The sequence below is a fragment of the Frigoribacterium sp. UYMn621 genome, from assembly GCF_040549525.1.
Classification (GTDB): domain Bacteria; phylum Actinomycetota; class Actinomycetes; order Actinomycetales; family Microbacteriaceae; genus Lacisediminihabitans.
In genome coordinates this window covers 57,150-114,820 of the sequence record NZ_JBEPTM010000009.1, presented here as the reverse complement: position 1 = coordinate 114,820, position 57,671 = coordinate 57,150, and the positions used below count along the sequence as shown (strand labels likewise).

At 65.9% G+C, this 57,671-nt stretch carries 51 protein-coding genes (2 of these 51 cut by a window edge); 13 read left to right on the top strand and 38 right to left on the bottom strand.

The genetic code is table 11. From position 1 onward, the window contains the following. A protein-coding gene (trpD, locus tag ABIB54_RS14190; RefSeq protein ID WP_354576166.1) for an anthranilate phosphoribosyltransferase crosses the window boundary here: on the bottom strand, positions 1-609 show its 5' portion. The gene continues 444 nt to the left of window position 1, outside the view; only the first 609 of its 1,053 coding nucleotides appear in the window; its start codon is at positions 607-609; the stop codon falls past the left edge of the window. A 61-nt stretch (positions 610-670) separates the two neighbouring features. Here trpD and ctaE point away from each other — a divergent pair, with 61 nt between their 5' ends. The 4 genes from ctaE (at position 671) to qcrB (ending at position 4,983) form a co-directional block, all read left to right on the top strand. After that, positions 671-1,339 carry an aa3-type cytochrome oxidase subunit III gene (gene ctaE, locus ABIB54_RS14185; protein WP_354576165.1) on the top strand — a complete coding sequence of 223 codons (669 nt, stop codon included), beginning with the start codon at positions 671-673 and terminating at the stop codon, positions 1,337-1,339. A 38-nt stretch (positions 1,340-1,377) separates the two neighbouring features. Then, entirely contained in the window at positions 1,378-2,196 is an 819-nt protein-coding gene (qcrC, locus tag ABIB54_RS14180) for a cytochrome bc1 complex diheme cytochrome c subunit (protein WP_354576164.1), read from the top strand. A gap of 76 nt (positions 2,197-2,272) precedes the next feature. Continuing rightward, a complete protein-coding gene (gene qcrA, locus ABIB54_RS14175) occupies positions 2,273-3,343 on the top strand; it encodes a cytochrome bc1 complex Rieske iron-sulfur subunit (protein ID WP_354576163.1) in 1,071 nt (356 codons plus the stop codon). After that, positions 3,340-4,983, top strand: coding sequence for a cytochrome bc1 complex cytochrome b subunit (gene qcrB, locus ABIB54_RS14170; protein WP_354576162.1), 1,644 nt, complete (start codon positions 3,340-3,342; stop codon positions 4,981-4,983). Before qcrA ends, qcrB begins: the two co-directional genes overlap by 4 nt. 283 nt (positions 4,984-5,266) lie before the next feature. Here the strand turns inward: qcrB and ABIB54_RS14165 are convergent, their stop codons facing one another. The 6 genes from ABIB54_RS14165 to ABIB54_RS14140 all read right to left on the bottom strand — a co-directional run bounded on the left by ABIB54_RS14165 (position 5,267) and on the right by ABIB54_RS14140 (position 10,934). Continuing rightward, positions 5,267-5,731, bottom strand: a complete 465-nt coding sequence (locus ABIB54_RS14165) for a GNAT family N-acetyltransferase (RefSeq protein ID WP_354576161.1) — start codon at positions 5,729-5,731, stop codon at positions 5,267-5,269. Then, positions 5,700-6,167 (bottom strand): cytochrome c oxidase subunit 4, encoded by a 468-nt coding sequence (locus tag ABIB54_RS14160; protein WP_354576160.1) that lies wholly within the window; start codon positions 6,165-6,167, stop codon positions 5,700-5,702. The genes ABIB54_RS14165 and ABIB54_RS14160 overlap by 32 nt, the downstream gene beginning before the upstream one ends. Positions 6,168-6,171: 4 nt before the next feature. Next, entirely contained in the window at positions 6,172-7,929 is a 1,758-nt protein-coding gene (ctaD, locus tag ABIB54_RS14155; protein ID WP_354576159.1) for an aa3-type cytochrome oxidase subunit I, read from the bottom strand. A 10-nt stretch (positions 7,930-7,939) separates the two neighbouring features. Further along, positions 7,940-8,824: an aa3-type cytochrome oxidase subunit II gene (ctaC, locus tag ABIB54_RS14150; RefSeq protein ID WP_502917134.1), complete on the bottom strand. Its 885-nt coding sequence runs from the start codon at positions 8,822-8,824 to the stop codon at positions 7,940-7,942. Positions 8,825-9,055: 231 nt separating this feature from the next. Continuing rightward, a complete protein-coding gene (gene erpA, locus ABIB54_RS14145) occupies positions 9,056-9,439 on the bottom strand; it encodes an iron-sulfur cluster insertion protein ErpA (RefSeq protein WP_354576157.1) in 384 nt (127 codons plus the stop codon). A gap of 85 nt (positions 9,440-9,524) precedes the next feature. After that, complete coding sequence (locus ABIB54_RS14140; protein ID WP_354576156.1) at positions 9,525-10,934, bottom strand: dipeptidase; 1,410 nt, start codon at positions 10,932-10,934, stop codon at positions 9,525-9,527. A 41-nt stretch (positions 10,935-10,975) separates the two neighbouring features. Between ABIB54_RS14140 and ABIB54_RS14135 the strand changes: the two genes are divergently transcribed. Continuing rightward, entirely contained in the window at positions 10,976-11,563 is a 588-nt protein-coding gene (locus tag ABIB54_RS14135) for a DUF3043 domain-containing protein (protein WP_354576155.1), read from the top strand. Between the two features lie 169 nt (positions 11,564-11,732). Here ABIB54_RS14135 and ABIB54_RS14130 read toward each other — a convergent pair whose 3' ends face one another. Genes ABIB54_RS14130 through hisD form a run of 3 tightly spaced genes read right to left on the bottom strand, consistent with a single transcriptional unit; the run spans position 11,733 to position 14,622 of the window. Then, positions 11,733-12,761 (bottom strand): quinone-dependent dihydroorotate dehydrogenase, encoded by a 1,029-nt coding sequence (locus ABIB54_RS14130; protein ID WP_354576154.1) that lies wholly within the window; start codon positions 12,759-12,761, stop codon positions 11,733-11,735. A gap of 33 nt (positions 12,762-12,794) precedes the next feature. Further along, positions 12,795-13,268, bottom strand: coding sequence for a transcriptional regulator NrdR (gene nrdR, locus ABIB54_RS14125; RefSeq protein ID WP_354576171.1), 474 nt, complete (start codon positions 13,266-13,268; stop codon positions 12,795-12,797). Between the two features lie 43 nt (positions 13,269-13,311). Then, on the bottom strand, positions 13,312-14,622 hold the full coding sequence (hisD, locus tag ABIB54_RS14120; RefSeq protein WP_354576153.1) for a histidinol dehydrogenase: 1,311 nt from the start codon (positions 14,620-14,622) through the stop codon (positions 13,312-13,314). A gap of 95 nt (positions 14,623-14,717) precedes the next feature. On the opposite strand from hisD, the gene ABIB54_RS14115 reads away from it, so the two are divergent. Both ABIB54_RS14115 and ABIB54_RS14110 read left to right on the top strand, forming a co-directional pair. Beyond that, positions 14,718-15,236 carry a flavin reductase family protein gene (locus ABIB54_RS14115; RefSeq protein WP_354576152.1) on the top strand — a complete coding sequence of 173 codons (519 nt, stop codon included), beginning with the start codon at positions 14,718-14,720 and terminating at the stop codon, positions 15,234-15,236. A 97-nt stretch (positions 15,237-15,333) separates the two neighbouring features. After that, positions 15,334-15,984 (top strand): hypothetical protein, encoded by a 651-nt coding sequence (locus ABIB54_RS14110; RefSeq protein WP_354576151.1) that lies wholly within the window; start codon positions 15,334-15,336, stop codon positions 15,982-15,984. Positions 15,985-15,987: 3 nt separating this feature from the next. Here ABIB54_RS14110 and dnaE read toward each other — a convergent pair whose 3' ends face one another. The 21 genes from dnaE to ABIB54_RS14005 form a co-directional block, all read right to left on the bottom strand. After that, positions 15,988-19,527, bottom strand: a complete 3,540-nt coding sequence (gene dnaE, locus ABIB54_RS14105; RefSeq protein WP_354576150.1) for a DNA polymerase III subunit alpha — start codon at positions 19,525-19,527, stop codon at positions 15,988-15,990. Between the two features lie 47 nt (positions 19,528-19,574). Next, a complete protein-coding gene (locus ABIB54_RS14100) occupies positions 19,575-20,495 on the bottom strand; it encodes an RluA family pseudouridine synthase (RefSeq protein WP_354576149.1) in 921 nt (306 codons plus the stop codon). An 8-nt stretch (positions 20,496-20,503) separates the two neighbouring features. Then, positions 20,504-21,151, bottom strand: coding sequence for a signal peptidase II (gene lspA / locus ABIB54_RS14095; RefSeq protein WP_354576148.1), 648 nt, complete (start codon positions 21,149-21,151; stop codon positions 20,504-20,506). Then, positions 21,138-21,977, bottom strand: a complete 840-nt coding sequence (locus ABIB54_RS14090; RefSeq protein WP_354576147.1) for a DivIVA domain-containing protein — start codon at positions 21,975-21,977, stop codon at positions 21,138-21,140. The genes lspA and ABIB54_RS14090 overlap by 14 nt, the downstream gene beginning before the upstream one ends. A 194-nt stretch (positions 21,978-22,171) precedes the next feature. Further along, positions 22,172-22,477 carry a YggT family protein gene (locus tag ABIB54_RS14085; RefSeq protein WP_354576146.1) on the bottom strand — a complete coding sequence of 102 codons (306 nt, stop codon included), beginning with the start codon at positions 22,475-22,477 and terminating at the stop codon, positions 22,172-22,174. Positions 22,478-22,551: 74 nt separating this feature from the next. Next, on the bottom strand, positions 22,552-23,040 hold the full coding sequence (locus ABIB54_RS14080; protein ID WP_354576145.1) for a cell division protein SepF: 489 nt from the start codon (positions 23,038-23,040) through the stop codon (positions 22,552-22,554). 35 nt (positions 23,041-23,075) lie between these two features. Beyond that, positions 23,076-23,783, bottom strand: coding sequence for a YggS family pyridoxal phosphate-dependent enzyme (locus ABIB54_RS14075; RefSeq protein ID WP_354576144.1), 708 nt, complete (start codon positions 23,781-23,783; stop codon positions 23,076-23,078). Beyond that, on the bottom strand, positions 23,749-24,912 hold the full coding sequence (gene ftsZ, locus ABIB54_RS14070; protein WP_354576143.1) for a cell division protein FtsZ: 1,164 nt from the start codon (positions 24,910-24,912) through the stop codon (positions 23,749-23,751). Before ftsZ ends, ABIB54_RS14075 begins: the two co-directional genes overlap by 35 nt. Positions 24,913-25,057: 145 nt before the next feature. After that, entirely contained in the window at positions 25,058-26,074 is a 1,017-nt protein-coding gene (locus ABIB54_RS14065) for a cell division protein FtsQ/DivIB (RefSeq protein ID WP_354576142.1), read from the bottom strand. Beyond that, entirely contained in the window at positions 26,071-27,489 is a 1,419-nt protein-coding gene (gene murC, locus ABIB54_RS14060) for a UDP-N-acetylmuramate--L-alanine ligase (protein WP_354576141.1), read from the bottom strand. Before murC ends, ABIB54_RS14065 begins: the two co-directional genes overlap by 4 nt. After that, positions 27,486-28,577, bottom strand: coding sequence for a UDP-N-acetylglucosamine--N-acetylmuramyl-(pentapeptide) pyrophosphoryl-undecaprenol N-acetylglucosamine transferase (locus ABIB54_RS14055; protein ID WP_354576140.1), 1,092 nt, complete (start codon positions 28,575-28,577; stop codon positions 27,486-27,488). The genes murC and ABIB54_RS14055 overlap by 4 nt, the downstream gene beginning before the upstream one ends. Beyond that, complete coding sequence (ftsW, locus tag ABIB54_RS14050; protein ID WP_354576139.1) at positions 28,574-29,845, bottom strand: putative lipid II flippase FtsW; 1,272 nt, start codon at positions 29,843-29,845, stop codon at positions 28,574-28,576. Before ftsW ends, ABIB54_RS14055 begins: the two co-directional genes overlap by 4 nt. After that, on the bottom strand, positions 29,808-31,331 hold the full coding sequence (gene murD / locus ABIB54_RS14045) for a UDP-N-acetylmuramoyl-L-alanine--D-glutamate ligase (RefSeq protein ID WP_354576138.1): 1,524 nt from the start codon (positions 31,329-31,331) through the stop codon (positions 29,808-29,810). Before murD ends, ftsW begins: the two co-directional genes overlap by 38 nt. Beyond that, complete coding sequence (gene mraY, locus ABIB54_RS14040) at positions 31,331-32,437, bottom strand: phospho-N-acetylmuramoyl-pentapeptide-transferase (protein WP_354576137.1); 1,107 nt, start codon at positions 32,435-32,437, stop codon at positions 31,331-31,333. Before mraY ends, murD begins: the two co-directional genes overlap by 1 nt. Then, positions 32,438-33,841 (bottom strand): UDP-N-acetylmuramoyl-tripeptide--D-alanyl-D-alanine ligase, encoded by a 1,404-nt coding sequence (locus tag ABIB54_RS14035; RefSeq protein WP_354576136.1) that lies wholly within the window; start codon positions 33,839-33,841, stop codon positions 32,438-32,440. After that, positions 33,842-35,380, bottom strand: a complete 1,539-nt coding sequence (locus ABIB54_RS14030) for a Mur ligase family protein (RefSeq protein WP_354576135.1) — start codon at positions 35,378-35,380, stop codon at positions 33,842-33,844. A 13-nt stretch (positions 35,381-35,393) separates the two neighbouring features. Next, positions 35,394-37,166, bottom strand: coding sequence for a peptidoglycan D,D-transpeptidase FtsI family protein (locus ABIB54_RS14025; RefSeq protein WP_354576134.1), 1,773 nt, complete (start codon positions 37,164-37,166; stop codon positions 35,394-35,396). Between the two features lie 34 nt (positions 37,167-37,200). Further along, positions 37,201-37,815, bottom strand: coding sequence for a cell division protein FtsL (gene ftsL / locus ABIB54_RS14020; RefSeq protein ID WP_354576133.1), 615 nt, complete (start codon positions 37,813-37,815; stop codon positions 37,201-37,203). Continuing rightward, positions 37,812-38,765, bottom strand: a complete 954-nt coding sequence (gene rsmH, locus ABIB54_RS14015; RefSeq protein WP_354576170.1) for a 16S rRNA (cytosine(1402)-N(4))-methyltransferase RsmH — start codon at positions 38,763-38,765, stop codon at positions 37,812-37,814. The genes ftsL and rsmH overlap by 4 nt, the downstream gene beginning before the upstream one ends. A gap of 107 nt (positions 38,766-38,872) precedes the next feature. Beyond that, positions 38,873-39,304, bottom strand: coding sequence for a division/cell wall cluster transcriptional repressor MraZ (gene mraZ / locus ABIB54_RS14010; RefSeq protein ID WP_354576132.1), 432 nt, complete (start codon positions 39,302-39,304; stop codon positions 38,873-38,875). Between the two features lie 231 nt (positions 39,305-39,535). Continuing rightward, positions 39,536-39,901, bottom strand: coding sequence for an SCO2097 family morphological protein (locus ABIB54_RS14005; RefSeq protein WP_185203634.1), 366 nt, complete (start codon positions 39,899-39,901; stop codon positions 39,536-39,538). A gap of 77 nt (positions 39,902-39,978) precedes the next feature. Between ABIB54_RS14005 and ABIB54_RS14000 the strand changes: the two genes are divergently transcribed. After that, the gene (locus ABIB54_RS14000; protein WP_354576131.1) at positions 39,979-41,100 is read left to right on the top strand and encodes a polyprenyl synthetase family protein; all 1,122 of its coding nucleotides are present in this window, start codon (positions 39,979-39,981) and stop codon (positions 41,098-41,100) included. A 28-nt stretch (positions 41,101-41,128) separates the two neighbouring features. Here ABIB54_RS14000 and ABIB54_RS13995 read toward each other — a convergent pair whose 3' ends face one another. Further along, on the bottom strand, positions 41,129-41,470 hold the full coding sequence (locus ABIB54_RS13995) for an Rv2175c family DNA-binding protein (protein ID WP_185203631.1): 342 nt from the start codon (positions 41,468-41,470) through the stop codon (positions 41,129-41,131). Positions 41,471-41,661: 191 nt separating this feature from the next. Here ABIB54_RS13995 and ABIB54_RS13990 point away from each other — a divergent pair, with 191 nt between their 5' ends. Together ABIB54_RS13990 and pknB are read left to right on the top strand one after the other, a co-directional pair. Beyond that, positions 41,662-42,969 (top strand): LysM peptidoglycan-binding domain-containing protein, encoded by a 1,308-nt coding sequence (locus ABIB54_RS13990; RefSeq protein ID WP_354576130.1) that lies wholly within the window; start codon positions 41,662-41,664, stop codon positions 42,967-42,969. 99 nt (positions 42,970-43,068) lie between these two features. Next, the gene (pknB, locus tag ABIB54_RS13985) at positions 43,069-45,006 is read left to right on the top strand and encodes a Stk1 family PASTA domain-containing Ser/Thr kinase (protein ID WP_354576129.1); all 1,938 of its coding nucleotides are present in this window, start codon (positions 43,069-43,071) and stop codon (positions 45,004-45,006) included. A gap of 101 nt (positions 45,007-45,107) precedes the next feature. Here pknB and ABIB54_RS13980 read toward each other — a convergent pair whose 3' ends face one another. From ABIB54_RS13980 to ABIB54_RS13970, 3 genes are all read right to left on the bottom strand, one after another. Beyond that, positions 45,108-46,436, bottom strand: a complete 1,329-nt coding sequence (locus ABIB54_RS13980) for a class II 3-deoxy-7-phosphoheptulonate synthase (protein WP_354576169.1) — start codon at positions 46,434-46,436, stop codon at positions 45,108-45,110. A 117-nt stretch (positions 46,437-46,553) separates the two neighbouring features. Beyond that, positions 46,554-47,243: a lysophospholipid acyltransferase family protein gene (locus tag ABIB54_RS13975; protein WP_185203625.1), complete on the bottom strand. Its 690-nt coding sequence runs from the start codon at positions 47,241-47,243 to the stop codon at positions 46,554-46,556. Positions 47,244-47,294: 51 nt separating this feature from the next. Next, complete coding sequence (locus ABIB54_RS13970) at positions 47,295-48,242, bottom strand: ROK family glucokinase (protein WP_354576128.1); 948 nt, start codon at positions 48,240-48,242, stop codon at positions 47,295-47,297. Between the two features lie 180 nt (positions 48,243-48,422). Between ABIB54_RS13970 and ABIB54_RS13965 the strand changes: the two genes are divergently transcribed. Next, complete coding sequence (locus ABIB54_RS13965; RefSeq protein WP_354576127.1) at positions 48,423-50,246, top strand: AMP-dependent synthetase/ligase; 1,824 nt, start codon at positions 48,423-48,425, stop codon at positions 50,244-50,246. Positions 50,247-50,792: 546 nt separating this feature from the next. Continuing rightward, positions 50,793-51,086 carry a GIY-YIG nuclease family protein gene (locus ABIB54_RS13960; RefSeq protein ID WP_354576126.1) on the top strand — a complete coding sequence of 98 codons (294 nt, stop codon included), beginning with the start codon at positions 50,793-50,795 and terminating at the stop codon, positions 51,084-51,086. A gap of 267 nt (positions 51,087-51,353) precedes the next feature. Here the strand turns inward: ABIB54_RS13960 and ABIB54_RS13955 are convergent, their stop codons facing one another. The 3 genes from ABIB54_RS13955 to ABIB54_RS13945 all read right to left on the bottom strand — a co-directional run bounded on the left by ABIB54_RS13955 (position 51,354) and on the right by ABIB54_RS13945 (position 56,786). After that, on the bottom strand, positions 51,354-51,842 hold the full coding sequence (locus ABIB54_RS13955; protein WP_354576125.1) for a peptide deformylase: 489 nt from the start codon (positions 51,840-51,842) through the stop codon (positions 51,354-51,356). Between the two features lie 68 nt (positions 51,843-51,910). Beyond that, positions 51,911-53,269 carry a MinD/ParA family ATP-binding protein gene (locus ABIB54_RS13950; RefSeq protein WP_354576124.1) on the bottom strand — a complete coding sequence of 453 codons (1,359 nt, stop codon included), beginning with the start codon at positions 53,267-53,269 and terminating at the stop codon, positions 51,911-51,913. A 112-nt stretch (positions 53,270-53,381) separates the two neighbouring features. Continuing rightward, positions 53,382-56,786 (bottom strand): pyruvate carboxylase, encoded by a 3,405-nt coding sequence (locus ABIB54_RS13945; RefSeq protein WP_354576123.1) that lies wholly within the window; start codon positions 56,784-56,786, stop codon positions 53,382-53,384. Positions 56,787-56,908: 122 nt separating this feature from the next. Here ABIB54_RS13945 and ABIB54_RS13940 point away from each other — a divergent pair, with 122 nt between their 5' ends. Continuing rightward, positions 56,909-57,671, top strand: partial view of a ParA family protein gene (locus tag ABIB54_RS13940; protein ID WP_354576168.1) — the 5' portion only. Its footprint extends 44 nt past the window's final position; 763 of the gene's 807 nt are visible here — the first part of the coding sequence; it begins with the start codon at positions 56,909-56,911; its stop codon lies off the right edge, out of view.

Here is a 57,671-nt window from a genome sequence, read left to right as displayed (position 1 = left end):
CTTATCGAGATGCGCGACGCCCACTGCATTGGCCTCACAGCGGGCCGGGTTCACGAGCGGACCGAGGAAGTTGAACGCGGTCGGGATCCCCAGCTCCCGTCGTGTCGGCCCCGCGTGGCGGAATCCAGGGTGGAACAGTGCGGCGAATGCGAACGTGATGCCCGTCTCGCCGAACACGCGCGCGACTCCCTCAGGATCGAGCTCCAGATTGATGCCGAGAGCGGCAAGCACATCTGATGATCCAGATGCCGAGCTCGCGGCACGATTGCCGTGCTTCACCACCGGAACGCCGGATGCCGCGGCGACCACCGAGGCCATGGTCGACACGTTCACCGTGCCGTATCGATCGCCGCCGGTGCCGACGATGTCGAGGGCCATCGGGTCGACCACCAGGGGAAGTGCGTTCTCGAGAATCGCGTCGCGGAATCCGACCACCTCGTCGACGGTCTCTCCCTTGGCCCGCAGGGCGACGAGGAAGCCCGCAAGCTGGGCGGGAGTCGCGTCTCCGTTCATCACCTGCTGCATGGCCCATGATGCTTCGCTGATAGCGAGGTCTTCACCATCCAAGAGTGCGCTGAGAATGCTGGGCCAGGAGAGGTCGGAAGGCATGACTGCGATCATAGCGATGACCCTTGGTGAGCCTGATAATTTGACCGAACTACCGCTGCGAATGAGAAATGAACTCGCCGTGATCAGCCATAATGGACAAGTGACCAGCACCTCGATCTCTCCCGGCCTCAGCGCTCCCGTTGTCAATCGACCGAGCGTCGTCGCCGTCGGCACCATTGTCTGGTTGGGCAGCGAGGTCATGTTCTTCGCCGGCCTCTTCGCCATCTACTTCACTCTGCGTTCCACCTCTCCGGAACTCTGGGCCGCTGAGACACCGAAACTCAACGTTCCCTACGCGCTCACCAACACGATCATCCTCGTGGCCTCCTCGTTCACCGCGCAGTTCGGCGTGTTCGCCGCAGAGCGCCTGCAGAAACGACGCACCGGCCCCAGCCCCCTCAAATGGGGCATGGTCGAGTGGTTCTTCGCCAGCTACGCGCTCGGAGCGATCTTCGTCACCGGCCAGGTCTTCGAGTATGCGAACCTCGTGAGCGAAAATGTCTCTCTCGCCTCGAACTCCTACGGTTCCGCCTTCTACATCACCACCGGATTCCACGCCCTTCACGTCACGGGCGGCCTGATAGCAATGCTGCTCATCATCGGCCGTGCGTACAGCGTGAAAAACTTCGGCCACAAGGAGGCGACCTCGACCATCGTGGTCTCCTACTACTGGCACTTCGTCGACGTGGTGTGGATCGGGTTGTTCCTGGTCATCTACGTTCTGAAATAGTTCGAATCCATCCAGAGGAACCAGGGATACACCACAGCATGGCGAAGAACAGCAAGACCACCGGGGCCGGCACCATCGGCCGTCGAGGTCGGCGTCATCCACTTGCCACGATCGCTCTGATCACCATCGGGCTAGTCTCGACGGGCGGCGCCTACGCGCTGTTCAGCAGCACGGCGTCGGCAGAGACCTCGTCGGTACACACGCAGGCGTCGGCGGATGAGGGGAAGAAACTCTTCTCGTCCAACTGCGCCACGTGCCACGGCCTGAATGCCGAGGGCGTCGACGGCGTCGGACCGAGTCTCTACGGCGTCGGAGCGGCATCGGTGAGCTTCCAGGTGGGCACCGGCCGCATGCCGCTGGCCAACCAGGGTCCACAGGCGGAGAAGAAGCCGGTGCAGTTCACCGACAGCCAGGTCGCCTCGCTCGCCGACTATGTCGCCTCCCTCTCCCCCGGTCCCGCAATCCCGTCGGAGAAGTACCTCAAGGCCGACGGCAACGCGTCGACCGGAGCCGAGCTGTTCCGCATCAACTGCGCCATGTGCCACAACGTGGCCGGCGCGGGCGGTGCGCTCACCGAGGGCAAGTTCGCCCCGGCTCTCTCCGGGGTTCTTCCCGTGCACATCTACGAGGCCATGGTCACCGGCCCGCAGAGCATGCCGGTGTTCAATGACACCAACCTGACGCCGACGCAGAAGGCCGACATCATCACCTACCTGAAGTACCTCGACAAGAACCCGTCCCCGGGCGGATTCGACCTCGGCAACCTCGGACCGGTGTCAGAAGGACTCTTCATCTGGATCTTCGGCCTCGGCGCGATCGTCGCCGTCACCATCTGGATCGCGGCAAAGGCGAACTAGTCGCCCAGGTTCCGTCCGGCTCCACGCTCCACTTCACCGCACGACAAGAATTCTTGCACCACCGAAAGGACCCAGAATGGCACAGCACGACGACGGTGGCACAAACGCCGCTGCCGGGTCGGCCGTAGTCCGAAGCGAACCCCCCCTGGCCAAATCCGGCACGGCAGTCGTACCTTCTGACGCCTTTGAGAACCCGGGACTCCCCCCGCACCGCCTGCGCGCCACCGACCTCGATCCTCAGAAGGATCGTGTCGCCGAGCGTCGCGTCTACTCGCTGTTCTTCCTCTCGATCGTCGGCAGTGTCTTCGCTGTGGCGGCGTACGTGGCGTTCCCGATCATCCCGGGCAACACCAACTCCGTGCGCCTCAACACCGTCTTCCTCGGACTCGGAATCTCGCTCGGGTTGCTCGCGATCGGAATCGGCGCGATCTACTGGTCGAAGAACCTCATGCGTGGCGATGAAATGTCGGAATCCCGTCATCTCACTCGCGGAACCGAGGCCACCCGCGAGAAGGCCGTCGAGATCTTCAAGCTGGGCAACCAGGAGTCCGGATTCGGGCGTCGCACTCTCATCCGCAACAGCCTCATCGGTGCCCTCGTCGCATTCCCGTTGCCGGCAGTCGTGCTGTTCCGTGATCTGGCTCCCGCCGCGGATCCCGTTCCCCAGCTCGAGCACACCATGTGGGCCAAGGGAACTCGGCTCACCCACGACCCGTCCGGCACCCCGATCAGGGCTGCGGATGTCACGATCGGATCTGTCTTCCACGTCATCCCCGAGGGGCTCAACGACAAGGAAGATCGACTCGAACAAAAAGCGAAGGCTGCAGTCCTCTTGATGCGCCTCAAGCCCGCGGATCTCAACATCTCCCCGGGCCGTGAATCCTGGAATTACGACGGAATCGTCGCCTATTCCAAGATCTGCACCCACGTCGGATGTCCGGTAGCACTCTACGAGCAGCAGACGCATCACCTGCTCTGCCCGTGCCACTCCTCCACCTTCGACGTCACCAACGAATGCGAGGTCATCTTCGGTCCGGCTGCACGCCCGCTGCCGCAGTTGCCCATCGCGATCGACTCCGAGGGATATCTCGTCGCGCAAAGCGACTTCCACGAGCCCGTCGGACCGAGTTTCTGGGAGCGAGCATGACCGTCACTGAAACCAAGCCCGCTGCCGCCCCGACCGTCACCGAGACGCCGACGGCAGCAGCACCGAGTCGTGGAGCACGATTCACGGGGGCTGCAGCGAACTACATCGACGAGCGCACGAGCATCTCCGGACTGGTCAAGGAACTGGGTCGCAAGATCTTCCCCGACCACTGGTCCTTCATGCTGGGCGAGGTCGCTCTCTACAGCTTCGTCGTGATCCTGCTTTCGGGCACGTTCCTCACGTTCTTCTTCCAGCCGTCCATGGCGGAGGTGACCTACAACGGCTCCTACGTGCCGCTCAAGGGCATCCAGATGTCGGCCGCGTATTCGTCGTCGCTCAATATCTCGTTCGACGTGCGTGGTGGGCTGCTGTTCCGCCAGATCCACCACTGGGCTGCGCTCCTCTTCGTGGCATCCATCGGCCTTCACATGCTCCGCGTGTTCTTCACCGGCGCGTTCCGCAAGCCGCGTGAGATCAACTGGTTCATCGGTTTCGTGCTGTTCGTGCTGGCGATGGCCGAGGGATTCACCGGGTACTCGCTTCCCGATGACCTGCTCTCCGGCAACGGCCTCCGCATCATCGACGGGATCATCAAGGGCATCCCGGTGGTCGGAACCTGGATCTCCTACCTGCTCTTCGGCGGGGAGTTCCCCGGCACCAAGCTCGTGGCGATGTTCTACTCGATCCACATCCTGCTGCTTCCGGCCATCCTGGTGGCGGCTCTCGGTGCCCATCTCCTGTTGATGATCGTCAACAAGCACACCCAGTTCGCCGGACCGGGACGCACCAACGACAACGTCGTTGGAGTGCCGATCATGCCGATCTTCGCCGCCAAGGCCGGAGGCTTCTTCTTTGTGGTCTTCGGAGTGATCGTCCTGATCGCCTCGTTCTTCACGATCAACCCGATCTGGACCTACGGGCCCTACGACCCCTCCCCCGTGTCCGCCGGTACCCAACCGGACTGGTACATCGGATTCGCCGACGGCATGCTCCGTCTGATCCCGCCGGGGTGGGAGGTGGTGTGGTTCAACCACACCTACTCCTTCAACATCATCGTGATCACCGTTATCCTCATCGCCTTCCTGGGGATCGTCGCGACGTACCCCTTCGTGGAGGCCTGGATCACGGGCGACAAGCGTGAGCACCACATCGCCGAGCGACCGCGCAATGCGCCCACTCGTACGGCGATCGGCGCGGCGGGAGTCACCTTCTACGCGGTGCTCTGGGCGGCAGCCAGCTCGGACCTGATGGCGACGCACTTCAAGATCACGATCGAGGGCGTCATCCACGTGCTCCAGGTGCTCTTCTTCCTCGGCCCGGTGCTGGCGTTCTTCATCACGAAGCGCGTCTGCCTCGGCCTGCAGAAGAAGGACCGCGAGATCGCGCTGCACGGCTTCGAGTCCGGCCGTATCGTGCGACTTCCCGGCGGCGAGTACATCGAGGTGCACGAGCAGCTCGACGATTACGAGCGCTGGCGCTTGGTGAGTTTCAACGAGTACACCCCGTTGATGATCCGCCCGGATGCCAACGGTCGCATCTCCGGAGCCCAGCGCACCCGCGCCGCGCTCTCCCGCTGGTTCTTCGAGGATCGCATCGCGCCGGCCACGAAGACCGAGGTGGAGCGCTCCGGACACCACTAGCTCGCTCCTGAGCGACGAACTCGAAGCCCCGGCCAAGCATCATCGGCCGGGGCTTCAGTCGTGCAGGGGCGCGGGTCTGGCGCGACCGGCCGACATGGGGCACGGGCGCGCACACGCGACCTGCCCCGCTGAGGCCGGTGATCCCTCCGCGACACACGGCGCCAGGCTGCCGTTGCTGGACAACGCCGGCGAGGCTTGTTCGGGACGCAGACCGCGCAGGGACACTGCCCGGGGATCAGCGCAGGAAGAGATCCCTCTACAGCAGTGGCACGAGCGACTGCGTTCAGTCGCTGACGAAGCTCTTCTTCAGGAAGTCGGAGGTCGAGCGGTAGTCGAGTCGCTCATAGAACCGGGCCGCATGACTGCTGGCCACGGTGAGCTGACGGACACCACGGGAGCGGCACTCGTCCTCGATAGCCGCCACCAGAAGGCTGCCAAGGCCACGATCACGCGCGGGGGTATTCACCGCAAGCTCCTGCAGCTGGGCGGAGTCGCCGTTCGTGTAGAGCAGCCGCTCGATCGTCGTATAGGCGTAGGCCGAGACGACGCCGTCCAGTTCGGCCACGAGCAGCAAGTGGTCCCTGCTCGGCTCAACGCCGTGCGCGAAGGCCTCGGCGAAAGATTCGCGGTTCGGCCTCTCGCCGATGCCGAGCTGCTCGACGAGAGCGAACACCGCGTCACGATCGGCGGGCGAGGCCAGACGCACGGTGGTTGGGCTAGCGGGCGAAGTTTCCGCGGTAGTACTCATATACCCACCCTACGAGACTGATGATGGTGATCGCGGCACCAATGAAGGCAATCCACACCCCGATCGCGATTCCCATGAACAGCAGCGCCCCACCGGCGGCCAACATGATGGGCCACCAGCTCCAGGGGCTGAAGAATCCCTGCTCCGGGTCCCCGTCGTCGATGTTGGCGTCCAGGCGATCCTCCGGCAGCAAGCCTCCGACGGACTTATTGGTGCGCCCGAGGTAGAAGGCGATGAACGCAGAGAGAATTGCAGAGAGCCCGAGGGCTACCGAACCCACCCAGTCCACCGGAGTAGCAATTCCCCGCCCCTGTGACCCAGCAAGCTGAGTAATGTACCCGTCACCGTGCTGAATGATGCTCCACACGGTATAGATAACGTCCACAGTGAGGAAGAACCCGCAGAGAATCCAGAAAATTCGAGCTTGGGCGTTCATAGTTCTACTTCACCTGTCCGTCGGCGACATCGTAGGTCGCTGCTTCCGGGGCGTCCTTGAACGGGCCGGCCCCGCCGATCCCGACCGGGATCCCCGCTTCGGGGTGGTTGAGATCGAACGCGGGAGACTCCGAACGGATGCGCGGAATAGACGTGAAGTTGTGGCGCGGCGGCGGGCACGAGGTCGCCCACTCGAGCGAACGTCCGTAGCCCCAGGGGTCATTCACCGTCACGCGCGGTGCCGTGCGGGCGGTGATGTAGACGTTGAAGATGAACGGGAGCATCGAGACGCCGAGGATCATGGCTCCCACAGTGGACAGCTGGTTCATCCAGGTGAACCCGTCCTGCGGCTGGTAGGTCGCGTAGCGACGCGGCATCCCCATCACTCCGAGCCAGTGCTGCACGAGGAAGGTGGTGTGGAAGCCGATGAAGAGCAACCAGAAGTGGATCTTGCCCAGCCGCTCGTTGAGCATCTTGCCCGTCCACTTGGGCCACCAGAAGTAGAAGCCGCTGAACATGGCGAAGACGACGGTGCCGAAGACCACGTAGTGGAAGTGAGCCACGACGAAGTACGTGTCCGACACATGGAAGTCGAGGGGCGGCGATGCGAGGATCACGCCGGTGAGCCCGCCGAAGGTGAAGGTGACGAGGAATCCGATCGCCCAGAGCATCGGGGTCTCGAAGGTGACGGAGCCCCGCCACATCGTTCCGATCCAGTTGAAGATCTTCACGCCGGTCGGCACCGCGATGAGCATTGTCATGAGCGAGAAGAAGGGCAATAGAACGGAGCCGGTCACGTACATGTGGTGAGCCCACACCGTCACCGACAGTGCCGCAATGGAAATGGTGGCGTAGACGAGTGTCTTGTACCCGAAGATCGGCTTGCGACTGAATACCGGGAAGACTTCGGAGACGATTCCGAAGAACGGCAGGGCGATGATGTAGACCTCGGGATGACCGAAGAACCAGAAGAGGTGCTGCCAGAGGATCGCACCACCGGCCTCGACGTTGTAGAGGTGGGACCCGAAGACGCGATCGGATCCGAGAGCGAACAGCGCCGCGGCAAGCACCGGGAAGGCCATCAGCACGAGGATCGAGGTGACGAGGGCGTTCCAGACGAAAATCGGCATGCGGAACATGGTCATGCCCGGCGCACGCATCGTGACGATCGTGGTGATGAAGTTGACGGCTCCGAGAATGGTGCCGAATCCGCTCAGGGCGAGTCCGAAGACCCAGAGGTTGCCTCCCAGCGACGGCGAGAAGGTCGTGGTCGATAGCGGCACATAGGCGAACCATCCGAATGACGCCGCACCCTGGGGGGTGAGGAACCCGGCGACGGCGATGAGCGAACCGAAGCTGTAGAGCCAGTAGGCGTAGGCGTTGAGACGCGGGAAGGCGACATCCGGAGCGCCGATCTGGATCGGCATCAGGAAGTTCACGAAGCCGGCGAACAGCGGCGTCGCGAACATCAGCAGCATGATCGTGCCGTGCATCGTGAAGAGCTGGTTGTACTGCTCCTTCGTTGCGACGATCTGCAGGCCTGGTTCGAACAGCTGGGCGCGGATGACCAGCGCCATCACTCCACCCAGCAGGAAGTACAGGAAGGAGGTGATCAGGTAGAGGTACCCGATCTTCTTGTGGTCGGTGGTGGTGATCCAGCTGACCAGGATGTTGCCCTTGGGGCCCACCCGCGAGGTCGTGAACTGGCTGTTGCTCGTGCCGCCCACTGTCGGAGTCGGTGCGGGTGCTGTCGCTGTGCTCATGGTGATCGCCCTACTTCTCGGCCGACGGTGCTTTGTTGTCAGGCTGGTTCGTGTTCGTGTTGTACTCCGGGCCGAGGATTCCGGTCTGGCCCTTGTCGGCGAGGCTCTGGATGTAGTCGTCGAATTCCGACTGCGTCACGACCTTCACCTGGAACAGCATCAGCGAGTGGTAGTCGCCACACAGTTCCGCGCACTTGCCTTCAAAGGTGCCGAGCTTCGTCGGAGTGACGTACTCGTAGTTGTCCTTGCCGGGGATGTTGTCTTTCTTGTATAGGAAGTCGATGACCCAGAAGGAGTGCGCGACATCGCGGCTCTCGATCTTGATCTGGACGCTCTTGTTGACCGGCAGGTAGAGGGTGGGGATCTTTGAGCGGTCGATGCTGCCATCGGCGTTCTGGAGCTCCTGGGCCTGGATGCCCGGGGAGTTCACGCCGTTGCCGCCGGGACCGACGCCCGGGTAGTTGAAGTCCCAGGCCCAGCGCTTGCCGTAGACCTCGACCTTGACGTCGGGGTTCTTCACGACGTGCTCGATCGAGTTCTGCTCCTTCGCCGTGAAGGCGAAGAAACCGAGCACGAGGATGAGCGGCACGATCGTGTAGAAGATCTCGATCGGAAGGTTGTAGCGCAACTGCACCGGCAGGCCGGTCTGGCCCTTGCGGCGCCGGTAGACGACTGCAGTCCAGATGATGAGACCCCAGGTGATGATGCCGACGGCGAGCAGCACGATCCAGGACGTGACCCAGAGTCCGGTGATTCCCGAAGTGTGGTTGGTCGCGCCAGCGGAGCCTGCGGGGAGGAAGCCCCGAAGCTGCTGCTGGCTGCAGCCGGCCAGAATGACGACGAGCGTGACAGCGATTGGAGCTACTGCCCATCGAAGACGGCGGTTGGAGCGCACCTGGAACCTCTCGGATGACACGGACATACAGGACAACTGCTGGGACGAATCTCAGCTTATTTGGTGCTCCAAGCCTACTCCGCAGGACGCGCGCTCTCGGACGGAATGGGCACCCGAACCGGCAATTTCCCCGCATTCGGACAGCAAAAAAGGGAACCGCCCCAGGCGATTCCCTTCTCTGGATGCCGCGTGGGAGCCCGCTGTTAGCGTGCTCCCACGGCGGGCAGGACCCTAGTGGAAACTGTCTCCACACGCGCAGCTGCCAGAGGCGTTGGGATTGTCGATGGTGAAACCCTGCTTCTGGATGGTGTCTTCGAAGTCGATGGTCGCGCCATCGAGGTAGGGCACGCTCATCTTGTCGACGACGACCTCGACACCGTCGAAGTCGACGGTGGCGTCGCCGTCGAGCAGGCGCTCGTCGAAGTAGAGCTGGTAGATGAGGCCGGAGCATCCGCCGGGCTGCACGGCAACGCGCAGGCGGAGGTCGTCACGACCCTCCTGCTCGTAGAGGCTGCGCACTTTCGTGGCTGCGGTGTCGGTGAGGCCGACGCCGTGAGCGGAGGCCTCGGACGTCGTCTCGACGGACGTGGTTTCAGTCAGCGCGGTGTCGGTCATGACAACTCCTTAGGGTCGGCGAGTTCTGTTATCAAGTCTAAGCATCGGATGCTGGATATTGTTCCTGCGTGCTGCGGCGCGCGTCTCACTGGCGTTCGTTGAGTCGCGCCAGCAGCACGGCCTCGGTGAGGATCGCCCGCTGGAACACTCCGAGATGCAGGGACTCATTCGGGCTGTGCGCGCGAGAGTCGGGATCCTCGACGCCGGTCACGAGGATCTGCGCCGCGGGGAACATCTCGACGAGGTCGGCGATGAAGGGGATCGATCCGCCGATACCGGTCTCGACGGCCTCGACTCCCCAGGCATCCGTCATCGAGGTCTTCGCCTCGGTCACCGCCCAGCCGCTCGTGTCGACCAGGAATCCGTTTCCGGTGTCCACGTCGTCGATCTCGATGTGGGCACCGAATGGCGCGTTCGAGCGGAGATGGCGCTCGAGGGCGGCGAAGGCCTCGGTGCCCTGCTGGCCGGGGGCGATCCGCGCGCTGATCTTGACGCTGACCGAGGGGGAAAGCGTGTTCGAGGCGTTACCGACGCTCGGTGCATCGATTCCGGTGACGGTGATGGCAGGCTTCGACCAGAGGCGGCTGAGGATGGTACCGGAGCCGATCGGAGCGACGCCTTCGAGAAGGGCAGCCTCGTGGCGCAGCTGCTCCTCGGGGTAGTCGGGTGTCGCGGCCTCCCGCGAGGCGAGGCCCTCGACGGCGACGGACCCGTCTTCGGCGTGCAGGGTGGCCAGCAGCCGGATGGCCGCGAGCATGGCATCCGGAACCGCTCCCCCGAACATCCCGGAGTGCGAGGCGTGCTCCAACGTCGACACCGTGAGCCGGAAGGTGACATTGCCGCGGAGACCGACGGTGAGGGCCGGGGTGTCCACGTCCCAGTTGTCGGAATCGGCGACGACGATGACGTCTGCCGCCAGTTCGGAGCGGTGCGCGCTGAGGAAGTTGGTGAACGATCGCGAACCGAACTCCTCCTCCCCCTCGATGAAGAGCGCGAGCCCCAGGTCGAAGTCCGCTCCCACGGTCTCGACGAAGGAACGGATCGCGGCGATGTGGGCCATCACACCGGCCTTGTCGTCGGCGGCGCCGCGACCGTACAGGCGGTCACCCCGCACCGTCGGCTCGAAGGGGAGAGAGTCCCAGTCCTCGTCCTTGCCGGGCGGCTGCACGTCGTGGTGGGCGTACAGCAGGATGGTGGGCCGTCCATTGCGGGCGGCGCGGGTCGCGAGAACGGCGGGCTGGCCGAGCGGGGCATCCGCCCCCGTTCCGATCGGGGCACGAGCCACCTGCACGGTCTCGAAGACGCCGAGCCCGGTGACGAGGGCGGCGACGGCATCCGCACTCTCGCTCACCGGCTGCGGATCGAAGGCCGCCCAGGAGACCGAGGGGATGCGCACCAGTTTCGACAGCTCGGCGACGGCGACGGGGAATCCGCCGGCGACTGATTCGCGGAGAGTCTGGAGGAGTTCTGGACGTGTGGCCGCTGAAGAAGACATGAAGGTAATCTTAAGCAGACATCGATCGGTAGGAATCTCCAGTGGCCAAGTCAGACAGTTCGAGCAAGACCGACCCGGCGGCCGGTTACGACCTCAACACCGACAGCATTTCGAGCGGCAAGGGTCACGCCACGCCGACGCGCAAGGAGCGCGAGGCAGCGAACATGCGCCCGCTCGTGTCGAGCGACCGCAAGGCCGGCAATAAGGCGTCCCGCGCCAAGATGAACGAGGCGCGCGAGAAGGCGCGCATCGGCATGGCGAACGGCGATGAGAAGTACCTGCCGACGAAAGACAAGGGTGTGCAGCGACGCTACATCCGCGATTACGTCGACGCCCGCTGGAGTGTCGGCGAACTGATCATCCCGGTGATGTTCCTGGTGATCATCCTCACCTTCATCAACAACGCCGTGGTCCAGTCGATCGCCATCTTCGCGCTCTGGGGATTCTTCCTCATCGCCGTGATCGACTGCATCGTCGCCGGCGTGCTGATCCAGCGCAAGCTCACCGCAAAGTACGGGGAAGACAAGGTGCAGAAGGGCAACCGCTGGTACACCGCCATGAGGGCTCTCCAGCTGCGTCCCATGCGCCTTCCGAAGCCGCAGGTGAAGCGCGGAGCCTTCCCGACCTGAGTGTCGCGGCCGAGGGTTCTGCGGCAAGGTTTTCGTCCCGGGAGAGTTTCGACCGGTTCGGACCACGGGCTGCCTGTCGTCCCGCGCACTCCGGGCGACTGCGGACACACCGGGCCGGCGCGCCCGCCCCGAATGTCCGTATGCGCCCGGATTCGCGCGAGTGAGCCTGTCAGGAGCGGAGTTTCTCCAGCCCGCGGTTGACCGAGCGGGCCCACAGTGGTCCGCGGTAGAGGAACGCGGTATAGCCCTGCACGAGAGTCGCACCGGCGGCGAGGCGTTCGGCGACATCGGCGGCGGTGTCCACTCCCCCGACGGAGATCACGCAGAAGTCCTGCGGCACTGCGGTGCGGATGATACGCAGGACCGCGAGCGACCGGGCGGCGAGTGGGGCACCGGAGAGCCCTCCGGCTCCCGCAGCCTCGACGATCGCGGCATCCGTCACCAGTCCGTCACGGGACAGGGTCGTATTGGTGGCGATGATGCCCGCGAGCCCGAGTTCCACCGCGAGTTCGGCTATTCGTCGCACCTGGTCGTCGGTGAGGTCCGGCGCGATCTTCACGAGCACGGGGGTGTCTCCCGCCGCGTCATTGACGGCGGTGAGCAGGGGGGTGAGCTTGTCGAGCTCCTGCAGTCCCCGCAGTCCAGGAGTGTTCGGGGAACTCACGTTCACGGCGAGATAGTCGCTGACCGGAGCGAGCAGGCGAGCGCTGACGAGATAGTCGGCGATCGCGTCATCCACGTCCACGACGCGGCTCTTGCCGATGTTCGCGCCGATGACGGGGCGGATGCCGCGGGCGAGCTCGCGCGCGAATCGAGGGGCCGCATCCGCCGCTCCGCGATTATTGAAGCCCATGCGGTTGATCACCGCGCTGTCGGGGATCAGGCGGAACAGGCGCGGGCGGTCGTTTCCCGGCTGCGCGATCGCCGTGATGGTACCCACCTCCACGTGGCCGAATCCGAGCTGGCCGAGGCCCCGGATGGCGCGGCCGTCCTTGTCGAAACCGGCGGCGACACCGAAGGGTGAGGCGAATCTCAGGCCGAGGGTGTCGACCGCGAGGGAGGGGCCGGGCCGACTGAGCCGACGGAGGATCGCGCCGAGTCCGATGCGAGGAAGCCAGCGGATCACGTCGAACGCGAGGTGGTGCGCGGTCTCCGGGTCGAGCCGGGTGAGGACGAGCCTGAAGAGTAGTCGATACATGCCAGGTTCAGGCTACCGGCCCGGCGACCGCCTTCAGTTCTCGGAGACCTCTGCTGAGGCGTCGTGTTCGACCCGGAGGAGCGTGATGGCCGCCTCGAAGTCCTCGAGGGAGTCGAAGCCCTGGTACACGCTGGCGAAGCGCAGGTAGGCGACCTCGTCGAGCTCCCGCAGTGGTGGGAGGATCGCGAGTCCGATGTCGTTGGCATCCACCTGGGACGCCCCGGTGGCACGAATGGTCTCCTCGACCCGCTGGGCGAGCATGGCGAGATCCGTGTCGGTGACCGGTCTGCCCTGGCAGGCCTTACGCACGCCGGAGACGATCTTCTCCCGGCTGAAGGGCTGCACGACGCCGCTGCGCTTCACGACGTTGAGACTCGCGGTCTCGGTGGTGGAGAAGCGTCGGCCGCAATCCGGACACTGGCGGCGGCGGCGGATGGACATGCCGTCGTCGCTCGTTCGCGAGTCGATGACACGGGAATCGGGATACCTGCAGAAGGGGCAGAACATGGTGCTGACAGGATACCGCGCCACGGCTCACCCGAGGCATGCGCTACCGTTCGGTGAACCGCGCAGTGATCGCGGCGGCGTGCGCCGGCAGGTCTTCGGCGGTCGCCAGCGCGACCACCCTCTCTTGCACAGCCTTGAGTGCGCCGCGGTCGTAGCGGATCACCTGCTGGGGGCGCAGGAAGGTGTAGGCGCCGAGCCCGGGAGTGAATCTCGCCTGCCCTCCGGTGGGGAGCACGTGGTTCGACCCGGCGAGGTAGTCGCCGAGGCTGACGGGCGAGTGCGCTCCGAGGAAGATCGCGCCGGCACTCTCGATGAGATCGAGCACCTGGCCCGGATCGGCGGTCTGGATCTCGAGGTGCTCCGGACCGTAGACGTTGCTGAATGCCGCCGCAGCCACCATGGTGTCGACGAGCACGACTGCCGACTGGACCCCGCGAAGCGAGATGTCGACGCGAGAGCTGTGCGGCGTGAGGGGGGCGAGCCTGAGGAGCTCCTCCTGCACACGGTCGGCGAGGTCCACAGAGTCCGTGACCAGCACCGACGCGGCGAGTTCGTCGTGCTCGGCCTGGCTGATCAGGTCGGTCGCGACGAGAAAGGGATCGGCCGTGGCATCCGCGATCACCAGGATCTCGGTGGGCCCGGCCTCGGAGTCGATACCGACCTGGCCGCGCACGATGCGCTTGGCCGCGGCCACGTAGACGTTGCCCGGGCCGGTGATGACCTGCACGGGATCGAGGCTGAGACCGGGCACCCCCCAGGCGAAGGCGCCGATCGCCCCGGCGCCGCCCATGGCGTAGACCTCGTCGATGCCGAGAAGCCCGGCCGCTCCGAGGATGGTGGGGTGGATGTTTCCGTCGAACTGTCGTTGCGCCGGCGAGGCGAGCGCCACGGAAGACACCCCCGCGACCTGGGCTGGCACCACGTTCATGACGACGCTCGAGGGATACACGGCCTTGCCGCCGGGCACATACAAGCCGACGCGGGCAACCGGGCTCCAGCGCTGGATGACCTCGGCGCCAGGCCCGAGAGTGGTCACGCGCGGCGAGGGCAACTGGGCTTCAGAGGCGGCCCGCACGCGCACGATCGCCTCTTCGAGGGCGTCGCGTACCGGAACGCTGAGGGCCCTCACGGCTGCCGAGATGTGCGCGACATCCTGCCGCACCAGCGCCGGACGCACGCCGTCGAACCGTTCGGCCTGGTCGAGAAGGGCCTCCTCGCCCCGCTCTCGCACCTCCGAGATGAGCTCCTGCGCGATTGCCGACGCGGCGTTTACGTCGGTTAGTGACCTCGGAACGAGGGCGAGCAGTTCGGCGCGGCTAGGCTTAAGTCCCCGAAGGTCAATGGTCTGGATCATGGCGAGCCAATCCTAGGGGACCCTCTCTGGCACCTTCGTGGGAGTCACCTGACCGCCAGGGGAATATCGCCAGTCGAGACAGAATTGATAGCCGTATGGATGAGACAGCGCCCGTGATCACCCCGGAAGAGCCGGACGGTATCGCCGCGTTCAAGCACGCCTTCCGTCGGCATGCCGCCGGTGTCGTCGTGATCACCGCGCTCACCCCCGAGGGCAAGCCCGTCGGATTCACCGCGACATCGCTCGCCTCACTCGCTGCCGTGCCGCCGCTCGCGACCTTCAACATGGCGAAGGTGGCCAGCGCGTGGCCCGCCGTCGCCGGAACGGACTGGGTGGCCATCCAGACCATGGGAGCCCGGACGCGTCACTTGGCCGAGCGGATGTCCGGCGACCACGACCTGCGCTTCGAAGGCGACCACTGGGCGCCGGGACCGCACGGCCTCCCGATCCTCGAGGGCGTCACCTCGTGGATGGTCGGGCGCATCGTCGAGCGCTTCCCCGTCGCCAACAACGTCGTCGTCGTCGTGCAGGTCGAAGAGGGCGCCCTTGGCGAACCGGATGCCGCGCTGCTCTATCACGAGCGCACCTACCTGAAGCCGGGCGAGACGGTCTAGTCGACACGACGCCGCGCGCCCTCGCGTGTATCTGGACGTGGCCGGTGTGCTCCTAGGGGTATCGGCACAACCACGTCCCGATACTGAGGAGGATTCCATGACCACCATCGATTCCCGCGCCACGAGCCCGCAACTCGACAGCACAGAGCTCGACAGCCCTGAGCTCGACAGCACTGAGCTCACCCACACCGCGTTCGACCGGACCTCGGCCGATGTCGACTCGTTCACCGACACTCTCGACCTGCGCGATGTGGCCCTCGCCTACGCGCCCTCGAATCGCTACATTCCGTCCCACGTATGGTTCCGCACGATCGACACCCTCAGTCCCACCAAGACCATCGGCCTCGGGCGCACCAACACCACGCTGATCATGCCAACGATCGTGCAGACGGACGCCGCGACCCCCTACGCGGGCTTCGACCGCACGGTCACACCGAGCCGCAACCCCGTCGCCCAGGCCCATTTCGAGCCGGGCGCCTACGGCAACACATCTCCCGCGACTTACGTCATCTCCTTTGCTGTGGAGACATTCGGCCCAGTCACCTTCACCGTTCAGGGCCTGTCGTTCCTGCCGGGCGTGTCTGGGCTCGGTTCGAGAGTGGTGAACGGCACCGCGTCGATCTCGGTGGCCTACTCGAGCCTTCCCGCGAACCAGCCGGTGTACGCGTACATCGAACAGACCGCCGGCGCTCGGTGGAACTGGTATTCCACCCGCATCAGCTATCCCCCGATCGTGCTTCAGCCCTGACCGTCAGACCACGCAGTTGGGACCGAGGAGCGACTTGAGCTCGCCGTAGAGGTCGGCGTTGACGGACACCGGGAACGGGATCTCGAACACCCGCGCTGTCTCGCCCTTGACGAGCTTGAGCCGCACTTCGGTATCGCCGGAATGCCGGATGAGCACGTCGTTCAACTGCGTCACCACATCCGTCGTCGCCCGGAATTCGGGCATCGAGATCGTAAGGGGGCCCGACCCGAGGCTCTGGCCGAGATCGGGCGTGAACATGCTCGACGCGTGCAGGTTCATTCCGTCGTCGCGCATGCTGACCCGTCCGCGCACGACGACGATGGCATCGTTGGTGAGGGCTGGCGAGAACTCCTGGTAGGCCTTGCCCAGGAACATCACCGTGATCTCCCCCGCGAAGTCTTCGACAGTGATGAGGCCGTACTGGTTGCCGGAATTTCGTGCCGTGCGATGCTGCACCGAGGTGATCAGTCCCGCAACTGTCACATGTTCCCCGTCGCCGGCGACCTCTCCCGCGAGAACCTCGGTGATCGTCGAACCGGCGAGCTTGGCGAGCTGGAGCTCGAGACCGGCGAGCGGATGATCGGACACGTACAGCCCGAGCATCTCGCGCTCGAACGCGAGCTTGTCGCGCTTCGACCATTCGGGCCGGTCGGGCACCTGGTTGACGGCCTGGGGCTCGTCCCAGAGGCTGTCGAAGTCGAAACCGACCTGGCCGTTGGCTTCGGCCCTCTTGTCGCTCACCGCGGAGTCGATGGCATCCTCATGGATCTCCAGCAGCGCCCTGCGGGTCGCAGCCGTCGAATCGAAGGCACCCGACTTGATGAGTGACTCGACGGTGCGCTTGTTCGCCACCTGGATCGGCACCTTGCGCAGGAAGTCGTGGAATGACTCGAAACGGCCCTTCTCCTCCCGGGACTTCGCGATCGCCTCGACCACGTTCGTTCCGACGTTGCGGATCGCGCCGAGCCCGAAGCGGATGTCGCCGACGCCGCCGATCTCACTCGGCACCGCGGTGAAGTCCCCGCTCGACTCGTTCACGTCCGGAGCCAGCACCCGGATACCCATGCGACGGCACTCGCTCAGATACATGCCGAGCTTGTCCTTCGAGTCCCCGACGCTCGTGAGGAGCGCCGCCATGTACTCGGCGGGATGATTCGCCTTGAGGTAGGCGGTCCAGTAGCTCAGCACGCCGTAGCCGGCGCTGTGGGCCTTGTTGAAGGCGTAGTCGGCGAAGGGCATCAGGGTGTCCCAGAGCACCTTCACCGCCTGGGCGCTGTAGCCGTTGCCGGTCATCCCGGCCTCGAAGTCGGCGTACTGCTTGTCGAGCTCCGACTTCTTCTTCTTGCCCATCGCCCGCCGAAGAACGTCGGCCTGGCCGAGGGTGAATCCGGCCACCTTCTGGGCGACCGACATCACCTGCTCCTGGTAGACGATGAGGCCGTAGGTGATGCCGAGACTCTCGCGCAGCGGCTCCGCGAGCTCGGGATGGATCGCATCGATCGTCTGCAGGCCGTTCTTGCGCAGCGCGTAGTTCGTGTGGGAGTTCATGCCCATCGGACCCGGGCGGTACAGGGCGATGACCGCGGAGATGTCTTCGAAGTTGGTCGGCTTGAGCTGCTTGAGCAGCGAGCGCATGGGCCCGCCGTCCAACTGGAACACGCCGAGCGTGTCGCCGCGGGCGAGGAGGTCGTAGGTCTTCTGGTCGGCATCGAGGTCGAGATCTTCGATCACGAGTGTGGAGCCGGAGTTCTTCTCGATCATCCTCAGCGCGTCTTCGATGACGGTGAGGTTCCGGAGCCCGAGGAAGTCCATCTTGATGAGTCCGAGGGACTCCAGCGGGGGCTGGTCGAACTGGGTGATGATCGCGCCGTCGTCTTCGCGCTTCATGATCGGCAGCACGTCGATGAGCGGCTCGGCCGAGAGGATGACCCCCGCGGCGTGCACTCCCCACTGGCGCTTGAGGTTCTCGATACCCTGCGCCGTCTCGAAGACCGTCGCGGCATCCCGGTCCGTCTCGAGCACCGCACGGAAGTCCGCGGCCTCCTTCCAGCGCGGGGAGGCCTTGTCGAGCACCTCGCCGAGGGTGATGTCCTTGCCCATGATGGCCGGGGGCATCGCCTTGGTGAGCTTCTCGCCCACCGAATAGGGCATGCCGAGCACTCGAGCCGAGTCCTTGAGGGCCTGCTTGGCCTTGATCGTGCCGTAGGTGACGATCTGCGCGACCCTGTCGTCGCCGTACTTCTCGGTGACGTAGCGGATGACCTCACCGCGTCGCCGATCATCGAAGTCGACATCCACATCGGGCATCGATACGCGCTCGGGGTTGAGGAACCGCTCGAAGATGAGGCCGTGCGCAAGCGGGTCGAGTTCGGTGATGCCCATCGCGTAGGAGGCCATGGACCCGGCGGCGGATCCACGCCCCGGCCCGACGCGGATGCCCTGCGCCTTCGCCCAGGTGATGAAGTCCGCCACGACGAGGAAGTAGCCGGGGAATCCCATCTGCTTGATCACATCGACCTCGTACTTCGCCTGGGCGAGATGCGCCTCCGATGGCGCATTGTGGAAGCGCCGCAGCATGCCGGCGTTCACTTCCTTCTCGAACCAGGTGGCCTCGGTCTCCCCTTCCGGCACCGGGAAGCGCGGCATGAGGTTGCGGTGTTCGAAGGTCACGTCGCACCGCTCGGCGATGAGCAGCGTGTTGTCGCAGGCTTCGGGATGATCGCGGAACAGGTGTCGCATCTCGGCGGCCGACTTGAGGTAGAACTCGTTCGAGTCGAACTTGAAGCGGTTGGGATCGTCGAGCGTCGAGGCGGACTGCACGCAGAGCAGCGCAGCGTGAGCGGTGGAATCGTGGGCGTGCGTGTAGTGAAGGTCGTTTGTCGCCAGCAGGGGGAGGTTCAGGTCTTTGGCGAGCCGCAGCAGGTCCTCCATGGTGCGGCGCTCGATATCGATTCCGTGGTCCATGACCTCGGCGAAGAAGTTGCCCTCGCCGAAGATGTCCCGGAAATCGGCCGCGGCTTGTCGGGCCTCCTCGTACTGGCCGAGACGCAGCCTCGTCTGCACCTCGCCTCCCACGCAGCCCGTGGTCGCGATGATGCCACTGCTGTAGGTGCTGAGCAGCTCCCGGTCCATGCGCGGCTTGAAGTAGTAGCCCTCGATCGAGGCGAGCGAGGAGAGCCGGAACAGGTTGTGCATGCCCTCGTTGTTCTGCGAGAGCAGTGTCATGTGCGTGTACGAACCCGAACCGCCGACGTCATCCTGGTTCTGGTGATTCGCGCCCCACTTCACCCTGGTGCGGTCCTGGCGCGCGGTGCCGGGCGTGATGTAGGCCTCGGTGCCGATGATCGGCTTCACCCCGTTCGCCGTCGCCTGCTTCCAGAAGTCGTATGCGCCGAACATGTTGCCATGGTCGGTCATCGCTATGGCCGGCATCTCCTGCTCGGAAGCAGCCTTCATCAGCGGGCCGATGCGGGCGGCACCATCGAGCATCGAATATTCGCTGTGCACGTGCAGGTGCACGAATGAATCGTTGCTGTGGGGCAATTCCTGAGCCTTACTGACCGGGGGTGGGCATCCAGCTTAAGCCTCGGTCAGTCGCCGCGGAGCACGTCGAGCGCGTGTTGCAGGTCGGCCGGATACTCGCTCGTGAAGAGCACCCTCTCCTGTGTTCCGGGGTGCGTGAAACCGAGCTGTTTCGCGTGCAGCCACTGCCGGGTGAGGCCCAGTCGCGCGGAGATCGTGGGGTCTGCTCCGTACATCGCATCGCCGACGCAGGGGTGCCGCTGGGCGGCCATATGAACCCGGATCTGGTGAGTACGGCCGGTCTCCAGGTGCACTTCGAGCAGGGAGGCGCTGGGAAAAGCCTCGAGCGTCTCGTAGTGAGTCACGGAGTTCTTGCCGTCCGAGGTGACCGCGAACTTCCAGCTCGACGACGGATGCCGCCCGATCGGCGCATCGATAGTTCCGGAGAGCGGATCCGGATGTCCCTGCACCACAGCGTGATAGATCTTGTCGACCTCGCGATCGTGGAACTGCCGCTTGAGTTCCGTGTAGGCGCGTTCACTCTTCGCCACGACCATGAGGCCGCTCGTGCCAGCATCGAGGCGATGCACGATCCCCGCGCGCTCCGCGGCACCCGATGTTGAAACACGGAATCCCGCTCCCGCAAGCGCCCCGAGCACTGTCGGGCCGGTCCAGCCCACGGAGGGATGCGCCGCGACGCCAACGGGTTTGTCCACCACCACGATGTCGTCATCGTCGTACACGATGCCGAGGTCTGGCACGACGACGGGTTCGATCGAGGGAGCGACCTTCGGCTGCCAGGTGACCTCGAGCCAGCTCTCGGCCCGCAACCGATCCGATTTGCCCAGGGTGACTCCGTCGGCGACGACTCCCCCGGCTTCGGCGATCTCCGCGGCGAAGTTGCGCGAGAAGCCCATCAGTTTCGCAAGGGCGGCGTCGACACGTTCCCCGGCGAGCCCGTCCGGTACAGGGAGGCTGCGCGATTCCATGGGGAGGCCTACTTGGTGTCGGGGGTGTGGATGTCGGTGTTGGCGTCAGCGGTGTTGGCGCCAGCGATGTGGGAGTCGGTACCGGTGTCGCTCGCAACGCCGGGGTGACGCTCGGATGCCTTGCGCCCGTCGAGCCCGATTCCTCGAAGCGTCAGCAGGATGAAGAGTCCCATGCTCGCGACGATGAACGAGTCTGCGATGTTGAAGATGGCCGGAAAGCCCTGCACCTGGATGAAGTCGACGACGTGTCCGACGCCGAACCCCGGCTCGCGGAACAGGCGATCGGTGAGGTTGCCGGTGGTGCCGCCCAGGAGCATCCCGAACAGCACCGCCCAGCCGACCGAACGGATGCGGCGCGCGAAGCCGATGATGAATATCGTGACGGCGGAGGCCGCGATGGAGAAGATCCAGGTTGACCCGCTCGCGATCGAGAAGGCCGCACCCGAATTCTTGACGAAGTGGAACTGCAGCAGCTCCCCGATCGCCTTCACCTGCTCCCCCTCCGTCAGGTTACTGACGATGAGGAACTTGGTGAACTGGTCGAGACTGTAGACGACTACCGCGACGAGGGCCAGCGCGATGAGGGCTCGGACGCTGACCGCCGAGCCGCTGACCTTAGACGCGGGATCCTTCGCCTGCGGTTCAGTTGCCGCCAAAGCCCTGGAAGCTGGCAGGCGGCGACTGCACACCGTCGGACGAACCGAGGTCGTAGGATCCGCTGGTTGCCGGCACGCTCTCGTACGGCGCCGCGGCGACCGGGGCGGAGGCGACGGGGGCCGGGGTCTCGGGGGCTGCGGCGGGCTCGGTGGCGTCGAGCTCCTTCAACTGGCCCTCGATGTAGCCCTTGAGCTTCTGGCGGTACTCCCGCTCGAAGGTGCGCAGGTCTTCGATCTGGTGCTCGATCGTGGTCTTCTGCTGCTCGAGAGCGGCCTTCTCGTTGTCGAGCTGGGAGATCTGCGAACGCTGTGCCGCCTCGGCCTCGCTCACGACCCGAGCGGCGGTGGCGTGGCCCTCGGCAATGAGCGCATCGCGCTTCTCGATTCCCTCGCGCACGTGCTCCTCGTGGAGCTTGCGCGCCAGCTGCAGGAGGTTGTTGGTGCTGCCGGAGTCGATCGCGTTCTGCTCTGGCGAGGGGTAGGCGATCGGAGCCGGAACCGGTGCGGGCACAGGCTCGACGGGAGCGGCGACCGGGGTCTCTCCGAAGCGGGGCAGAGCCTGGGCGAGCTGGCCCTGCTCGGCCGGGGCCTGAGGCTGCGGTGCCTCGGTGAGGGCGGCGGGCTGCGCGGCATTGCGCTGGAGCTCGCTGATGCGGGACTCACCGGCGACGAGGCGCTGGCGCAGCTCCTCATTTTCCTGGTTGAGACGGCGAAGCTCAACGACGACCTCGTCCAGGAAGTCGTCGACCTCGTCCTGGTCGTACCCCTCACGGAACTTGGTCGGCTGGAATCGCTTGTTGACTACATCTTCAGGCGTAAGTGCCATGGGTGCCACCTCAAAAAACTCATCTGGTACAGCGCTAATAACAGTCAGCTAACGCTAGCAAACTGACGGCGTCATCGGGTCGAGATGCCGCGTGGTGTTCGACCACGCTCCCAGAGTACACAGGGAGTGCTGTGCATCCCGGGCTACGGCGCGCCGTACCCCGAGCGGCCGGGTGGAAACCGGTGTCGGATGCCTCAGACGCTGAGAGCGGATGCGACCGAGAGCAGGATCAGAGTGACGATCATCACGATGCTCCAGGCGAAGTCGAGCGCGAATCCGCCGATGCGGATGGTGGGGATCACCCGTCGCACGAGTGAGATGGGCGGGTCGGTGAGGGCGAAGACGAACTCGGAGACCACCAGTCCCAAGCCGTGCGGGCGCCATCCCCGCGAGAAATTACGCACGAGATCGAGGATGAATCTGCCCCACAGCACGAAGAAATACAGCAGCAGCAGGTAATACGCGATGCTGGCTGGGATGGCGAAGGGGTTTGAGGTCACGTTGTCAGACTAGGGCGCGCGCGCCGGGAGCAATTACCGGGAGCGTCTTATTGGATGAGGACTGGCAGGATCGCTCAGGACTGGGCGAAGAACGACGCATCGACGTCGGATTCGACGGAGGCCTGGTCTCCGCTGACGGCGACGTGCGCCGGAGACAGCAGGAAGACCTTGCTGGTGACGCGCTCGATCTTGCCGTAGAGCCCCTGCGACAGTCCACTGGCGAAGTCGACGAGTCGACGCGCCTCCGGCTCGCTCATCTGGGAGAGGTTGATGATCACCGGGATGCCGTCACGGAACGCCTCGGCGATGGCCTGGGCGTCCTTGTACTGGCGCGGGTGGACGGTGAGGATCTCGTTCATGTCGGAGTGTGAGGCATTCTTCTGTGATGGAGCACGGCGAAGGGGTGTGACGGGAGCACGGGTACCGGAGGACTGCGCAGCCTGGGGAGACTCACGCACCTCGCGGGCGACAGGTGCCGGAGCCACGGGGGCGGCGTCCTCGTAGTCGAACTCCTCATCGGCGAGGCCAAGGTAGACCATGGTCTTGCGAAGTGGGTTAGCCATTACGTGCCTCCTGTGGTGGAACTGATGAGTTCAGATTAACCGGGGGTCGGTCGGTTTCCCGTGATTGCGGAACCAATCCGCAGGTGTGTCGCGCCCTCGAGAATGGCCTCGCGGTAGTCGCCCGACATTCCGGTGGAGATGAAGCGTGCGCCGGGCGCGAGTCGCCGCATCCGCTCAGAAGCCTCGCGTACCCGCACGAACGCCGGCCTCGGATCTTCACCAACGGGGGCCACGGCCATCACGCCGAGCAGTTCGAGCCCCGGAGTGGCGAGCACGAGTTCCGTGGTCTGCTCGAGGTCGGCATCCAGAATCCCCCCGCGGCCGGGATCATCGGTGAGATTGAGCTGCACGAAACACTCGATCGTCGTGCCGTCATCGCTGCCGAGCGCCTCGATGACGGAGGGCCGGTCGAGCGAATGGACGGAGTGCGCGTAGGCGCGAACCTGCTTCGCCTTCTTGCTCTGGAGTTGGCCGATGAAGTTCCAGCGCAGATCGAGATCGGCGAGTTCCGCTGCCTTGGCCTGGGCCTCCTGGTGTCGGTTCTCGCCCATCTCGCGCACCCCGAGGGCGTACAACTCCCGCACCAGGGAGGCGGGATGGAACTTGGTCACGACGATGGTCGTGATCTCGTCCACCCCGCGTCCCGCCTCGACGGCGGCAGCAGCGACACCCGCGCGCACCTCTTCGAGGCGCTCCGCGAGGGTGGGACTACTTGAGGAAATCGGGGACATCCAGGTCGTCATCGCCATCATCGAACACCGGGTCTTTCGGCGCGGTCGGCACTTCGGACTCCGCGGCCCAGTTCGGCACACTGCTCGTCTCCGGTTCGAGGGCGCCGGTGGCGGCGGGCGCTGCCGCAAAGACAGGCGCGGACGCCGGGACTTCACCGGTGCCGGCGCGACGTTCGTCCTTCTTCACGACGGGCTCTCCGCCGTCGAAGCCGGCAGCGATCACCGTGACCCGCACCTCGTCGCCGAGGGTGTCATCGATCACCGCACCGAAGATGATGTTGGCCTCGGGATGCACGGCCTCCTGCACGAGCCGGGCAGCGTCGTTGATCTCGAAGATTCCGAGGTTGGATCCGCCCTGGATCGAGAGGAGCACCCCGTGCGCCCCATCGATGGATGCCTCAAGCAGCGGGCTCGCAACCGCGAGCTCTGCGGCCTTGATGGCCCGGTCCGCGCCGCGGCTCGAGCCGATGCCCATGAGCGCCGATCCGGCCCCCTGCATCACCGACTTGACGTCGGCGAAGTCGAGGTTGATGAGGCCGGGGGTCGTGATGAGGTCGGTGATGCCCTGCACGCCGGCGAGCAGTACCTGATCGGCCGTGGCGAAGGCTTCGAGGAAGGAGATGCCACGGTCGCTGATCTCGAGGAGACGATCGTTGGGCACCACGATGAGGGTGTCGACCTCCTGCTTGAGGGCGGCGACTCCCACGTCCGCCTGCGCGGCGCGGCGCTTTCCCTCGAATCCGAACGGACGCGTGACGACACCGATGGTGAGAGCTCCGATGGACTTCGCGATGCGGGCCACGACGGGCGCGCCTCCCGTGCCGGTTCCGCCGCCCTCTCCCGCGGTCACGAAGACCATGTCTGCGCCGGCGAGGGCCTCTTCGATCTCCTCCGCGTGGTCCTCGGCGGCGCGACGGCCGACCTCGGGGTCGGCTCCAGCGCCGAGTCCGCGGGTGAGTTCGCGTCCGACGTCGAGCTTGACGTCCGCGTCGCTCATCAGGAGCGCCTGGGCGTCGGTGTTGATGGCGATGAATTCGACGCCGCGAAGGCCGAGTTCGATCATTCGGTTGACGGCATTGACTCCGCCGCCGCCTATGCCGACGACCTTGATCACGGCTAGGTAGTTCTGGTTCGTTGTCACGTCCGGCCTCCGGTAGGAACTTTCAACCTTTACCTGAGCCTTAAAGTTATGCTCAGTATAGGTTTCTTGTTTCGAAGTTAAGGGGCGCGGCGCGATGCCGCCGAGAGGCCGTCCAGCGTGTCGCCAAGTCGCGGCGAGATTGGCGTCAGTTGCCGCCGAGCACCGGATGAGTCGGAGCCGACACGTCGTACTTCGTGGTCGTGCCGCCCACGGTGATGACGGCGGCGAGCACCTTGGCCTTGAGTGCGGACTGCTCCGCACTCCCCCACACGACGGTCTGGCCGCCGGTGAGGGTGAGGGTCACGTCATCCGAGGTCTGGGCGGTGACCGTGTCGACCTTCTTCAGCAGGTCGGACGGCAGGGCGAGAAGCACACCGACCGCCGCGGTGAAGGCCGGGCTCGTCTTCGTCGCCGAACCGAGCTCGATCAGCGGCAGCCCGGGCTGCCGCTCCGCCGCGGTGTCGATGACGATCCCGGCCGGGTCGACCACGGAGAATCCATCCGAGGTCGCGAGCGTGGCGATCGGCGCTCGCTCGGCAATGCGGATGATCAGGGTGTCCGGCGGCACCGTCTCTGTCACGAAGCTGCGGATCAGGGGGAACTTGCCGAGCGCCCGAGTGATCGAGCCGAAGTCGACGAGGGCGAGGGGCCGGCCGATCTGGCCATCCACGGCAGCACGAACGCTCGCCGCGCTCACCCGGGATGCGCCCTCCACCCGGATGGTCTTCAGCGAGAGCAGCGGGGAATACACAGCTCCGGTGACGAAGCCCACGACCAGAAGGAGGGAAAGGCCGCTCACGATCCAGGTGATGCGCCTGCGCCGGGAGCGGCGGGTGAATCGTCTCGCCTCCCCTCGCTCGTAGGCACGGCGCGCCCTCTCGGCACGCTTGAGATCACGGCGGGCCGCCGCGTCGAGAGGTGCTTCGGACGAGGGAGCCCGTTTCATGCGGCCCGGCGGCTTCGAGCGACTCTGTGCACTCGGCGCCTCCGGTGCGGCTGGGATGGCCGGGGTCGGGGACACGGACGGAACCACCGGCCTCTTCACGGAAGACTTCTGCGCCACCGGCTTCTGTGCCGAAGGCTTCTGCGGGGAGGGCATCCGGGGCGGCGTGGCTCCGGAGGTCGAACCCGGCGTGCGATCGAATCCTTCCGGCCTCTTCATCGGGGCCCGCCTTCCGTCTCGCCCGGCGGCAGCGCAAGGGTCTCAAGGAGCCGGGGGATGATGCGGTAGACATCGCCGCCGCCCATCGGGATCACGAAGTCACCCTCGCGCGCGATCGAGGCGGCGAAGTCCGCGGCATCCTGCCACTCGTCGAAATAGTGCACGCGCGACTGGTCGACGAAGAGACGGGTGATGAGCTCCCCGGTGACGCCCGGCTCCGGGTCCTGGCGGGCGCCGTAGATCGGCACGACGATCGTGATGTCCGCAAGCGACTCGAAGGTCTCGGCGAATTCGGCCGCCATCTGCTTCGTGCGCGAATAGAGGTGAGGCTGGAAGATCGGGATCAGGCGTCCGGCCCCGACGACTCCGCGCGCGCCGGACAGGGCGGCCCTGATCTCCGTCGGATGGTGAGCGAAGTCGTCGTAGACGCTCACCCCCCGCACCGTGCCGCGCAGTTCGAAGCGCCGCTCTGTCCCCTCGAACAGGGCGATCGCGTCGAGCGCGGCCTGCGGTTCGAGACCGAGCGAGACGAGCACGCCGAACGCTCCCGCGGCATTGATCGCGTTATGGAGCCCTGCGACACGGAGCCTGGTCGCATAGTCGGCACCGCGATAGCGCAGGGTGAAGGCGACAGTCTCGGTGCTCTCGATCGAGTGCAGTCGGATGTCGGCATCCGCATGCTGCCCGAATGTCAGCACACTGCGATCCCCGAGGTGAGTGGTAACGGAGACCGCTCGGGCATCGTCACTCGAGATGACGACCCGTTCGGAGGCCTTGCGCGCGAACGTCACGAAGGCCTGTTCGAAAGCCTCCTCCGAGCCGTAGTGGTCCAGGTGGTCCGGGTCGACGTTCGTGATCAGCGAGATAGCGGTGTCATAGAGCAGAAAAGAGCCGTCCGATTCATCAGCCTCCACGACGAAGACCTCGCCGGTGCCGGTGGCGGCGCTGACGCCGAGCGAGCGGATCACTCCCCCGTTGACGAAACTCGGATCCATCTCGAGCGCGAGCATCGCCGTCACGATCATCGCCGTCGACGTGGTCTTTCCGTGGGCTCCCGCGATCGCCACCACGCGGTGATTGCGTGTGAGCCAGGCGAGGGCCTGGGCGCGATGGACGATCGGAAGGCCCCGTTCGCGCGCGGCCAGGAATTCGGGATTGTCTTCGGCGATCGCTCCGGTGACGATGAGGGTATCCGCGCCGTCGATGTTCACGGCGGAGTGACCGATCGCCACCGCGACTCCGCTCGCGCGAAGGGCTTCCACAGTTTCCGTCGCGCGGATGTCCGAGCCGGTGACCGGCAGCCCGGCCTCGAGGAAGAGACGGGCGATGCCGCTCATGCCGGCGCCGCCGATGCCGACGAAATGCACCCTGCCGAGGTCGTCGGGCACGGATTGGGAGAAGTCTGACTTGATCACGCGGTCAAATCTACGGTGGAGGCGCGGGCATCCCCGACGAGGTCGACCATTCGATCGGCGCCGTCGAGCACACCGACCGGCAGTGTGCGCGCGGCCATGGCGGCGATGGCGGCACGGTCTTCCAGCAGTGGAACCAGGTGGTCGAGCACCCAGCGCGGGGTGAACTCCGCGTTGTCCACGATGAGCGCCCCTCCGGCATCCACGACATCGCGGGCATTGAGTCTCTGCTCGCCGTTGCCGATCGCCAGTGGCACATACACGGCGGGCACGCCGAGCGCACTGAACTCGCTCACTGTCGCCGCTCCGGCCCGGGCGACGGCAAGATCCGCCGCGGCGAGGGCCAGGTCCATCCGGTCGCAGTAGGGCACCATCAGGTAGTGCGCCAGCGTGGTGGGCGGCAGGATCGACCGCTCCCCCGTGACGTGAAGGATCTGCCATCCCGCGCCGATGATGGTCGCGGCCGACTCGTTCACGACCTCGTTGAGGTGCAGCGCGCCCTGGGACCCACCGGTCACGAGGAGGGTCGGCCGTGACGGGGAGAGTCCGAAGAACTCGAGGGCCTCCCATCGCTCTGCCGGTCGGTCGAGCGACTCGATCTCCCGGCGAAGGGGCATGCCGACGAAACGGCCATGCGGAAGACGGGCAGAGCGGAAGGCGGTGCCGACGAAGCGGGTGAGCCGGGCACCGAGCCGGTTGGCCATCCCCGGCCGGGCATTCGCCTCGTGGATGGCGATGGCCACGTTCTCTCGCCGAGCGGCGAGATAGGCGGGGGCGGAGACATAGCCGCCGAAGCCCACCACGACGTCGATGCGATGCTCACGGATCAGGCCGCGGATGTCGCCGACGAGCCGACTGAATCGGCCGGGGAACCGCAGCGCATCCCCATTCGGACGGCGAGGGAATGGCAGGCGGGCGACGACCAGGAGCTGATAACCGCGCGCCGGCACCAGCCGTGATTCGAGACCCTCCGCGGTGCCGAGGACGAGGATGACCGCCTCCGGGTCGCGGAGAACGAGCCGGTCGGCGACGGCGAGCAGGGGGTTCACATGTCCAGCTGTTCCCCCGCCGGCGAGGAGATACCGCGTCACCTCAGGCGACCGCCGGTCGCAGTCGTCGGCGAGGCGTTCGGAGCGTGACGCGCGAAGGACAGCACGATTCCGATGCCGAGGAGCGTGGTGACGAGGGCGGACCCTCCCGCCGAGATCAACGGGAGCGGCACTCCCAGCACGGGTAACAGCCCCAGCACCACCGCGATGTTCACGAAGGCCTGCCCGATGACCCAGATGAGCACCGCGCTCACGGCGACCCGTGCGAAGGCGTCGGTGGTGGGGCGCGCCCTGATGATCCGCACGAAGGTGATCGCGAGCACGAGGAGCAGAACCAGCACGAGGATGGCGCCGATGAGTCCGAGCTCTTCGCCGATGATCGCGAAGATGAAGTCGTTGTCAGCCTCGGGCAGCCAGGACCATTTGAGTTTGGAGTTGCCGAGCCCCACCCCGAAGATGCCACCGGAGGCCAATGCCCACCAGCCGTGCACGGTCTGCCAGCAGAGTCCGTTGTGGTCGGTGTCTGTCTTGCAGCCGTTGACGACAGCCGCGATTCGGGAGGCCCGGGAGCCCGAACCGAGCGCGATGGCGGACCCGGCGATCGCCAGGGCCACGAGGGGAATCGCGAAGAGCCGCAGGCTGACCCCGGCGAAGAACAGGGTGGCGAAGACGATCGCGAGAAGGATGATCGCGGTACCGATGTCGCCGCCGAGCACGACGAGCCCGATCGCGATGCCGGCCGGGATGAGTGGCTTGACCAGCTCACGCCAGTCGTCCAGGCGATCCTGCATGCCCGAGAGTGACTTGCCGAGCCAGAGCACGAGGGCCACCTTGATGAGCTCGGAAGGCTGGGCGGTGAAGCCGCCGATGTTGATCCAGTTGCGGTTTCCGTTGATATCGACGCCGATGTGCGGCACGAAGACCAGCAGCTGGAGTCCGATGGCGATGACGAGGAATCGACCGGCCCATTTCTTCCAGAAGAAGGCGGGCAGGCGGGCCGAGATGAGCATCAGGGGCACGCCGATCGCCGCGAACAGAACCTGGCGAACGAAGCCGTTGAAGAAGTCGCCGCTCGCTTTGAACGACTCGACGGCGGAGGAGGAGAGCACCATCACCAGTCCGAAGACCACGAGGAAGAGTGTCGTTCCGAGAAGAAGGAAATAGCTGCCGGTCTCGGCAGCGAAGAGACGCTTGACGGTCACCACGGCGGCGGGACCGCGGGATTCGTTCTGTTCTGCCGGACGCGCACCCGGGTCGGGGCGCGCCGCCGGCCTAGTCTTCGCCCGGGGTCGCGGAGGGCTCGTGGTCATTCGTGCCCTCTCCGCCTGCATCTCGTGCTGTGTCTGCCTCGCGCACCGCGTCGGCGAATCGGTTGCCCCGGTCGGCGTAGTCGGTGAACTGGTCCATGGATGCGGCCGCCGGAGCGAGAAGAACTGTGTCCCCGGGCTGGGCGACCGCGACCGCCAGTCTCACGACTGTCGGCATCACCTCTTTAGTGTCAGCGGTGTCGACCTCGAACAGGGGCAGCGATGGCGCGTGTCGCAGGAACGCGTCGCGAAGCACGGAACGGTCGGCGCCGATGAGGATGACCGCGCGCAGGCGCGCATGGTTCGCGGACACCAGTTCGGTGACATCCACTCCCTTGAGCAGTCCGCCGACCACCCAGACCACGGACTCGAAGGATTCGAGCGCCGCCTGGGCCGCGTGTGGGTTCGTCGCCTTCGAGTCATTCACCCACCGGATGCCGTCGCGGTCGAGGATCGTCTCTGTGCGGTGATGGTCCATGCGGAAGGCACCGAGCGCCGCGCGGATATCGGCCGTCGGTACATCGAAAGAACGGGCGAGGGCGGATGCGGCGAGCACGTTGGCGATCATGTGGGGCGAGCCGAGACCCACGGTCTCGAGTTCGTGCACCGTGGTGATCTCGGTAGCCGAGTGCCAGCGGTCGGCCAGGAAGGCGCGGTCCACCACGATCTCGTCGACAAGACCGACGTCGCTCGGGCCAGGCAGCCCGCGCCCGAAGCCGATCGCGCGGCATCCCTCCACCACCTCGGCCTCCTCCACGAGTTCTCGGGTGGTGTCGTCCTCGAGGTTGTAGACGCAGGCGACCCGGGTGCGCTCATAGACGCTGCCTTTGGCGGCGCGGTAGGCCGCAGCCGAACCGTGCCAATCGAGGTGGTCGTCCGCCACGTTGAGACACACGCTCGACCATGCAGACATGGAGTGCAGGTAGTGCAACTGGAAGCTGGAGAGTTCGACGACAAGGGCATCGAAACCGATCGGGTCGCGCACGGCGTCGAGTACCGGAATGCCGACGTTGCCGCAGGCGATCGCCCGCTTGCCGCCCGCGACGAGCATCGCGGTGGTGAGCTGCGTCGTGGTCGTCTTGCCGTTGGTGCCGGTGATGGCGATCCATTCGGCGACTCGACCCGAACGATCGCGCAGTCGCCAGGCGAGTTCGACATCCCCCCACAGCGGCACACCCGCGTCGATCGACCACGCGACGAGTGGATGCGACGGGGCGAAGCCGGGCGAGACGACGACGAGCTCCGGGGCGAAGGTTTCGAGCTCGGTCTCCAGGTCGACGACTGCGAGGCGCACCCCGATCACCTCGAGCAGGTCGGCAATCTCCCCGTCGGCACGGTCTGCCAGCACGACCAGCTCGGCTCCGAGCTCGGCAAGCGTGTCGGCGACCGAGAATCCGGTCATGCCCAGCCCGAGCACGGCCACCCGCAACCCCGCCCAGTCGGCATTCCATCCGGTGAGGCCGGACACATCATCCGCAGTGCGCGCCATCAGGGAACCCGGGAGAGCCATTCGAGGTAGAAGGTGCCGACACCGGCGGCCACGAAGAGGCCGGAGATGATCCAGAACCGCACGACGATCGTGACCTCCGCCCAGCCCTTCATCTCGAAGTGGTGATGAAGCGGACTTGCGCGCCAGATCCGTTTGCCGCGCGTGACTTTGAAGTAGATGCGCTGCACGATCACCTGCCCGGTGATCACGAGGAACAGTCCGCCGATCAGCACGAGGAGGAGCTCGGTGCGGGAGAGGATCGCCAGAGCGGCGAGAGCCCCTCCGAGGCCGAAGGATCCGGTGTCGCCCATGTGGATCTGGGCCGGAGCGGTGTTCCACCAGAGGAAGCCGATGAGCGATCCGACGATCGCCGCCGCCACCACCGCGATGTCGAGCGGACGCGACACGGTGTAGCACTTGAAGAGGTTGCCGCTCTCGGCGATCGTCGTACTGAAGCAGGACTGGTTCGACTGCCAGAAGCCGATGATGATGTACGAGCCGATGGCGAGGATGGACGACCCGGCGGCGAGACCATCGAGCCCGTCGGCGAGGTTCACCGCATTGGTGGTCGCGGTGGTGATGAGAACGATCCATGCGATGAAGAGGACGATCCCGAAGGTTGCGCCGAACACCACGACGAAGTTGAAGTTGAGGTCGCGCACGAAGGAGATCGCCGTGGAGGCGGGCGTGCGGTTGTTCGCGTCGCGGTACACGATCGCGATGATGCCGAACACGATGGCCACGATCACCGTGCCGACGATCTTGTACCAGCCGGCGAGCCCGACGCTGTTCTGGCGCTTGACCTTGAGGTAGTCGTCGAGAAAGCCGATCAGGCCGAGACCGGCCATCATCGCGAGCACCAGGATGCCCGTGCCGGCGACGGAGTCCCCGCCCACGAGGTGACCGACGAAATATCCCACGATCGATGCGGTGATGAATACGATCCCGCCCATCGAGGGAGTGCCGCGCTTCATCACATGCGCCGTTGGGGTGTCGGCACGGTAGAACTGTCCGAGCTTGAGCCACCGGAACGCCCTGGCGAACAGCGGCGTCAGCAGCAGGGTGAACACCATGCCGACGCCGCCCGCGGTGAGAAGCGCTATCACTCAGGTCACCTCGCCGAGGCGGTCACCGAGAAAGCGGAGATTGGCGGACTTCGACGATTTCACCAGCACGACATCGCCCGCGCGCAGGTCGTCACTGAGGTGCTGATAGGCCTCGTCGGCGGTCGCGACGAGCATGGACTCCCCGTCCCACGAGCCCTCGAGCCCCGCCGCGTTGTGGATATGCCGGGCGCCGTGGCCGACCACGATGAGCTTCTGGATGTTGAGGCGCACGACGAGGCGCCCGATGCGGTCGTGCTCCTCGTCGGAATAGGCGCCGAGGGCGGCCATCTCGCCGAGAATCGCGATGGAGCGCTGCCCGGGTTCGATGATCTGCGCAAGGGTCTTGAGCGCGGCCGACATCGAATCGGGGCTGGCGTTGTAGGCGTCGTTGATCACCACGATGCCGTCTGATCGGGTCAACACCTCCATGCGCCAGCGTTCGGCGCGCGGCACGGTTTCGAGCGCGGTGATGGCGCTGTCGAGGTCCACCCCGAGCTCTCGCGCGACCGCGAGAGTTGCGAGGGCATTCATGACATGGTGTTCGCCCAGGATCCGCAGCTGTACCGGCCGGTGGACGTCGCCGACGATCAGCGTGAATGCCGTGCCGGAGGCGGTGGCACGCAGGTCGTCGCCGCGAACATCAGCGGTGGCATCCAGTCCGAACCAGACCGGGCGGGCCTGGGTGAGGGCTGCCATGGCGGCGACACGTTCGTCGTCGACGTTGAGGATGGCGACGGCGCCGGCCGGGAGCTCGGTGACGATCTCGGACTTCGCCCGCTGGGTCTGCTCGATCCCGCCGAATTCGCCGGCATGGGCGAGCCCCACCTTGAGGACCACCGAGATGTCCGGCACCGCGATGCCGACGGTGCGGGCGATATCCCCGATGGCGGATGCCCCCATCTCGATGACGAGGAAGCGCGTGCCGAAGTCGATGGAGAGCATCGAGAGGGGCGCGCCGACCTGGTTGTTGAAGGAGCCGGGAGGGGCGATGGTGGCTCCGGCCGTCTCCAGCACCGCGCGCAGCATGTTCTTCGTGGTGGTCTTGCCGTTGGATCCGGTGATCCCGATGACCTTGAGGGCGCCCTCTGCGCGCACGCGAGCCACGACGAAGCGGGCGAGATCGGCCAGGGCCGTGAGCGTGTCGGGCACCACGACCTGGGACACCGGCAGCTCGAGTTCGTGGTCGACGATCAGGAGCACCGCGCCGTTGTCGATCGCGGCCTGCGCGAACAGGTGTCCGTCGGAGACTTCCCCGGGCAGCGCGATGAAGATCGATCCCACGGTGACAAGTCTCGAGTCGGTCTGTGCCGATCCGGAGATATCGTCGAAGTCGTGGCTTCCCGGCGCGAGGCTGAGTGCGCCGCCGACGGCCGCCGCGAGATCGGCAAGAGTGAGCGAGATCACTTAGGCCCAACCCGCCTCTCGCAGTGCCTCGCGGGCCTCCGCGCGGGCGGAGTACGGCGTGCGTTCGCCCCGGATGTCGCGGTAGTCCTGATGCCCCGGGCCGGCCCAGAGGATGGAGTCACCCTCCTGGGCGAGCGCAACAGCAACGCGGATCGCCTTCTCGGGGGGACTGACCTCGTGAAGCTCCGCCTGGTGCTCGGCGAGATTCGCGCCCTCGATGAGGGTCGCCCGGATGGATTCCGGGTCCTCGAAGCGCGGGTGGTGGTCGGTGATCACGAGAATGTCGGATCCCTCGGAGGCGACCCGGCCCATCTCGTGCCGCTTTGTGGCGTCACGGTCGCCATCGGCGCCGAACACCATGATCACGCGGCCGGTGGTGAACTTGCTCACCGCGCCGAGGGTGTTGAGGAAGGCATCGGGACTGTGACCGAAGTCGACGTAGACGCTCGGTCCACGGTCCCCGGAGACCCGTTCGGTGCGACCGGGGATGTAGGCGTCGATGCCGTGCTCGATTGCCTGGCCGATGGCCTCGAGCTCGAAGCCCGCCTCCACGAGCATCACGATCGCGAGGGCAGCGTTGGCCGCCATGTGCCAGCCGATGAGGGGCACGTGGGTGGTGATCGAACGACCCTCCGGGCCGGTGAGGGTGAATTCGACCCCGGATGCGCGCTCGTCGAGGATCTCCACGTTCCACTCCCCCACCACGCCGGGAGTCGCAGAGATCGTGGTCACCGGGATGCGGGACCGGTCGACGACCTTCGCGCCCCAGGCCGTGTCGAGCGAGACGACTCCGCGCTTTCCGCGCGCCGGGTCGAAGAACCCGAGCTTGGCTTCGAAGTACTCGTCCATGTCGGCGTAGTCGTCGAGGTGATCGTGGCTCAGATTGGTGAAGGCCACCACATCGAACATGAGCCCGTCGATGCGGTTCTTGGTGAGAGCCTGGGCGCTCACCTCGACCGCGACCGCGCGCACCTCGCTCTCGCGCATCCGGGCAAGGAGGGCATGCATCTCGCTCGCCTCGGGGGTGGTGAGCCGGGAGACGACGCTCACATCGCCGATGTGACGCTCTGCGGTGGACGAGAGGCCCGTCACGAGCCCGAGCTGCTTGAGGATCGCCTCGAGGATGTAGGCGGTGGAGGTCTTGCCGTTGGTGCCGGTGATACCGAGCATGAGCGGCGGATGCTCGTTGGTGCGGTACACCCACGCCGACACGTCGCCGAGCGCCAACCGGGGCGACTCCACGATCACGATGGGAAGGCCGCTGTCTGCAGCCAGCTGAGCTCCAGCCGCGTCGGTCAGCACGGCGACCGCACCGCTCTCGGCGGCCTGCGCGGCGTACTGGGCGCCGTGACTGTTGAGACCCTGGATGCCGACGTACAGGTCGCCATCCTGCACCTCGGTGGAGCGCAGCGTGACGCCGGTGATCTCGACGCCATCGAGCGAGCCGACCGATTCGAGCCCGAACTCGGAGACGAGTCCGGCGAGAGGCCTGGCCAGCGGATGCTCCGGTCGAAGAACCGGGGGGATCCGTGCAGTCACAGCGTCTACTTTCTTACCAGGTCGTCGCCGGATAGGTGGATGGCGTTGTCGACGGGGGCACCCGGTACTTTGTGAGCACCTGGGACATGATCTTCTTGAAGGTCGGCGCCGCGGCGGCCGAACTCTTCATGGTAGCTGGCTTCGTGTAGGTGACGACAACCACGTACTGCGGGTCCTCGGCGGGGGCGATGCCGGCGAAGGACACGACCCGGTCACCGGTGTAGCGCCCGTTGGACGCCATCTCGGCGGTACCGCTCTTGCCCGCGACCCGGTAGCCCGGGATCTTGACGGCCTTGGAGAGCTCGCCGCCCTGCACGACGCTCTCGAGCATGTTGACCACGGTCTTCGCCGTGCTTTCCGACACCACCCGGGTCCCGGCGGTCGAGGGCTGGTCGATGACGGTGCCGTCGGACTTCGTGCAGCTCTCGACGAGCGTGGTCGGCAGTCTCAGGCCGCCGTTTCCGAGGGTGCCGAAGATCTGGGCGATCTGCAGTGCCGTGGCCGAGACTCCCTGTCCGTACAGCACGTTGTAGTGGGTCTGGTTGTCCCAGGGCAGCTTGTTGATGAGGCCGGTGGCTTCTCCGGGGAATCCGACGGCGGTGGCTTGGCCGAGCCCGAACTTCTTCATGTAGTCGAGCCGCGTCTGCTCTGGCACCTCTGAACCGAGCTTGGAGATTCCCACGTTCGAGGAGTTCTGAAGCACCCCGGTCAGGGTGAGGTGCTGCTCGGGGTGCGGCGCGGCATCGTTGATGATGGCGCCCTCCGGCGTCACCCAGTGCGACGGCACGACGGCCTGCATTGTCGGGGAGCCGATGCCCGTGTCGATGAGGGCCGAGGCGGAAATCGCCTTGAGCACGGAGCCGGGCTCGTACTCCGCGGTGAAGGCGAGCGATCCGTAGTTGGCGCGCTCTGAGCCGTCCACATTGTTGGGGTCGACAGCGGGCCAGTCCGCCACAGTCATCAGGTGGAAGTCCTTGATGCGCAGCACGACAGCCGTGGCGGACTGGGCGCCGATTGCGGTGCCCTGCTCGGCGATCGCCTGGGTGGCGAACCACTGCAGGTCGCTGTCGATCGAGAGCTTGAGCGTGCCACCGGGTTGGGACGCCGTGTTGGTGACCTCGCTTCCGGGGATCTGCACCCCATCCGCCCCCTGCTCGTAGGTGGTGGTTCCGTTCTTGCTCGCCAGGCACGAGTTGTCGCCGAGCTCGAGGCCTCCGCCCGGGCCGTCAGTGCTCAGGTATCCCGTGAGGTTTCCCGCCACCGAGCCGTTCGGATAGGTGCGCATGGGGTGCAGCTGGAACGCGATCCCCGGAATCTTGAGCTTCTCGATCGCCCGTCGGGTCTCGAGGTCCACCGACTTCGTCACGAGGGCGTAGTTGGACGTCGGATTCTTCGTGAGCGACTGGTAGACCGTCGCCGGGTCCTGCTTGGTGAGGGTGGCGAGCTCCGTTGCGCCCTGCATCACGGTGACCATGGTCTTCGTGCCGTCCTTGCCGACGACGGAATAGCCCCCCGAAGCATCCATCTTGGCGAAGTTGGCCGGAGACACGACCACGTCGTACCGGTTGACGCTGTCCGCGAGCACCACACCATTGCTGTCGATGATCTCGCCACGAGCCGCGTAGGTGGGGATCTTCACGGCACGCTTGTTGAGCGAGTCGGACGTGAGCTGGTCCGCTCGCACCAGCTGGATGTCGACGAGGCGCACGGCGAAGACGCCGATGACGGCGAACACCATGACGATCGCGAGGGCCAGACGACGACGCGTGCTCCGGGGATTGGTCACGGGCGCCTCCTCTCGGGATGCGGGCTGGTGGTGGTCAGTGAGTGATCGGCGACGGCAGCACGACCTGTGCCGGAGCCCCCGGAGTGGACGTTACCGACCCCACACCCGCCGGTGCGGCAGGCGCGCCAGCGGTCGCCGCCGTAGTCGCCGCCGTGGCCGCCGCGGCCGTCGCGCCGAGGGCAGAGATGTCGGGGGTGATCAGTGCGTTCGGGGTGTAGGTAGCGGCGTCCGCCGCAACAGCCGTGTCGGCCGTGGCCGGGGTGGGCGCTCGAGTGACCCCTCCGGAGAGGCTGAGGAAGCCCTGGCTGCCCGTGTTCAGCACCATTCCGAGCGCGGATGCCTGACCGGCGAGGTTCTGCGGAGACTGCAACACGTTGAGGGACTCGGCGAGGGACTGCTGGTCGCGCGACAGGTCGCGCTGGGTCTGCTGCAGGCCGGAGATCTCGTACGCGCCGTTCGACAGCCAGATGCTGAGCAGAAGCTGCGCAATGAGGATCACAAACAGGCCGGCGATGGCCACGAGGGCGTAGACCACTCGGGGGCGGGCCCGCTTCTGGCTGCGGCTCGAGACGATCTCGATGTGGCGGGGGTGGATCTCGCGTTCCGCCGGAAGGAAATCTGGCAGATCGATGGCGAGAGTGTTACTCATGCGGCCCTCCGGATGCGTGACGCGGCGCGCAGCCGCACTGGGGTGGACCGCGGGTTCGCGGCTTTTTCGTCGTCGGTGGCGAGTTCTGCGCCGCGAACGAGAAGGGTGAACTCTGCCCGGTGCTCCGGCAGTTCGATGGGGAGCCCCGCAGGAGCGGTGGAAGAGGATGCGGCGGCCAGGGCGCGCTTGACGATGCGGTCTTCGAGCGACTGGTAGGAGAGCACGACGATGCGACCGTCGACGGCGAGCGAGCGGAGCGCGGCCGGGATGGCCCGCTCGAGCACCGACAGCTCCTGGTTCACCTCGATGCGAAGCGCCTGGAAGACCCGCTTGGCCGGGTGACCCTTGCGCTGGATCGCCACGGGGGTCGCGGCGGTGATCAGTTCGACGAGTTCGGCAGAGCGCACGAGCGGCCGTGTCTCGCGCGTCTCCACGATCTTCTTGGCGTAGCGCTGGGCGAGACGTTCCTCGCCGAACTCCCAGAAGATGCGACGCAACTCGGTCTCGCTGTAGTCCGCGAGGATGCGCTCGGCAGTCAGCGGCGACGTGGCATCCATCCGCATGTCGAGCGGAGCGTCCTTGGAGTAGGAGAACCCGCGCTCCACCCGGTCGAGCTGCAGAGACGAGACTCCGAGGTCGAAGAGGATCCCCGACACCTCGGCCATGCCCAGCTCGTGGAGGGATTCCTCGAACCTGTCGTAGACCGTGTGCACGAGGTGCACCCGGTCGCCGAAGGGGGCGAGGCGCTCTGCCGCGATGGCGAGGGCGTCGGTGTCGCGGTCGAGCCCCACGAGCACGAGCTCGGGGAATCGCTGGAGGAAGGCCTCGGCGTGGCCGGCCATGCCGAGCGTGGCATCCACCAGCACGGCGCCCGGGTGGGAGAGAGCGGGGCTGAGCAGCTCGATGCTCCGCTCGAGCATCACGGGGGTGTGGATCTGGTTTTCGACCATGGTGGCCGGTGTCTTCTGTTCCTTGTTCCTGATCCCCATCCGTCCGACCTGTCACCGGGGAAGTGATGTCAGGGCGAATCGACGGCTGGGAGTCAGGAACAAGGGCTCTAGAAGAGTCCCGGGATCACCTCCTCCGTCGTGTCGGCGAAGGCACTCTCCTGCTCGGAGTAGTAGGTCTCCCACGCGGCGGTGTCCCAGATCTCCGCCCGGTTGCCCGCACCGATCACGGTGAGGTCGCGGCCGAGGCCGGCGTAGGCGCGAAGGCCGGCGGGAATCGTGACACGGTGCTGGGCGTCCGGCACCTCGGCATTGGCGCCGGAGAGAAAGAGTCGCAGGTAGTCACGTGCCTGCTTGCTGGTGACGGGAGCCTGGCGGATCCGGTCGTGAAGCGCCTCGAACTCGCGGGTGGAGAACACGTAGAGGCAGTGCTCCTGGCCGCGGGTGATGACGATGCCGGATTCGAGCTCCGACCAGAACTTGGCCGGAAGGATGATGCGGCCTTTGTCGTCGAGCTTGGGGGTGTGCGTGCCAAGGAACATCGGCCACTCCCCCTCATTCTCCGGCCTGGATTCAGGTGTACTCCACTTTACTCCACTCTCCACCACAAATCAATGAAAAGCGCGCCAAATTGCCCCTTTCTGGGGTGAACTTCCCTGCAATACCGGGCTAGTCGAGAGTGGAGGGAAATGGAGCTACTTGGCAGAATCCGGAGCAAAAATGGGCACAAAAAAAGGCCGATCTCTCGATCGGCCCAAATCTGTGAAGTCTGTTTACTGCTCGCGCCCGTCCTGACGCTTGTCCCACCGCTCGTTCATGCGATCCATGAAGGTCGCCTTGGAACGCGTTTCCGTGGGGCGGGGAGGCTCTTCGACGAGGCGCCGCGGAGACGAGATCGCCACGAGCACGCCGACGAACATGACGACGAAGCCGGCGACACCGAGGATGGCGAGTTGGAGCATCACTCCCGCCACGATGACCGCGACCCCGACGAGACCGACGAGAATGCCGATCACGATGGAACGGTAGGTGGGGCGCCCTCGACCCGATCCGACGGTCGCGACGAAGTCGGCGTCGTTGTGATAGAGACTGCGTTCCATCTCGTCCAGGAGACGCTGTTCATGTTCTGACAGCGGCATAATGACTCCCTTCAGGTCAGAGGCGTGGTGGTGATACATGCCAATTGTAGGCTCCCCCACGTGGCTAGGCTATAACTGTGCCTGAGAGTAAGCGGTTAGTTGACCTTGTCCAGAACGACATCGATGCCTTTCTCGACGAGAGGGAGCCACTGCTCGCCTCGATCGGGCCGGACCTGGCCCCGTTCATCGACTTCTCGCGGGATCTGCTGAGGGGCGGAAAGCGGTTTCGCGCGCTGTTCTGCTACTGGGGGTGGCAGTCCGTGAGCGGCCACACGACGGCGTTCGATGTGATGCCCGACCGCAGCGCCCCGAGCGACCTCGAGGCGATCGTGCTCGCCGCGAGCGGCCTCGAGGTCTTCCATGCCGCCGCGCTCGTGCACGACGACATCATGGACAACTCCGACACCCGTCGCGGTATGCCCAGTGCGCACAAGCGCTTCGAGGGTCTTCACGACGACGGTCGGTGGACCGGAAGCGCTCGCGGGTTCGGCCAGTCCGCCGCCCTGCTCCTCGGCGACCTCCTTCTGAGCTGGAGCGACGAACTCTTCGACTCCGGGTTGCAGGCGCTGTCTTCTCCCGCATCCCGGGTGGCCGCTCGAGCGGAATTCAACCGGATGCGCACCGAAGTGACCGTCGGCCAGTATCTCGACATCCTCGAGGAGCGCAGCTGGCGCAACTATCCCGAGCCGGAGCTCCTGTCCCGGGCGCACCGGGTCATCGTCTACAAATCCGCGAAGTACAGCATCGAGGCACCCCTCGCGATCGGCGCGGCGCTGGCCGGCGGATCGATCGAACAGGTCACGGCGTTGCGGGAATTCGGACTGCCGCTGGGAATCGCCTACCAGTTGCGCGACGACCTGCTCGGTGTCTTCGGCGATCCGGAGACCACGGGGAAACCCTCCGGCGACGACCTCCGCGAGGGCAAGCGCACGGTGCTGATCGCTCTCGCGCGAACCAAGCTCCCCTCGAATTCGACGAGCCTCCTCGACGAATTGCTGGGGGACCCCGAACTCACTCCCCAGCAGGTGACGATGCTCCAGGCCTCCATCCGCGACAGCGGTGCGGTCGAACACGTCGAGCAGATCATCGATCACAACGTGAAGCTCGCGATCACCGCGATCGCGGATGCCCCGCTCAGCCAGTCGTCGAAGCAGCAGCTCGTGCAGCTCGCCGACACCGTGATCAAGCGGGTCGCGTGACCCGCGCCGCGCGCGGCAGCGCGGGGAGTTAGAACCCGAGAGCCTGCGCGACCCGGCGCACCTCTGCCTTGCGGCCGGCTCGCAGCGCGTCGATCGGCGGGATGCCGATGCTCTCCTCCTCGGTGAGCAGCCAGTGCATCGCCTCGTCGTCGCTGTACCCGCTGTCATGCAGCACCAGCAGCGTTCCGCGCAGCTCCGGAAGCGGCTCTGCATCGCGGATGAACGACTCCGGTACCTTCCAGACACCGTCGATCTTCGAGGCGAGAAGGCTGTGGTCCTCGATCAACCGCCGCACCTTGCTCACGCCGATTCCGAGGATATCGACGAGTTCGGGAAGGGTGAGCCAGCGGGTGTCCGAAGCAGTAGTCACGAACGCAATGCTGCCAGAAGCGGACGCTCCTGCAAACTCTTCGAGTTTTGTTTCCATCGTGTTAACTCAAACAACATGCGCCCCGCTAATTGACACTGTTATAGATGTGTGTCAGCGTTCTGTGATGGCGTGATGCCCGAGTGCGGGTTCCGGGCTTATCTCGGGGGCGAGAGATAGACAGAGGTTTGAGCATGACGAACACATTCGAAACGGGCGATGCCCGCAGCACGCGACGCCAGGCGAACCGTGCCGACCAGGGCAAGTTGGCTCGCGGCCTCTTCAACACCATTCCCATCGTGCTCGCCGGCACCATGGCGATGAGCCTCAACGTGACCGGTCCCGTGCACTCCACCGACCTGCGCCGCGACAAACCTCGGGCCACTCCCTCCGAACTCGGCACGAGCATCCGCGATGCCTTCACCGCCGCCGCTCGCGCCGCCACGAACCCCGTCGCTGCCCCCGTTTCCCAGGCCGCGACGACAGTAGCCGCGGCCGCGCCCGCCACTTATCGGGTGGTCGCCGGTGACACGGTCTCGAGCATCGCCGGACGCTATGGCCTCGCCACCGCCTCGGTTCTCGCCCTCAACGGACTCAGCTGGAAGTCCGTGATCTTCGCCGGCCAGACCCTGAAGCTCAGCACGAGCGGCGCCGTTGCGGCTGTCGCTCCGATCGCCGCGACCCCGACGAGCCGCTACACGATCCAGAAGGGCGACTCGATCGGCGGGATCGCCGCGAAGTTCGGTCTCGCCACGCAGACGCTCTTGAGCGCCAACGGGCTGGCGTGGACGAGCATCATCTACCCGGGCCAGACCATTGCCATTCCCGGACGCACCGGCGTGGCATCCGTGACCCCGGCCAGCCAGGTTCGCATCATCGAGGCCCCCTCGGCAGCGCCCGCAGCGGGCACTCCCGCCAGATACAGCATCGCGAGCGGGGACACCATCGCGAAGATCGCCGCGAAGTTCGGGGTGACCTCGCAGGCCATTCTCACGGCCAATGGGCTCACCTGGTCGAGCATCATCTACGCCGGGCACACTCTGGTGATCCCCACGGCCGTTTCGACGGTGCCCACCTCCCCGGCCGCAGTCGTGCCGATGACGAGCGAGATGGCGTCGAATGCGCGCACCATCGTCTCCGTCGGCCGCTCGCTCGGTGTGCCGGATTATGGACTCGTCATCGCTCTCGCTGCTGCGGCACAGGAGTCGGGCCTGCGCAACCTGAACTACGGCGACCGCGACTCGATCGGCCTCTTCCAGCAGCGTCCGAGCACGGGATGGGGCACTCCGTCCCAGATCCTGCAGCCCACTTACGCCGCCCGGCTGTTCTTCGGCGGACCCAAGAACCCCAACGCCGCGAACACCCGCGGGCTTCTCGACATCCCCGGCTGGCAGTCCAAGTCGGTGACGGATGCGGCCCAGTCAGTGCAGCTCTCCGGCTTCCCCTCCGCCTACGCCAAATGGGAGACCTCGGCTCGTTCCTGGCTCGCCTCCCTCACGTAGGCCACCCAACATAACGATTGCGGCAAAAGCTGGCATCGGTGAGGCCCGCGCCCGGTGTTTTAGCCGGATGTTGCGACACTCGATCCCTAGACTCGTTTGGTGACCACCAGCAGCACTGACCCCCTGATCGGACGTCTCATCGACGGTCGCTACCAGGTGCGTTCGCGCATTGCGCGGGGCGGCATGGCCACGGTGTATCTCGCCACGGACCTGCGCCTCGAACGCCGTGTCGCGATCAAGGTCATGCACGGTCACCTCGCCGATGATTCGCAGTACAAGGCCCGGTTCATCCAGGAGGCGCGTTCGGCGGCGCGGTTGGCGCACCCGAATGTCGTGAACGTCTACGACCAGGGGCAGGACGGCGAGACCGCCTACCTGGTGATGGAATACCTTCCCGGCATCACGCTGCGCGACCTGCTCACGGAGCACAAGGTGCTCACCACGATGCAGGCGATGGACATCATGGAGGCGATCCTCTCCGGTCTCGCCGCCGCCCACAAGAACGGCATCGTCCATCGGGACCTCAAGCCCGAAAATGTGCTCCTGGCGGATGACGGACGCATCAAAATCGGGGACTTCGGACTCGCGCGCGCGGCCTCGGCCAATACGGCCACCGGCAACGCCCTGCTCGGCACGATCGCCTACCTCTCCCCCGAGCTCGTGACCCGCGGTGTGGCCGATGCGCGCAGCGACATCTATGCCGTCGGCATCATGCTCTACGAGATGCTCGCCGGTGAGCAGCCGTTCCGCGGCGAGCAGGCGTTCCAGATCGCCCACCAGCACGCCAATGACACCGTGCCGACCCCGAGCACGAAGAATCCGCGGGTGCCCGCCGAACTCGACGAGCTCGTGCTCTGGGCGACGGCTCGGGATCCCGACCAGCGCCCGCGGGACGCGAAGGCCATGCTCGACCAGCTTCACGAGACCGAAGCGCTGCTGAGACTCGAGGAACCGCCGACGGCGGCGACTGCCATCCAGCGCACGATGATCATGCCCTCCGCGGTGGCCGCGCCGTCGAGCACCGGTGACACGCAGATCCTCTCCCCCAAGGCACGTCACCGCACCGGCCCGATCCTCACGGAGACCGCCAACACCCTCGCGGTGAAGAGCGAGCAGCGACGACGCAAGGGCTTCTGGCTGTTCGCCCTCGTCATCCTCTTCGCCGCACTCGCCGGCGGCACCGGGTGGTACTTCGGCACGGGACCCGGCGCGCAGGTCGCGATCCCCGACCTCGCCGGGCAGTCTCCGGCCGCGGCGACCGCAACCCTGAGCGGCCTCGGGCTCACCGTGAACCCGACTCCCGGGCAGACGCCCTCGCTGAAGGTGCCGAAGGGAGCCGTGGCGCAGACCACCCCGGCCATCGGGACGAGGGTGGCAAAGGACAGCCAGGTGACCCTTCTGGTCTCCAGCGGTCCCAAGAACATCGCCGTTCCCACGCTCGTGGGAGAGGCGCAGAACGCTGCAATCCAGAACATCAGGGATGCCGGCTTCCGCTACGACTCGAAGGCTTCGTCGAAGCAATTCGACGCCAAGATCTCGAAAGACACCGTGATCTCGGCATTCGGCACCGATGCACTAGACCTCACGACGGTCACCACCTACGGCGAGAAACAGCCCATCTCTCTCGTCGTCTCGGTGGGTGCGATCCCGGATGTCGCGGGCAAGACCCTCGCGGAGGCGACCAACATCCTCAAGGCGGTGCAACTCACTGCGACACCGGGTCGCCAGGAGTACAGCGACACAGTGCCCTCGGGCAGCGTCATCGGCACGGACCTGGCTGACGGCGCCGTCATCCGTCCCGGAGATCCAATCTCGCTGACGATCTCCAAGGGCAAGGAGCAGATCGCTGTTCCGGATGTCATCAACATGACGTGGGCAAAGGCCAAGCAGACCCTGCTCGATGCGGGCTTCAAACCCAGCTACAACCGTGCAGCAGATGCCGTGGCGCTGGTCGTCACAGTCGGCAAGACGGACCCTACGGCCGGATCGATGGTCGACAAGGGTTCGACGGTGAAGGTCAACTTCAACAGCTTCTAGCCTCACGAGCGAACTGCGCGTTCATCGTCGGCGGCGCTGCCACCATGCCACCACCGGGCTAATCAGACCGGCACCCAGTCGGGCGAAATCGAGCACGCAGGCTAGCGCGCCGCGAGCTCCTCGGCCACGAGGAACGCGAGCTCGAGCGACTGCATGTGGTTGAGGCGCGGATCGCAGAGCGACTCGTAGCGCGTCGCGAGGGTGGCCTCGTCGATCTGCTCCGACCCGCCGAGGCACTCCGTCACGTCGTCTCCGGTGAGCTCGATGTGGATGCCGCCCGGGTACGTGCCCGCGGCACGGTGTGCCTCGAAGAAGCCCTTGACCTCGTCCACGACGTCGTCGAAGCGACGGGTCTTGTAGCCGTTGGGCGTGGTCAGACCGTTGCCGTGCATCGGATCGGTCACCCAAAGCGGGTTGGCATCCACCTGCTTGATCGCTTCGAGCAGCGGCGGGAGGGCATCCCTCACCTTGCCAGCACCCATGCGGGTGATGAACGTGAGTCGCCCGGGTTCGCGTTCGGGATCGAGCTTGTCGATGAGCCGCAGCATGTCGTCGATCTTGGTCGTCGGGCCGAGCTTCACGCCGATCGGGTTGCGCACCCTCGACATGTAGTCCACGTGGGCGCCGTCGATGTCGCGGGTGCGCTCACCGATCCAGAGGAAGTGCGCCGAGGTGTTGATCGGTTCGCCATTGCGTGAGTCGATGCGCGTCATCGGGCGCTCGTAGTCCATGAGCAGGCTCTCGTGGCTCGTGTAGAAGTCCACGCGCTTGAGCTCGTCGAAGTCGGCGCCCGCCGCCTCCATGAACTTGATGGCCTTGTCGATGTCGTGGGCCATCTGCTCGTAGCGCACGTTCGCGGGGTTGCGGGCGAAGCCCTGGTTCCAGCGGTGCACCTCGCGCAGGTCGGCGAAGCCGCCCTGCGTGAAGGCGCGAACGAGATTGATGGTGGATGCCGAGGTGTGGTACCCCTGCACGAGCCGGCGCGGGTCGGCCTCGCGCGATTCCGGAGTGAAGTCGAAGCCGTTGACGATGTCGCCGCGGTACGCCGGAAGGGTCACGTCTCCCCGGGTCTCGGTGTCGCTCGAGCGCGGCTTCGCGAACTGGCCGGCCATGCGCCCCATCTTGATCACCGGGGTCGAGGCTCCATAGGTGAGCACGACGGCCATCTGCAGCACGGTCTTCACCCGGTTGCGGATGGCGTCCGCCGTAGCCCCGGCAAAGGTCTCGGCGCAGTCGCCACCCTGCAGCAGGAAGGCTTGGCCCCGTGCGGCCGAGGCGAGATGCTCGCGCAGCACGTCGACCTCACCGGCGAAGATGAGAGGTGGAAGTGTGGCGATCTCGGCCGACGCGGCCTGCACGGCCGATGCATCCGGCCACTGCGGCTGTTGCTTGATCGGCAGTGTGCGCCAATGGTCGAGCCCCGCGATCACTGAGGGATCTGCGAGTACGACCGGGTCATCATTGCTGGCAAACACAGGGGGTGGTTCCTCAATGCCTCGGGGCTGATCAAGCGGGGTGCGTGCGGGCGAATGGCCCGACATCCCAGCCTACCGGCTGAGAGAAGCCTGCTTTTCCTTGACGGAGGAGGCGTACACGTCCACGTATTCCTGGCCGCTCAGCCGGTCGAGCTCGTACATGATCTCGTCGGTGATGGAACGGAGGATGAAACGGTCGCCCTCCATGCCCTCGAAACGAGAGAAATCGAGGGGCTTGCCGATGACGATGCCGATGCGACGCACCTTGGGAAGTCGCGAGCCGATGGGCATGACCTTCTCGGTGTCGATCATCGCGACTGGCACGACGGGCACGCCGCCCTCGAGGATCATGCGCGCGACGCCGGTGCGTCCGCGGTAGAGCCGGCCGTCGGGGCTGCGGGTGCCCTCGGGGTAGATGCCGAGCACCTCACCCCGGGCGAGAACGCCAAGGCCCGTCTGGAGTGATGCCTCGGAGGCCTTGCCGCCGGAGCGATCGATCGGGATCATCCCGGTGGCCTTGAGGAAGTTCTTGATCAGCCAGGACTTGGTGCCGCGTCCCGTGTAGTAGTCGCTCTTCGCCAGGAAGCTGATGCGACGGTCCATGACCAGCGGAAGGAACACCGAGTCGATGAAGGACAGGTGGTTCGACGCCATGATCACCCCGCCGGTCTTCGGGATGTTTTCGTGCCCGGTGACCCACGGGCGGAAGGCGGTCTTCAGAAGCGGCCCCGCCACCAGGTTCTTCATGAACCAATAAAACATGTGAAACCTGCGCCTTCAGAGATTGCCCTACTCTAACGGCTTTGCGTGCCGCTACCGGTCCTCGGCGTGGAGTCGTGCGAGGTCGGCGGCACCGACAACGCCGGCATCGTTCACCAATTCCGCGATGACGAAAGTCGGTTCGGGGTGGAATCCCCGCGCCGGCAGGTGGGTGAGGTACGCCTCGCGGATCGGGTCGAGCAGCAGGTCACCCGCCACAGCCACGCCGCCACCGAAGACGAAGACCTGCGGGTCGAGCACCGCGCTGAGCGAGGCGCAGGCCTGGCCGAGCCAGGTGCCGAGCTCCCGCAGCGCCTTCAGCGCGCCGGGGTCGCCGACGACGATCAGTTGCGCGACGTCCGGCCCGGCAAGGGTGCCGCGCTCCTTGCGCACCGCGGCGAGCCCGAGACCGATGCCGCCGACATCCGCGATCTCGTTCGCCATGCGCAGCAGTGCGCGTCCCGATCCGTACTGCTCGATGCATCCGCGCGCGCCGCAGCCGCAGGGAAGGCCGTCCGGCACGACGCGCATGTGGCCGAGTTCGGCACCCGCGCCGAAACCTCCCCTGAAGAGCCGGTCCTGGCTCACGATCGCGCCGCCGACACCGGTGCCGATCGTCAGCATGGTCATGTCGCTGTACAGGCGACCCGCTCCGAAGCGGAACTCGGCCCAGCCCGCCGCATTGGCATCGTTGTCGATGGTGATGTGAAGGTCGAGCCGGTCGCTGAGAAGCTGGCGAAGCGGCTCGCTGCGCCACGGGATGTTCGGTGTGTAGTAGACGATCGACTGCGCGGCGTCGATGAAGCCGGGGGCCGCCACGCCTGCGGCCTTCACCTCGTGCCCCTCACTCAGGCGCTGGATCATCGCGACGACGGCATCGACGATCTGCTCCGACCCGGCGGTCGGGGTGGGCAGGCGATCCTCCACGATGATCTCACCCAGCTCAGAGACGAGAGCTCCCGCGATCTTGGTGCCGCCGATGTCAATTCCGATTGCATGCACGTGCGGCGACCTTTTTCCGGGAGTTGTTGTGAGAGCGAGATACAAGCGGTACGGGGCTTCGCGGACGCACCACCTAGAGTTTAGGTAACGGGGGCGGGCTTCTGCTATTCGCCTCCCTCGCCCCGATAGTGCACGAAACGGCTCCTCACCGGAGCCCGTGCCGGCCCCGAAGGAGTTGCCGTGCAGGAATACGACGTACCCGCTCTCGTCGCAGCCGATCCCGACGCAAACGCGACGGATCTGCTCGTCGACCGCGTGAAAGCCACCCCGGATCGCGCTCTCTTCGCGCTTCCCACCGCCACCGGCGGGTGGACGGATGTCTCGGCATCCGAGTTCCTCGCCCAGGTGGTCGCACTCGCCAAGGGCCTCGTCGCCGCCGGCATCCAGCCCGGGGACAAGATCGGGCTGATGTGCAAGACGCGCTACGAGTGGACGCTCATCGACTTCGCCACCTGGTTCGCCGGCGCCGTGCTCGTTCCGGTGTATGAGACCTCCTCCCCCAGCCAGGTGCAGTGGAATCTCGCCGACTCTGGTGCGATCGCCATGATCACCGAGACGCCCGACCACTTCGCCCGCTTCGACGAGGTCTACGCGGATCTGCCGCTCATCCGCAACGCCTGGAAGATCAACCTCGGCGATCTCGACAAGCTCGCCGCGAGCGGCACGGAGGTGACGGATGAGGAGATCGAACGTCGACGGGTGATCGCCAAGGGCTCCGACCTCGCCACCCTCATCTACACGGCCGGCACGACCGGGCGGCCGAAGGGCTGCATCCTCACCCATTCCAACTTCGTGGAGCTCTCTCGCAATGCGGCGATGGCGATCCCCGAGGTCGTGAACACCGAGTCCCGCACACTGCTCTTCATCACCACGGCCCACATCTTCGCCCGGTTCATCGCCGTGCTCAGCATCCACGGAGGGGTACAGGTGGGGCACCAGTCCGACACGAAGCAGCTGCTGCCTGCCATGGCCTCCTTCAAGCCGACCTTCCTCCTCGCGGTGCCGCGAGTGTTCGAGAAGGTCTACAACTCCTCAGAGCAGAAGGCGGAGAGCGGGGGCAAGGGCAAGATCTTCCGGCGGGCAGCCGCGGTGGCCATCGAGCACTCCAAGGCGCTGGATGCCGGAAACGTGCCCCTTGGGCTCAGACTCCAGTTCGCGGTGCTCGACCGCCTCGTGCTCTCCAAGATCCGTGCGGCGATGGGAGGCAACGTCAAGTTCGCCGTCTCCGGATCCGCTCCCCTCGGCCTCCGGCTCGGCCACTTCTACCGCAGCCTCGGAATCACCATCCTCGAGGGCTACGGACTCACCGAGACGACGGCACCCATCTCGGTGAACCGTCCATCCAACTTCAAGATCGGCAAGGTCGGCCCGCCCCTGCCCGGCGTCTCGGTGCGGATCGCCGAGGATGGCGAGATCCAGGCCAAGGGGATCAACATCTTCGACGGCTACTGGCAGAACCCCGAAGAGACCGCGAAGGTCTTCGACGGCGAATGGTTCAAGACCGGTGACATCGGCGAATTCGACGACGACGGATACCTCTCGATCACCGGCCGCAAGAAGGAGATCATCGTGACCGCGGGAGGCAAGAACGTCTCGCCCGCCCAGCTCGAGGATCCCATCCGCGCTAATCCGATCATCGACCAGGTGATCGTGGTGGGCGAGCAGAAACCCTTCATCGGCGCCCTGGTCACCCTCGACGAGGAGATGCTGCCGGTGTGGCTCAATAACAACGCGGAGGACGCGAACATGCCGATCGAAGAGGCCGCGAAGCTTCCGAAGGTCGTCGCGGAGATTCAGCGCGCCGTGGATTCCGCGAACGCGATGGTGTCGCGCGCGGAGTCGATCCGTAAGTTCGTGATTCTCACGAAGCCCCTCACCGAGGCGAGCGGGCACCTCACGCCCAAACTCAGCATCAAGCGCAACGTGATCCTCACGGACTTCGCGGCGGATATCGAGGGCATGTACCAGGGAGCCCCCACCACGGAGGGAATCGCCACGGTCTGACCCCAGCTCCGCAGGTCGAGGAGCAGCGCCAGCGCGGGCCCTGTGCCGGTCGAGGAGGAGCGCCAGCGACGGCCCTTCAGCTGGTCGAGTAGGAGCGCCAGCGACGGCCCTGTGCCGGTCGAGTAGGAGCGCCAGCGACGGCCCTGTGCCGGTCGAGTAGGAGCGCCAGCGACGTGTCGAGACCCCGGAGCCGGTCGAGTAGGAGCGCCAGCGACGTGTCGAGACCCCGGAGCCGGTCTCGACACGCGTCCTCCTCCGTCGGGCGCTACTCGACCAACACACCTGTGCCGGTCGAGTAGGAGCGCCAGCGACGTGTCGAGACCCCAGAGCCGGTCTCGACACGCGTCCTCCTCCGTCGGGCGCTACTCGACCAACTCACCTGTGCCGGTCGAGTAGGAGCGCCAGCGACGTGTCGAGGCCCCCTCGCGGCGCCCATCCCGTGCGCACACCGACTCCCCTCCTGAACAGCCCGCGGGATCCATCTCGACTGCGCCTATTCCGCTCCCTGGAGCCAGCTCGACCAACACCACCGGTCAGGCTTGCGGCATGCCCCACATGTACATTCTCAGGTGCGCCGACGGGAGCTACTACGTCGGCAGCACGCGCGACCTCGAACGCCGGATGTTCGAGCACGGAACGGGAGCCGGTGCCGCCTATACGCGCAAGCGACTTCCCGTCGTGCTCGTGTTCGCTGAAGAGTACGAATTCGTCCATGAAGCGTACGAGCGCGAGAAGCAGGTGCAGGGATGGAGTCGCCGCAAGCGGGAAGCACTGATCGCTGGTGAGTATGACCGGCTTCCAGGCGCTTCCCGCAGTCGGTATCGACGGCAATCGGGGTGAAGGGGTCTCGACACGTCGCTGGCGCTCCTACTCGACCAGCAGAAGGGTCTCGACACGTCGCTGGCGCTCCTACTCGACCAGCACAGGGTCTCGACACGTCGCTGGCGCTCCTACTCGACCAGCAGAAGGCCGTCGCTGGCGCTCCTACTCGACCAGCAGAAGGCCGTCGCTGGCGCTCCTACTCGACCAGCAGAAGGCCGTCGCTGGCGCTCCTACTCGACCGGCAGAGGTCGCTGGCGCTCCTACTCGACCAGCGGGCGGGCGCGATCAGAACCAGTCGCTGTTGCGAATGGCCGTCATCGCCTCGCGGCGCAGGCCCTTCTCGAGACCCTCGATGTAGAGCTTTCCGTCGAGGTGGTCGGTCTCGTGCTGAAGCGCCTGAGCCATGACGCCGTCTCCGCTCAGTTCGACCGGATTGCCGTCGAGATCCACGCCGGTGACTCGGGCGAAGGGGTAGCGCAGCCGCTCGAAATAGAAGCCGGGCACCGAGAGGCAGCCTTCGTCGACGAGCTCCGGCTCCCCCGACAGCTCGACGAGCACCGGGTTGATGATGTACCCGATCTGCCCGTCGACGTTGTAGCTGAAGGCTCGCTGGTTCACGCCGATCTGCGGTGCCGCCACCCCCGCGCGACCGGGGATCTTCACGGTGTCGAGAAGGTCGGCGACCAGACCGGTCACGTCATCGGTCGGACGGATCGGGTCGGATACGGTCTTCAGCACCGGATCGCCGAAGATGCGGATCTGTCGCTCGGTCATGCTCGGTGGCTCGCTTTCGAGGGTGGAGGGTGATGGCGGCTCCGGCGGAAGCACCGGACCGCGGTCGCTCAGGCGCCCTGGCGGGATGGCAGTCCGTCGACGACGAGCGCAGCGAGCTCGCGGGCGGATGCCTTCGTCAGCGGCTTGAGTTCGCGATAGTTGATCACAGAACCGGCAGCGAGCTGCGGGTCATAGGGAATGCGCACGATCTCGCGCACGCGCGACTTAAAGTGCGCCTCGATCTCCTCAAGTTTCACGAGGTTGGTGCCCTGGGTCGCGGTGTTGAGGGCGACCACGGCGTTCTTGACGAGATCCTGGTATCCGTTGGCCTCGAGCCAGGTGAGGGTCTCGGAGGCGAGGCGCGCCTCATCGACGCTGCCTCCGGAGACGATCACCACCGAGTCCGCACGCTGCAGGGTCGCTCGCATTACCGAGTGCACGATGCCCGTGCCGCAGTCGGTGAGCACTATCGAATAAAAGCGTGCGGCAAGGTCGGCCACCACGTTGTAGTCGTTCTCGTCGAAGGCCTCGGAGAGCAGCGGGTCGGTGTCCGAGGCGAGGATGTCCAGGCGCGTCTCGTCGCGCGACACCATCGTGGTGAAGTCGTTGAAGCTATTGATGCTGGGGGCGAGGGTCACGACATCCCGAACCGTGGAGCGTGTCTGCTTGTTGACACGCTCGGACAGGGTGCCGCGGTCCGGGTTGGCATCGATCGCGATGATGCGGTCTTCCCGGATGTCGCTGAGCGCCATCCCGAGCAGCGCCGTGATGGTCGTCTTGCCGACTCCGCCCTTGCGGGTGAGCACCGGTATGAAGCGGGCCCCGCCCTCGAACCTCTTGTCGACGCGGTCTTCGATCGCCTTGCGGGCGAGCACCTTGGGAGAGTCGCCGAGGTTCACGAGGTGCAGGGTCGCGGCATACAGAAAGGCGTTCAGGCCGCCTTCCGGCTTCACCGGCTTCTTCTTGCGTGCATCGATCAGGCGGTCCGCGGTGAGCATGTTCGCGGCCTCCGGCGTGTGGGAGACTTCGCCGCGGCTGCGATCGCGTCGGCCCGGATTGGCGGTGACCGCGTCGCGGCGACTCACATCTCGACGCCCGAGGGCGCGACCGTCGTTGGTCGGCAGCTCCGGAATCACGACGGGCGCGGGAACGGGCTCGGGCAACGGGGTCGGCGCAACGACGGCGATCGACATCGTGCTGGGCTGTGCCACCTCGACCGAACCCGGATTCACCGGCACTTCGACGATCGCGACGGCGAGCTCGTCGTCGGGCGCGGCGTGCACTGTCGTTGGCAGGCTCACCTCGATGGAGAGGCTCTGCGGCAGGCTCGCTGCGAGGTCATCCGTCGCTCCATCGGCGAAGCCGTAGCCCGCTTCGGAATCGGAAAGCGGATCGTGGCTCTCCGATTCCCTGCTTCTGCTCGGCATGCCGGTAACCCTTCGTTGTGCTGAAATTAGCGCAATAACAACCCCCCACTCTACCGCGAGGGTCGAATGACGCCGTTCGGGGCCGACTGTACGCGGGAATTGCCCGGTTCGATCAGGCTGGTTCGATCACCACGATCAAGTCACCGGCATCCACCTGCTGCGTGCGCGGGATGGCGAGTCTCCTCACGATGCCCGCGACCGGGGCGGTGATGGCCGCCTCCATCTTCATGGCCTCGATCGAGGCGACGGTCTGGCCGACCGCGACGGTGTCGCCCTCGGTGACCTGCAGGGTGACGACGCCCGAGAACGGGGCGGCGATCTGACCCGGCACCGTGGAATCGGCCTTTTCTGCCGCCTTGCTGTCGACGGTGATGCCACGGTCCCGGGCGAACACCGGTCGCATCTGGCCGTTGATCACGGTCATGACGGTGCGCATGCCCTTGTCGTCGGCCTCACCGATGGCCTCGAGCCCGATGTAGAGGCTCACACCCTTCTCGATATCGATGACGTGTTCCTGACCCTGGCGCAGGCCGTAGAGATAGTCGACAGTGTCGATCACGGAGAGGTCGCCGTACTGCTCGCGCACCGCTTCGAAGGTCTTGGTCGGGCCGGCGAACAGCAGGCGATTGAGGGTGGACCGGCGCGACTCCGCGTCGCCGGCCAGGCCAGCGCGGTCGGCATCCGTGATGTCTTCCATGCCGATCTTCACCGTGCGTCCCGCGAGCACCTTGGAGCGGAACGGCTCCGGCCATCCGCCCGGCAGGTCCCCCAGTTCGCCCGCCATGAACCCGACCACCGAGTCCGGGATGTCGTAGCGGTCGGGGTTCTGCTCGAAGTCGGCCGGATCGGCGTTCGCCGCGGCAAGGGCGAGAGCGAGATCGCCGACGACCTTCGACGAGGGGGTCACCTTCGGCGGGCGGCCAAGCATCTTGTTGGCCGCCGCGTAGAGGTCTTCGATCTTCTCGAAATGGTCGGCGAGGCCGAGAGCGATCGCCTGCTGGCGCAGATTCGACAGCTGCCCGCCCGGGATCTCGTGGTGGTAGACGCGGCCGGTCGGTCCCGGCAGTCCGGATTCGAAGGGCTTGTACGCGTGGCGCACGGCCTCCCAGTAGGGCTCGAGGTCGGAGACGGCCTGCAGCGAGATCCCGGTGTCCCGCTCGGTGTGGGCGAGGGCGGCGACGAGGGCGGATGCGGAGGGCTGGCTGGTCGTGCCGGCCATCGGCGCACTCGCAACATCCACCGCGTCCGCTCCGGCGCGACTGGCGGCGAGCAGCGTGGCGAGCTGGCCGCCCGCGGTGTCGTGGGTGTGCACGTGCACCGGAAGGTCGAACCGCGCGCGCAGGGCCGTGACGAGCTTCTCCGCGGCGCTCGCCCGAAGCAGGCCGGCCATGTCCTTGATGGCGATGATGTGCGCCCCGGCGTCCACGATCTGCTCGGCGAGCTTCAGGTAGTAGTCGAGCGTGTAGAGGTCTTCCGCCGGATCGAGCAGGTCGCCCGTGTAGCAGAGGGCGACTTCGGCGACGGCAGATCCCGTCTCAAGCACGGAGTCGATGGCCGGACGCATCTGGGACACGTCGTTGAGCGCGTCGAAGATGCGGAAGATGTCGACACCGGTCGCGGCGGCTTCGCGCACGAAGGCATCCGTCACCTCGGTCGGGTACGGCGTATAGCCGACGGTGTTGCGACCTCGCAGAAGCATCTGGATGGCGACGTTCGGCAGTGCCTCGCGCAGCGCGGCGAGACGATCCCAGGGGTTCTCGCCCAGGAAGCGCAGAGCAACGTCGTAGGTCGCCCCGCCCCAGGCCTCCACCGACAGCAGTTGGGGGGTCATGCGAGCCACATAGGGTGCGACGGCCACGAGATCCTTGGTGCGAACCCGGGTGGCGAGCAGGGACTGGTGCGCGTCGCGGAAGGTGGTCTCGGTCACCGCGAGAGCCGTCTGGGCTCGCAGGGCCGAAGCGAAACCGACAGGTCCGAGCTCGAGCAGACGCTGCCGTGACCCGGCGGGCGCCGGCTCGCTGATGTCGAACTCCGGCAGTTTAAGAGCCGGATTGATGATGCCGACTCCATCGCCATTCGGGCGGTTGACCGTGACATCCGCGAGCCAGTTGAGGATCTTGGTGCCGCGGTCCTTCGACTGATAGGTGTCGAAGAGCTCCGGGCGCTCCTCGATGAAGGAGGTGCTGAGATCGCCGGCCTGGAAAGACGGGTCGTCCAGCACGGCTTGGAGGAAGGGGATGTTGGTGGACACGCCACGGATGCGGAACTCGGCGAGTCCGCGCTTCGCCCGCGCGACCGCCGCCGGGAAGTCACGGCCCCGGCAGGTCATCTTCACGAGCATGGAGTCGAAGTGCGGGCTGATCTGGGTGCCGGGATCGATGGTTCCGCCATCGAGACGGATGCCGCCACCACCCGGTGACCGGTAGGTGGTGATCTTGCCGGTGTCGGGGCGGAATCCCGCGGCGGGATCCTCTGTCGTGATGCGGCACTGCAGCGCGGCGCCGCGCAGGCGGAGGTCCTTCTGCTGCAGGCCGAGCTCTGCGAGGGTCTGGCCGTAGGCGATGCGCATCTGGGACTGCACGAGGTCGACGTCGGTGACCTCTTCCGTCACGGTGTGCTCCACCTGGATGCGCGGGTTCATCTCGATGAATACGTGCTGGCCCTTGCGCTCCCCCGCGGTGTCGAGGAGGAACTCGACGGTGCCCGCGTTGACGTAGCCGATGGACTTCGCGAAGGCGATCGCATCGCGGTACATCGCCTGCCGGGTCTCTTCGTCCAGGTTCGGTGCCGGCGCGATCTCGATCACCTTCTGGTGGCGTCGCTGCACGGAGCAGTCGCGCTCGAAGAGGTGCACGGTCTCGCCCGCGGCGTCCGCCAGGATCTGTACCTCGATGTGACGAGGTCGTACGACTGCCTGCTCGAGGAACATGGTGGGGTCACCGAAGGCGCTGTCGGCCTCCCGCATGGCCTCGAGGAGGGCGGCTCGCAGGTCTTCCTTCCTCTCTACCCGACGCATCCCTCGTCCGCCGCCGCCGGCTACAGCCTTGGCGAAGATGGGGAAACCGATCGCGTCGGCGCCGGCCAGCAATTCGTCGACGTCCTTGGACGCCGGGGTGGAAGCGAGCACTGGCACTCCCGCGGCGATGGCGTGTTCCTTGGCCGTCACCTTGTTTCCGGCCATTTCGAGCACGCTCTGGCCCGGCCCGATGAAGGTGATCCCGGCGGAAGCGGCCGCTTCGGCGAGTTCGGGGTTCTCAGAGAGGAATCCGTAGCCCGGGTAGATGGCGTCGGCGCCGCACTCGAGCGCGACGCGGATGATCTCCGACACATCCAGGTAGGCGCGCACCGGATGGCCCGGCTCGCCGATCTGGTAGGCCTCGTCCGCCTTGAGGCGATGCATCGAATTGCGGTCTTCGTACGGGAAGACAGCGACGGTCTGAGCGCCGAGCTCATAGGCGGCGCGAAAGGCACGGATGGCTATTTCGCCACGATTGGCCACGAGGATCTTGGTGAACATCTGGTCCTTTCGAATCTCCGGCCAGTTTAGGGCCGAGCTGTGCAGCCGATTCCCCGCCAAGGCACTGTGCGCGCGCCCTAGATTTAGGTTCTTTTAGACTAGTGAAGGTATCGTGGTCCCTCGTGCATGTACTCAGCGTCAGCTCTCTCAAGGGTGGAGTCGGAAAGACAACAGTGACGCTCGGGCTGGCTTCTGCGGCCTTCTCGAAAGGGTTGCGAACCCTCGTCGTCGACCTCGATCCCCAGTCCGATGTCTCGACCGGAATGGACATCAACGTCGCCGGTCACCTCAACGTCGCCGATGTGCTCGGGTCGCCGAAGGAGAAGATCGTGCGCGCCGCGATCGCTCCGAGCGGCTGGACGAAGGGCCGCCCCGGCAAGATCGACGTGATGATCGGCAGCCCCGCGGCCATCAATTTCGACGGCCCGCACCCGAGCATCAAAGACATCTGGAAGCTCGAAGAGGCGCTCTCCACGGTCGAAGCGGACTACGACCTCGTGCTCATCGACTGCGCGCCCTCTCTCAACGCTCTCACCCGCACGGCCTGGGCCGCCTCCGATCGTGTGACCGTCGTCACGGAGCCGGGCCTCTTCTCCGTCGCCGCGGCCGACCGGGCGCTGCGCGCCATCGAGGAGATCCGTCGCGGACTCTCCCCCCGGCTCCAGCCGCTCGGCATCATCGTGAACCGCGCTCGTGTGCAGTCCCTGGAGCACCAGTTCCGCATCAAGGAACTGCGAGACATGTTCGGCCCCCTGGTGCTCAGTCCCCAGCTGCCCGAGCGCACCTCGCTTCAGCAGGCGCAGGGCGCGGCGAAGCCGTTGCACGTCTGGCCGGGCGAGAGTGCCCAGGAGATGGCACACAACTTCGACCTGCTGCTCGACCGGG

Excerpts from the sequence above, each read along its gene's own strand:
- qcrC (WP_354576164.1), top strand. The coding sequence starts at position 1,378 with ATGGCGAAGAACAGCAAGACCACCGGGGCCGGCACCATCGGCCGTCGA.
- ABIB54_RS14115 (WP_354576152.1), top strand. The coding sequence starts at position 14,718 with ATGGATGAGACAGCGCCCGTGATCACCCCGGAAGAGCCGGACGGTATC.
- nrdR (WP_354576171.1), bottom strand. The coding sequence starts at position 13,268 with ATGTTCTGCCCCTTCTGCAGGTATCCCGATTCCCGTGTCATCGACTCG.
- ABIB54_RS14065 (WP_354576142.1), bottom strand. The coding sequence starts at position 26,074 with ATGAAGAGGCCGGAAGGATTCGATCGCACGCCGGGTTCGACCTCCGGA.
- erpA (WP_354576157.1), bottom strand. The coding sequence starts at position 9,439 with ATGACCGACACCGCGCTGACTGAAACCACGTCCGTCGAGACGACGTCC.
- rsmH (WP_354576170.1), bottom strand. The coding sequence starts at position 38,765 with ATGGTCGAAAACCAGATCCACACCCCCGTGATGCTCGAGCGGAGCATC.
- ABIB54_RS13955 (WP_354576125.1), bottom strand. The coding sequence starts at position 51,842 with ATGACCGAGCGACAGATCCGCATCTTCGGCGATCCGGTGCTGAAGACC.
- murD (WP_354576138.1), bottom strand. The coding sequence starts at position 31,331 with ATGGCGCGCACTGCGGATGATGTGTCCGGCCTCACCGGATGGAATGCC.
- ABIB54_RS13975 (WP_185203625.1), bottom strand. The coding sequence starts at position 47,243 with ATGTTTTATTGGTTCATGAAGAACCTGGTGGCGGGGCCGCTTCTGAAG.
- ABIB54_RS13950 (WP_354576124.1), bottom strand. The coding sequence starts at position 53,269 with ATGCCGAGCAGAAGCAGGGAATCGGAGAGCCACGATCCGCTTTCCGAT.
- ABIB54_RS14165 (WP_354576161.1), bottom strand. The coding sequence starts at position 5,731 with ATGAGTACTACCGCGGAAACTTCGCCCGCTAGCCCAACCACCGTGCGT.
- ctaE (WP_354576165.1), top strand. The coding sequence starts at position 671 with ATGAGAAATGAACTCGCCGTGATCAGCCATAATGGACAAGTGACCAGC.
- ABIB54_RS14110 (WP_354576151.1), top strand. The coding sequence starts at position 15,334 with ATGACCACCATCGATTCCCGCGCCACGAGCCCGCAACTCGACAGCACA.
- ctaD (WP_354576159.1), bottom strand. The coding sequence starts at position 7,929 with ATGAGCACAGCGACAGCACCCGCACCGACTCCGACAGTGGGCGGCACG.
- ABIB54_RS13990 (WP_354576130.1), top strand. The coding sequence starts at position 41,662 with ATGACGAACACATTCGAAACGGGCGATGCCCGCAGCACGCGACGCCAG.
- ABIB54_RS14160 (WP_354576160.1), bottom strand. The coding sequence starts at position 6,167 with ATGAACGCCCAAGCTCGAATTTTCTGGATTCTCTGCGGGTTCTTCCTC.
- ABIB54_RS14090 (WP_354576147.1), bottom strand. The coding sequence starts at position 21,977 with ATGGCACTTACGCCTGAAGATGTAGTCAACAAGCGATTCCAGCCGACC.
- ABIB54_RS14100 (WP_354576149.1), bottom strand. The coding sequence starts at position 20,495 with ATGGAATCGCGCAGCCTCCCTGTACCGGACGGGCTCGCCGGGGAACGT.
- ABIB54_RS14130 (WP_354576154.1), bottom strand. The coding sequence starts at position 12,761 with ATGTATCGACTACTCTTCAGGCTCGTCCTCACCCGGCTCGACCCGGAG.
- ftsL (WP_354576133.1), bottom strand. The coding sequence starts at position 37,815 with ATGAGTAACACTCTCGCCATCGATCTGCCAGATTTCCTTCCGGCGGAA.
- ftsW (WP_354576139.1), bottom strand. The coding sequence starts at position 29,845 with ATGACCACGAGCCCTCCGCGACCCCGGGCGAAGACTAGGCCGGCGGCG.
- qcrB (WP_354576162.1), top strand. The coding sequence starts at position 3,340 with ATGACCGTCACTGAAACCAAGCCCGCTGCCGCCCCGACCGTCACCGAG.
- ABIB54_RS14075 (WP_354576144.1), bottom strand. The coding sequence starts at position 23,783 with ATGACGACCTGGATGTCCCCGATTTCCTCAAGTAGTCCCACCCTCGCG.
- hisD (WP_354576153.1), bottom strand. The coding sequence starts at position 14,622 with ATGATCCAGACCATTGACCTTCGGGGACTTAAGCCTAGCCGCGCCGAA.
- ABIB54_RS13960 (WP_354576126.1), top strand. The coding sequence starts at position 50,793 with ATGCCCCACATGTACATTCTCAGGTGCGCCGACGGGAGCTACTACGTC.
- ABIB54_RS13945 (WP_354576123.1), bottom strand. The coding sequence starts at position 56,786 with ATGTTCACCAAGATCCTCGTGGCCAATCGTGGCGAAATAGCCATCCGT.
- qcrA (WP_354576163.1), top strand. The coding sequence starts at position 2,273 with ATGGCACAGCACGACGACGGTGGCACAAACGCCGCTGCCGGGTCGGCC.
- ABIB54_RS14080 (WP_354576145.1), bottom strand. The coding sequence starts at position 23,040 with ATGGCTAACCCACTTCGCAAGACCATGGTCTACCTTGGCCTCGCCGAT.
- ABIB54_RS14140 (WP_354576156.1), bottom strand. The coding sequence starts at position 10,934 with ATGTCTTCTTCAGCGGCCACACGTCCAGAACTCCTCCAGACTCTCCGC.
- mraZ (WP_354576132.1), bottom strand. The coding sequence starts at position 39,304 with ATGTTCCTTGGCACGCACACCCCCAAGCTCGACGACAAAGGCCGCATC.
- ABIB54_RS14005 (WP_185203634.1), bottom strand. The coding sequence starts at position 39,901 with ATGCCGCTGTCAGAACATGAACAGCGTCTCCTGGACGAGATGGAACGC.